The 57,671-nt window shown below is 49.0% G+C and carries 49 protein-coding genes (2 of these 49 only partly in view); 41 read left to right on the top strand and 8 right to left on the bottom strand.

What is annotated here, in order from left to right; translation table 11 throughout:
- Positions 1-623 carry the 3' portion of a DUF2161 domain-containing phosphodiesterase gene (locus tag E8L90_RS00330; RefSeq protein WP_137027500.1) on the top strand. The gene continues 205 nt to the left of window position 1, outside the view, so the window shows 623 of its 828 coding nt (coding positions 206-828); its start codon lies off the left edge, out of view; its stop codon occupies positions 621-623.
- A gap of 30 nt (positions 624-653) precedes the next feature.
- On the opposite strand, the gene E8L90_RS00335 is transcribed toward E8L90_RS00330, so the two are convergent.
- From E8L90_RS00335 to E8L90_RS00345, 3 genes are read right to left on the bottom strand one after another with little or no spacing between them, the layout of a single operon-like run.
- Positions 654-1,859, bottom strand: a complete 1,206-nt coding sequence (locus E8L90_RS00335; protein WP_137027501.1) for an NAD(P)/FAD-dependent oxidoreductase — start codon at positions 1,857-1,859, stop codon at positions 654-656.
- Positions 1,856-2,191, bottom strand: a complete 336-nt coding sequence (locus tag E8L90_RS00340; RefSeq protein WP_137027502.1) for a (2Fe-2S)-binding protein — start codon at positions 2,189-2,191, stop codon at positions 1,856-1,858. Before E8L90_RS00340 ends, E8L90_RS00335 begins: the two co-directional genes overlap by 4 nt.
- Entirely contained in the window at positions 2,188-2,460 is a 273-nt protein-coding gene (locus tag E8L90_RS00345) for a (2Fe-2S)-binding protein (RefSeq protein WP_137027503.1), read from the bottom strand. Before E8L90_RS00345 ends, E8L90_RS00340 begins: the two co-directional genes overlap by 4 nt.
- A 148-nt stretch (positions 2,461-2,608) precedes the next feature.
- Here E8L90_RS00345 and E8L90_RS00350 point away from each other — a divergent pair, with 148 nt between their 5' ends.
- From E8L90_RS00350 to E8L90_RS00360, 3 genes are all read left to right on the top strand, one after another.
- Positions 2,609-3,676: a M24 family metallopeptidase gene (locus E8L90_RS00350; RefSeq protein WP_137033200.1), complete on the top strand. Its 1,068-nt coding sequence runs from the start codon at positions 2,609-2,611 to the stop codon at positions 3,674-3,676.
- Positions 3,677-3,899: 223 nt separating this feature from the next.
- Positions 3,900-5,555 carry a peptide ABC transporter substrate-binding protein gene (locus E8L90_RS00355; RefSeq protein ID WP_137027504.1) on the top strand — a complete coding sequence of 552 codons (1,656 nt, stop codon included), beginning with the start codon at positions 3,900-3,902 and terminating at the stop codon, positions 5,553-5,555.
- Between the two features lie 21 nt (positions 5,556-5,576).
- Positions 5,577-6,026 (top strand): ABC transporter substrate-binding protein, encoded by a 450-nt coding sequence (locus tag E8L90_RS00360; RefSeq protein WP_137027505.1) that lies wholly within the window; start codon positions 5,577-5,579, stop codon positions 6,024-6,026.
- A 599-nt stretch (positions 6,027-6,625) separates the two neighbouring features.
- On the opposite strand, the gene E8L90_RS00370 is transcribed toward E8L90_RS00360, so the two are convergent.
- Positions 6,626-8,314: a sigma-54 interaction domain-containing protein gene (locus tag E8L90_RS00370; protein WP_137027506.1), complete on the bottom strand. Its 1,689-nt coding sequence runs from the start codon at positions 8,312-8,314 to the stop codon at positions 6,626-6,628.
- Between the two features lie 194 nt (positions 8,315-8,508).
- Between E8L90_RS00370 and E8L90_RS00375 the strand changes: the two genes are divergently transcribed.
- The 17 genes from E8L90_RS00375 to E8L90_RS00455 all read left to right on the top strand — a co-directional run bounded on the left by E8L90_RS00375 (position 8,509) and on the right by E8L90_RS00455 (position 32,404).
- On the top strand, positions 8,509-9,702 hold the full coding sequence (locus tag E8L90_RS00375) for an NAD(P)/FAD-dependent oxidoreductase (RefSeq protein WP_137027507.1): 1,194 nt from the start codon (positions 8,509-8,511) through the stop codon (positions 9,700-9,702).
- Positions 9,699-10,724 (top strand): 4-hydroxyproline epimerase, encoded by a 1,026-nt coding sequence (locus E8L90_RS00380; RefSeq protein ID WP_137027508.1) that lies wholly within the window; start codon positions 9,699-9,701, stop codon positions 10,722-10,724. The genes E8L90_RS00375 and E8L90_RS00380 overlap by 4 nt, the downstream gene beginning before the upstream one ends.
- A gap of 32 nt (positions 10,725-10,756) precedes the next feature.
- On the top strand, positions 10,757-11,641 hold the full coding sequence (locus tag E8L90_RS00385) for a dihydrodipicolinate synthase family protein (RefSeq protein WP_137027509.1): 885 nt from the start codon (positions 10,757-10,759) through the stop codon (positions 11,639-11,641).
- A gap of 13 nt (positions 11,642-11,654) precedes the next feature.
- Positions 11,655-13,094, top strand: a complete 1,440-nt coding sequence (locus E8L90_RS00390; RefSeq protein WP_137027510.1) for an aldehyde dehydrogenase family protein — start codon at positions 11,655-11,657, stop codon at positions 13,092-13,094.
- 42 nt (positions 13,095-13,136) lie between these two features.
- Positions 13,137-14,141: a proline racemase family protein gene (locus tag E8L90_RS00395; protein ID WP_137027511.1), complete on the top strand. Its 1,005-nt coding sequence runs from the start codon at positions 13,137-13,139 to the stop codon at positions 14,139-14,141.
- A 153-nt stretch (positions 14,142-14,294) separates the two neighbouring features.
- On the top strand, positions 14,295-14,663 hold the full coding sequence (locus E8L90_RS00400; RefSeq protein WP_137027512.1) for a YisL family protein: 369 nt from the start codon (positions 14,295-14,297) through the stop codon (positions 14,661-14,663).
- Between the two features lie 143 nt (positions 14,664-14,806).
- Positions 14,807-21,376: a carboxypeptidase regulatory-like domain-containing protein gene (locus tag E8L90_RS00405; protein WP_244297112.1), complete on the top strand. Its 6,570-nt coding sequence runs from the start codon at positions 14,807-14,809 to the stop codon at positions 21,374-21,376.
- A gap of 118 nt (positions 21,377-21,494) precedes the next feature.
- On the top strand, positions 21,495-22,388 hold the full coding sequence (locus E8L90_RS00410) for a MurR/RpiR family transcriptional regulator (protein WP_137027513.1): 894 nt from the start codon (positions 21,495-21,497) through the stop codon (positions 22,386-22,388).
- 203 nt (positions 22,389-22,591) lie between these two features.
- On the top strand, positions 22,592-23,356 hold the full coding sequence (gene nagB, locus E8L90_RS00415) for a glucosamine-6-phosphate deaminase (RefSeq protein WP_137027514.1): 765 nt from the start codon (positions 22,592-22,594) through the stop codon (positions 23,354-23,356).
- A gap of 120 nt (positions 23,357-23,476) precedes the next feature.
- Positions 23,477-24,229, top strand: coding sequence for a hydrogen peroxide-dependent heme synthase (hemQ, locus tag E8L90_RS00420; protein ID WP_137027515.1), 753 nt, complete (start codon positions 23,477-23,479; stop codon positions 24,227-24,229).
- A 121-nt stretch (positions 24,230-24,350) separates the two neighbouring features.
- Entirely contained in the window at positions 24,351-26,018 is a 1,668-nt protein-coding gene (locus E8L90_RS00425; RefSeq protein ID WP_244297113.1) for a YcdB/YcdC domain-containing protein, read from the top strand.
- 162 nt (positions 26,019-26,180) lie between these two features.
- Positions 26,181-27,149 (top strand): aromatic acid exporter family protein, encoded by a 969-nt coding sequence (locus E8L90_RS00430; protein ID WP_341870823.1) that lies wholly within the window; start codon positions 26,181-26,183, stop codon positions 27,147-27,149.
- Between the two features lie 225 nt (positions 27,150-27,374).
- The gene (locus E8L90_RS00435; RefSeq protein WP_137027517.1) at positions 27,375-27,749 is read left to right on the top strand and encodes a DUF2642 domain-containing protein; all 375 of its coding nucleotides are present in this window, start codon (positions 27,375-27,377) and stop codon (positions 27,747-27,749) included.
- A 14-nt stretch (positions 27,750-27,763) separates the two neighbouring features.
- Positions 27,764-27,976, top strand: coding sequence for a hypothetical protein (locus E8L90_RS00440; protein WP_137027518.1), 213 nt, complete (start codon positions 27,764-27,766; stop codon positions 27,974-27,976).
- Between the two features lie 7 nt (positions 27,977-27,983).
- Positions 27,984-29,462, top strand: coding sequence for a glycosyltransferase (locus E8L90_RS00445; RefSeq protein WP_244297114.1), 1,479 nt, complete (start codon positions 27,984-27,986; stop codon positions 29,460-29,462).
- Between the two features lie 46 nt (positions 29,463-29,508).
- Complete coding sequence (locus E8L90_RS00450) at positions 29,509-30,216, top strand: glycosyltransferase family 2 protein (protein ID WP_137027519.1); 708 nt, start codon at positions 29,509-29,511, stop codon at positions 30,214-30,216.
- A gap of 4 nt (positions 30,217-30,220) precedes the next feature.
- Positions 30,221-32,404, top strand: a complete 2,184-nt coding sequence (locus E8L90_RS00455) for a polysaccharide pyruvyl transferase family protein (RefSeq protein WP_137027520.1) — start codon at positions 30,221-30,223, stop codon at positions 32,402-32,404.
- 74 nt (positions 32,405-32,478) lie between these two features.
- Here the strand turns inward: E8L90_RS00455 and E8L90_RS00460 are convergent, their stop codons facing one another.
- Positions 32,479-32,667, bottom strand: coding sequence for an H-type small acid-soluble spore protein (locus E8L90_RS00460; RefSeq protein ID WP_137027521.1), 189 nt, complete (start codon positions 32,665-32,667; stop codon positions 32,479-32,481).
- A 145-nt stretch (positions 32,668-32,812) separates the two neighbouring features.
- Between E8L90_RS00460 and E8L90_RS00465 the strand changes: the two genes are divergently transcribed.
- The 5 genes from E8L90_RS00465 to E8L90_RS00485 all read left to right on the top strand — a co-directional run bounded on the left by E8L90_RS00465 (position 32,813) and on the right by E8L90_RS00485 (position 36,378).
- Entirely contained in the window at positions 32,813-33,289 is a 477-nt protein-coding gene (locus E8L90_RS00465) for a MarR family winged helix-turn-helix transcriptional regulator (RefSeq protein WP_137027522.1), read from the top strand.
- A 76-nt stretch (positions 33,290-33,365) separates the two neighbouring features.
- The gene (locus tag E8L90_RS00470; RefSeq protein ID WP_137027523.1) at positions 33,366-34,550 is read left to right on the top strand and encodes an ArsA family ATPase; all 1,185 of its coding nucleotides are present in this window, start codon (positions 33,366-33,368) and stop codon (positions 34,548-34,550) included.
- 74 nt (positions 34,551-34,624) lie between these two features.
- Positions 34,625-34,975, top strand: a complete 351-nt coding sequence (locus tag E8L90_RS00475) for a DUF6463 family protein (RefSeq protein WP_137027524.1) — start codon at positions 34,625-34,627, stop codon at positions 34,973-34,975.
- An 86-nt stretch (positions 34,976-35,061) separates the two neighbouring features.
- Positions 35,062-35,805 carry a YwqG family protein gene (locus E8L90_RS00480; RefSeq protein WP_137027525.1) on the top strand — a complete coding sequence of 248 codons (744 nt, stop codon included), beginning with the start codon at positions 35,062-35,064 and terminating at the stop codon, positions 35,803-35,805.
- A 21-nt stretch (positions 35,806-35,826) separates the two neighbouring features.
- Positions 35,827-36,378: an NADAR family protein gene (locus E8L90_RS00485; protein WP_137027526.1), complete on the top strand. Its 552-nt coding sequence runs from the start codon at positions 35,827-35,829 to the stop codon at positions 36,376-36,378.
- Between the two features lie 96 nt (positions 36,379-36,474).
- On the opposite strand, the gene E8L90_RS00490 is transcribed toward E8L90_RS00485, so the two are convergent.
- On the bottom strand, positions 36,475-37,629 hold the full coding sequence (locus E8L90_RS00490) for a serine hydrolase domain-containing protein (protein WP_137027527.1): 1,155 nt from the start codon (positions 37,627-37,629) through the stop codon (positions 36,475-36,477).
- A gap of 420 nt (positions 37,630-38,049) precedes the next feature.
- On the opposite strand from E8L90_RS00490, the gene E8L90_RS00495 reads away from it, so the two are divergent.
- From E8L90_RS00495 to E8L90_RS00515, 5 genes are all read left to right on the top strand, one after another.
- Entirely contained in the window at positions 38,050-38,772 is a 723-nt protein-coding gene (locus E8L90_RS00495; protein WP_137033207.1) for an amino acid ABC transporter ATP-binding protein, read from the top strand.
- A 40-nt stretch (positions 38,773-38,812) separates the two neighbouring features.
- Positions 38,813-39,625, top strand: coding sequence for an ABC transporter substrate-binding protein (locus tag E8L90_RS00500; protein ID WP_137027528.1), 813 nt, complete (start codon positions 38,813-38,815; stop codon positions 39,623-39,625).
- 65 nt (positions 39,626-39,690) lie between these two features.
- Complete coding sequence (locus tag E8L90_RS00505; protein WP_137027529.1) at positions 39,691-40,380, top strand: amino acid ABC transporter permease; 690 nt, start codon at positions 39,691-39,693, stop codon at positions 40,378-40,380.
- 26 nt (positions 40,381-40,406) lie between these two features.
- Positions 40,407-41,138 carry an IclR family transcriptional regulator gene (locus tag E8L90_RS00510; RefSeq protein ID WP_137027530.1) on the top strand — a complete coding sequence of 244 codons (732 nt, stop codon included), beginning with the start codon at positions 40,407-40,409 and terminating at the stop codon, positions 41,136-41,138.
- A gap of 328 nt (positions 41,139-41,466) precedes the next feature.
- Positions 41,467-41,631, top strand: coding sequence for a hypothetical protein (locus E8L90_RS00515; RefSeq protein ID WP_162309023.1), 165 nt, complete (start codon positions 41,467-41,469; stop codon positions 41,629-41,631).
- 192 nt (positions 41,632-41,823) lie between these two features.
- On the opposite strand, the gene E8L90_RS00520 is transcribed toward E8L90_RS00515, so the two are convergent.
- Both E8L90_RS00520 and E8L90_RS00525 read right to left on the bottom strand, forming a co-directional pair.
- Positions 41,824-42,186, bottom strand: a complete 363-nt coding sequence (locus E8L90_RS00520) for a hypothetical protein (RefSeq protein ID WP_137027532.1) — start codon at positions 42,184-42,186, stop codon at positions 41,824-41,826.
- Between the two features lie 129 nt (positions 42,187-42,315).
- The gene (locus tag E8L90_RS00525; protein ID WP_137027533.1) at positions 42,316-43,023 is read right to left on the bottom strand and encodes a hypothetical protein; all 708 of its coding nucleotides are present in this window, start codon (positions 43,021-43,023) and stop codon (positions 42,316-42,318) included.
- Positions 43,024-43,404: 381 nt separating this feature from the next.
- Between E8L90_RS00525 and E8L90_RS30515 the strand changes: the two genes are divergently transcribed.
- The 10 genes from E8L90_RS30515 to argH all read left to right on the top strand — a co-directional run.
- On the top strand, positions 43,405-43,515 hold the full coding sequence (locus tag E8L90_RS30515) for a LysR family transcriptional regulator (RefSeq protein WP_244297115.1): 111 nt from the start codon (positions 43,405-43,407) through the stop codon (positions 43,513-43,515).
- Positions 43,516-43,542: 27 nt separating this feature from the next.
- Positions 43,543-44,217, top strand: a complete 675-nt coding sequence (locus E8L90_RS00530) for a substrate-binding domain-containing protein (RefSeq protein ID WP_244297116.1) — start codon at positions 43,543-43,545, stop codon at positions 44,215-44,217.
- A gap of 292 nt (positions 44,218-44,509) precedes the next feature.
- Complete coding sequence (locus E8L90_RS00535; protein WP_137027534.1) at positions 44,510-44,788, top strand: hypothetical protein; 279 nt, start codon at positions 44,510-44,512, stop codon at positions 44,786-44,788.
- Between the two features lie 1,823 nt (positions 44,789-46,611).
- Positions 46,612-47,790, top strand: coding sequence for an ROK family protein (locus tag E8L90_RS00540; RefSeq protein WP_137027535.1), 1,179 nt, complete (start codon positions 46,612-46,614; stop codon positions 47,788-47,790).
- 24 nt (positions 47,791-47,814) lie between these two features.
- Positions 47,815-48,939, top strand: a complete 1,125-nt coding sequence (locus E8L90_RS00545) for an extracellular solute-binding protein (protein ID WP_137027536.1) — start codon at positions 47,815-47,817, stop codon at positions 48,937-48,939.
- Between the two features lie 124 nt (positions 48,940-49,063).
- Entirely contained in the window at positions 49,064-50,140 is a 1,077-nt protein-coding gene (locus E8L90_RS00550; protein ID WP_137027537.1) for an ABC transporter ATP-binding protein, read from the top strand.
- 14 nt (positions 50,141-50,154) lie between these two features.
- Positions 50,155-51,882, top strand: a complete 1,728-nt coding sequence (locus tag E8L90_RS00555; protein ID WP_137027538.1) for an ABC transporter permease — start codon at positions 50,155-50,157, stop codon at positions 51,880-51,882.
- 53 nt (positions 51,883-51,935) lie between these two features.
- Complete coding sequence (locus tag E8L90_RS00560) at positions 51,936-54,455, top strand: PIG-L family deacetylase (protein WP_425267124.1); 2,520 nt, start codon at positions 51,936-51,938, stop codon at positions 54,453-54,455.
- Positions 54,456-54,575: 120 nt separating this feature from the next.
- Entirely contained in the window at positions 54,576-57,107 is a 2,532-nt protein-coding gene (locus tag E8L90_RS00565) for an NEW3 domain-containing protein (RefSeq protein ID WP_137027540.1), read from the top strand.
- Between the two features lie 110 nt (positions 57,108-57,217).
- Positions 57,218-57,671, top strand: the 5' end (the start) of a protein-coding gene (gene argH / locus E8L90_RS00570) for an argininosuccinate lyase (RefSeq protein ID WP_137027541.1). Its footprint extends 1,055 nt past the window's final position; the window shows 454 of its 1,509 coding nt (coding positions 1-454); the start codon lies at positions 57,218-57,220; the stop codon falls past the right edge of the window.

Here is a 57,671-nt window from a genome sequence, read left to right on the forward strand (position 1 = left end):
CCGATTTTGTTTATATGGCAATCCCGAAGCCCAAATACAAATTGTTTTCGAAAAAATGGCAAGATATAAGTTACTTGGTTAGGCGTCTCGAGCTTGGTCTCATTCTCGTGTCCTTTCCAAAAAGAGGGCCCGCAGTCATGGAAGTGAATATTTCACCAGGACCGTTTGATCGGGTAAAAAGCAAGCAATTCAATCAAAAAAAGCGAAACCGCATCATTGAAGAGATGCGGGGAAGATACGGCGATTACAATGTTGGCGGCAGTTATCAAACCAAGCTCATGACGGCCTACAAGCAGAGCTGCATTCAAATTGCGACGTTGCTTCAGCAGGATGGGCCGTTATCGCCTAAATTACTCAAGAGTAAAGGGGCAGGAGAGAAAACCTCGTCGATTCTTATCCAAAATCATTATGGGTGGTTTACCCGTGTGCAACGAGGGCTGTATGCGATCACGCCGACAGGGGAGAGAGAAATCGCGGAATATCCTGAGCTCATTGCTTACTATCGAGAACAGGCAGAGGAAATACACAATACGCTTACTCTAGAATTCGAGGTGTCATCCTCATCAACAACCAAAGCACAGTCCAGAAAGAAAAAACAAAGGCAGCCTGCCGTGAAGGAATGACAGGCTGCCTTTTCCTATTGAAGGAATGAATTAGTGCGCGATCCATTCTGCTGTCATTTGCCCCACCAGTGCGCGCCCAGCCACAATGTCTGGATCGAACTGAATCGTTGCGTTTTGGCGGACGATTTTCACCTGTTGAATGGCATCCGATAATGGCTGTTCATTCGTCAGCTTTCCCCGAGCTTTTGCGATAGAAAGTCCCGCGACTGTGCCTTGAGCCATTGCTACTTTGGCACTTTCAATTCCCGTGATATTGCCAGCAACATAGAGTCCAGGGACTGGCGTTCGCATGCTTTCATTGTGTAAGGGGACATGCCCACCTAAGGAGGGAACATAGGCAAAGGGGCACCCAGCAATCGCTGCCAATTCGGCGAGTGGACTTAATCCGCCTGCGATACAGACAAAATCAGCTGGAATGACTTGTTCGGTTCCAGCTATGGGTGAACCATCGGCTGCAACCTGGGCGATACGGACACCCTCGACCTGAAAGGTTCCGACGATTTCCAGTGCTGCTGTTCGCAGTTGAATCGGGATGTCCCACATAGAAAACCCGCTGGAGGGATAGAGGGACACTGCCAGTTTTTGCATCCAAGAGCTTCCCATCAGTTTGCTCCCCAGACGAATCATCAGAGAAGGGGCCAGATGGGCGACGCGCAATAAGGATTGCATCACGGCTTTTGGTTGCCCAGCAGTGCCACTCACAGTCGTACTAGGTGGGAGAATCATTCGATCCAAGGTAACTCCAGCCAGCTGCAATTCCCGGGATATCGCCACCGATAAGATATTAATTCCTACGACGACTCCGCGTTGTCCTACTCGGACGCGCTGCACATTCGTCATGACTTGAGCAGCTCCGATGGACATTACACCAGGTAACGTCCAGCCTGGCACGGGTACAGCTGCTTCAGAAGCCCCTGTTGCGATCAGGAGCAATGGGACTGTCATTTCCCCCTGCGTTGTAGAGACGACCCAGCCATTCCGGGATTGCGTCAAATGGAAAACGGAGACGCCGCAGATGATCTCTACACCGAGATGTCTCGCTTCCTCCGTGAGTCGGGCTGCCTCATCTAGTCCATTCCACCACACACCGTCCGGTTCTTGGTGAAGCTGTCCAAGCAAACGGCCCCCAGGGCGATAAAACTCATCAACTACACGAACAGCCAATCCCTGCCTAGCACTTGCAATTGCTGCAGATAAGCCCGCAGGTCCAGCCCCGATGATGAGAAGGTCGATCATGCCCCATGCCCTCCTTTTTTCAAGGGAGTAGGAAGGAGAGAGCCAGCGTTCACTTGCATGCCTTCCTGCACAAGTGTCATACAAGCACGCACGGTAGGGACACCATCAACATGGACGCGACATTCATAGCAGTGACCGATATTGCAATAAATTCCTCGCGGTGTTCCTTTTTCCTCATGCACCCGAAGCGTACGAACCCCTGCGGCCAATAGGGCTCCCGCAATCGTCTCGCCTTCGTAAGCCGTATAGACAGTGCCGTTATAATAAAAAGAAAGTTGCTTTCTGTCCCCGAGTGAACCGAGGACCGGATGGTGATCAATTCGTTGACTCATGCCCGTTGCCCCCCAAGCGTTTGAAATGAGACAGGACGAATAGGCGGTTGGTATCCAAGAGGTACAGTATGAGAAGGCGCTTGGCCAGTTACTTGCTGAATGACCTGATCGATCAATGTACGGCAGGTTCTCCCACCACAGCAGCCCATTCCGGCTCTGGTCCGTAGCTTCAGCTCGCGTGCGGTACATGGATAGGCTTGGGCGGTCTCTACCAATTCGGCGAGAGTTACTTCTTCACAACGGCAGATAATCAATGGATGCGATTCCATGATGAAGCCTCCTTTCATTCTTGCTTGATGAAAAAATGCAAGTGTCGTGCCATGGAAAGCAAGTGAGATCGTCCTGGCTGGCACAATACTTGCTGAATATTCTCAAAGAAATAGCCCAATCACGACAAACAAAAGAGGGATGACAGAGATGGAAAAAGTAACAAGACTGCGTGAGCAATTCGATTCAATTGGGATTGACGGGATGTTGATCACGAATGGACAAAACCGCCGATACCTCACAAACTTTACAGGTACATACGGAGTTGTCCTCATTTCAAGAGACCAGGCCAAGCTCTTCACAGATTTCCGTTACACAGACCAAGCGAAAGCACAAGCAACAGGGTTTGAAATCGTTTATTTGCCGACAAAAGAATCCGTTTACAGCGAAGTAGCACGCCAGGCGGAAGCGATGGGGATCAATCATCTCGGCTTTGAGGAGGAGAATGTCTCGTTTGCTTTGCAGCGCAAATACAGCGAGGCCGTCCAAACAGCATTTATTCCGACATCAGGTGTTATTGAGGGGTTGCGTATGATTAAGACAACGGAAGAACTGGCGATCATCCGAACGGCTGCCCAAATCGCTGATGCGGCATTCTCCCATATTACTTCCTTCCTGCGTCCTGGAATCACAGAGCTTGCGGTGTCTAACGAATTGGAAATGTTCATGCGAAAAGAAGGAGCGTCGGGTTCTGCTTTTGACATCATTGTTGCTTCTGGCTATCGTTCCGCACTTCCTCATGGCGTAGCGAGTGAAAAAATGATTGAAGCCGGAGACATGGTCACGTTGGACTTTGGTGCATTGTACCAAGGGTATCGCTCTGATATTACTCGAACAGTTGCTGTTGGCACCCCTGATGAACAGCTCAAAGCCATCTACGAGATCGTTTTGGAAGCACGCAATCGGACTGTTGCAGGCATTCGTCCTGGTATTACCGGAAAAGAGGCAGACGCCTTCGCACGGGACTACATCACAGAGCATGGTTATGGTGAGCGATTTGGACATGGAATGGGGCATGGAGTGGGCCTCGATATTCATGAGGAGCCATTTATGTCCACTCGTTGCACCGCTGTTCTCCAAGAAGGCATGATTTTGACTGTGGAGCCGGGGATTTATATCCCAGAGCTTGGTGGGGTCCGTATCGAAGACGATCTGGTTGTCACACAGAGTGGCAATGAGGTGCTTACACACTCACCACGCGAATTGATCATTTTGTAAATGGAGAGACAAAAGCCTTGGCCGAGCAAGTGGGCCGAGGCTTTTTTGGTTAACAGTGGTGTGTCTAAGTTTTGAAACACCACAAGGTATACAGTGTACAAAAACATTTACAACAACTAAAGCTAGAACGAAGCCACTGCCGCCATCAATTTTGGCACATCTCTTGCATTCTGATAATTCAGAAAACAAACGCATGACGACTGAACAATGGGGGGTTGATTAAATGAAAAAAAGTATGTTCGCAGTAATGAGTAGCCTAACAGTCATGGGATTAGCGTTAGCAGGATGTGGAGGAGGGCAGCCAGCCGAGCAAGCGTCGCAGAGTGGACAGTCGAACACACAGCCAGCACCTGCCAACACGGCTAATGAACCAGCAAAAGCACAAGTCCTTCGCTGGAATCTTCACTCCGAACCACCTACAGGTGATCCTGGACTTGCGGAAGACACGACTTCTGCTGCCATCGTTAAAGCAGTTTTTGATGGGCTGACACGTATCGGGTCTTCGGGCAAGCCAGAGGAAGCAGTAGCCGAGAAGATCGAAGTATCGAGTGATATGAAAACATACACCTTCAAGCTGAGAGACTCCAAGTGGAGCAACGGAGAACTGGTAACAGCCCACGATTTCGAATACGCGTGGAAGCGAGCTCTCGATCCGAAGACAGCGTCCAATTACGCCTACCAGCTCTATTACATCAAGAATGCGGAGAAGGCCAACAAAGGGACTGGCAGCTTGGATGATGTCGGCGTAAAAGCATTGGATGACAAGACCCTCCAAGTAGAGTTGACGAATCCAACTCCGTTTTTTCTGGAGCTAACCGCGTTCCAAACTTATTTCCCGGTAAATAAAAAGGTAGTCGAGGCAGATGGAAAATGGTCTGGAGAAGCCAAAACATACGTAGGAAATGGTCCATTCAAAATGGAGTCTTGGGAACACAAAAGCAGAATGGTACTCGTGAAAAACGACAACTACTGGGACAAAGATAGTGTCAAGCTGGACAAGATTGAGTTCTCGATGGTGGAGGATGAAAACACAGAGCTGTCCATGTTCGAAAATGGCGAAATTGACTGGGCAGGCAGTCCGTTAAGCTCGCTGCCAACAGATGCGATGCCAGCGCTTAAAGACAGTGGAAAACTGCAAGTGAAGCCTGTCGGTGCTACCTACTGGTACAAGTTCAACACAGAGAAACCTCCGTTCAATAACGTAAAGATTCGTAAAGCTTTTGCCTACGCCATTAACCGTCAAACCTTGATCGACAATGTACTCCAAGCGAATCAGCAACCAGCGATGGCAGCAGTTCCTCCGACAATGGGACTCAATGCAGGCGGTTATTTCAAAGACAATGATCAAGAAACGGCCAAAAAGCTGTTAGAAGAAGGACTAAAAGAGCTGGGCCTCTCTAAACTGCCACCGATCAAACTTAGCTACAACACGTCCGAAGGGCATAAAAAGATCGCAGAAGCGATTCAGGACCAATGGCGCCAAAACCTTGGAGCCGAAGTGAAGCTGGAAAATCAAGAATGGAAGGTGTATCTCGAGACCATGCACGAGGGCAACTACCAGGTCGGGCGTCTTGGCTGGTCGGGTGATTTCAACGATCCGATCAACTTCCTGGAGCTATTCAAGGAAAAGGAAGGAGGAAACAATGATACGCGCTGGGAGAATCCGAAATTCAAAGAGCTATTGAATCAGTCCTCTACTGAGAGTGATCCGGAAAAGCGCAAGGCGATTCTGCGCGAAGCCGAGCAAATCATGATGAATGAAATACCGATTATGCCGATCTATTTCTATACGCATACATGGGTGAAGAATGACAAGGTAAAAGGAATCTTCCAAGATGGTCTAGGCGCAATCGACTGGAAATGGGCATCAATCGAATAATATTCGAATGGGGGATGGGCTATGAAAAAATGGGGAAGTGTGATAGTCGTTGGTGCGAATTTACCAGTTATTGGTAACGATGCAACGGATGGAAGAGACATGCAAAACGCCATTGAAATGGGTGTCAAAAAAATAAATGACAGCGATGGAGTGATTGGAAAAAAATTGAGGATCGAAGTAGCTGATGATGGCTACGATCCAAAAATAGCGACGACAGCAGCCAACTCAGACAGATTACCAGCTCAAGGCTATGACACCCTCTTTTTGATCAATAGCCTAACCCCAGATCAAGCACAAACCGCAGCAGATTATATGGCAGCGAACCAAGCGGAAAAAGTCGTGCTCATCCATGACGATTCTACCTACGCCAAATGCTTGGATGATTTTGCCAAAACGTCCGTTGAAAAATCCGGCGGTGCCGTCATTGCGTATGAGGCAATCAACCATGGAATTGATCCGTATTTTGTCTGAGTTGTTACCGCCGAAAGAGGGGCGAAGGTTTCCTGATTTTTGTTTGCGTTGGCGTGCGTTATTTGGGTGTAAAAAGCGGCTGTAGTGGAGGGAAGAAGCGGATTTCCAGTCTACGCTTCGGCCTACGCCCCGCAAGGAGGGATTGACTGCCCGCTCCGGAATGAATGGCGGGAGCGCTTCAAACGTAGAAGTTTCGAAGAAGTATTCCATAAGTGAAGCTTAAATTCCCCGCCATTCATTCCTACGCTGGGATGGGCTCCAGAGGCGCTTGGACTGGAAATCCGCTTCTTCTTACGTAGCTTTTGTAAAACATTATTAAAGTCACTTCAAGAAGGAAAACCGCCTGTTCGCGATCATTTAGTCTTCAAAACGAACTAAGAATGCTTCACAATCATGATTCAATAACTCAAATGATCAGCAAGCACAAGAAATCTACCATGACCAACCCCAAAAACGATTTGAAAAGCTCGATGAACGTTAACAGCTCGAAAGCCCTGTTACATGTTTGGAAGGAGACCGCCCGAACGAAGAGAGGATACAGGCGACTGGAAAACATGTGGCAGGGCTTCCCCAACACAACCGTTTTGAGACAACATTTTTTACTTCCCCAATTTGTTATACAGTGTGGCCCGCGATATGCCAAGTCTTTTCGCAGCAGCCTGCTTGTTGCCGTTTTCCAGCTCGATGGCTCGCAATATGACACGGCGCTCATGCGCTTCGATTTCTTCTTGCAGCGAAAACAGATCGGGAGGGAGCTCAATCGGTACCTGTTTCGTCTGACCTTGCAGGGGATACGGTAAGTCCTCTTCTTTGATAATACCGTCTGTCGCAAATACCACCAATCGCTCAATCGCATTTCGCAGCTCGCGAATGTTGCCTGGCCAGTCGTATTGGAGCAGGTTTTGCATCACATTTTGCGAGATGGCATGAATGGGACGGTTATAACGTAAAGAGAATTCATAGAGAAAGAAGTGGGCGAGTTCAATCGTATCTTCAATGCGTTCTCGAAGCGGAGGAATTTTCAGCGTCACTACATTGAGCCGATAGAACAGGTCTTGGCGAAACTTTCCTTCCTTCACTACCTCCTCCAAATTTTTATTCGTGGCGGCAACCACGCGGAAGTCCGCCTCGATCTGCTTGGTCCCTCCGACCGAATAATACTTTTTCTCTTGAAGCACGCGAAGCAGCTTCACTTGCATATCGAGTGGCATTTCTCCTACCTCGTCGAGAAACAGCGTTCCTCCACGTGCCAGCTCAATCATTCCTTTTTTCCCTTTTTGATCCGCACCAGAAAAGGCACCTTTCTCGTACCCGAACAGCTCGCTTTCAAACAAAGTAGGCGAAATCGCACCGCAGTTGATGGCGATAAAGGGCGCATTGGAGCCTTCCCGCACATCATGCACCGCTTTGGCGAAAAGCTCCTTACCGACGCCGCTTTCCCCTGTGATCAAGACGGTTGCTTGCGTAGCGCTGAGCTTTTGGATCATGGACTTGATATGACGAATGGGGAGACTCGTTCCCTTGATCTGTGCAAATGGATCGGGCGTCGGACTGAGCTTCGCCATTTCCTGCTGCAAGTGATTTACTTTTTTATTGGCGTTCAACAGCTCCTGGTTCAGTCTCAACTGGCTCGTGATATCGGTTTCCGCTGCAACAGCACCAATGATTTTGTCATGCAAATAGATCGGATTGGTATTGATGAGCACGACGAGATCCTCCCGTGGCTGATGCTGATGACGGTAGAGAGACTGTCCACTTTGCAGAGATTTGAGTGTTTCAAGCATTTCGAGCGGGAAAAATTCGGTGATCGGGCGGCCAATCGTTTCTTTTGCTTTCAAGGAAAAGATTCGTTCAGCACCTTCTGTCCAAACCATCACACGCGCTTTTTCATCGATGACGGATATGGATGCATCCATGGTTTTGATCATCGTCTCGAAATACGCTTCCAAAATCTCATACGAGGAAAAAATGGCTTGTATGATTACACCTCGATGAAGATAGCCGACTGGGACACCAGGCTGTTTTTCGATTAGGAGATAGTTGTGAGTAGCTAGCAGGCGGATGGCGTCGGCAAAAGTTGAATCTAGTGTCGTCACAGCGGCTGGTTCCCAAGGGGCTTGTGTGCAATCGGTCGTCAAATGGGCGGAATCGGCGACATACCAGCTGGTTTGACGCTGGGCAAATACAGGAACGGTTTCGTCCCATTGAGGAGGGAAAAGCTCTTGATCGTTGAAAATCCGCATGTTTGTCTGTATCAACTCGGTTAAGGCAGGAAGTTTGTGATTCAACTCGATCATCCCTTTTAAAAGAGGTCGTTAAAGTGTATAAAATTCCGAACATTTTCTCATTTATTATACATTCGCTCTTTTCGTTGTCAAAGAATTTAGACGGGATATTTTGAGAATCTCGCTTGGGACGATTGGCATGGCTTTTGCAAAAAAGAGTAAGAGAGTAGCAGAATACGCATTTGAGGAGAATCAGCATGACAGTACAAACCCATGCGCAGATTGCAGTAATTGGCGGTGGCATCATCGGCGCGGCGATTGCGTATTACGCTGCGAAGGCTGGATTGGATGTCGTTGTCCTGGAAAAAGGCGAGTTGGCATCCGGGACGTCCTCGCGCTGTGACGGGAATATTTTGGCGATCGACAAGGACCCAGGCTTTGACAGTCAGATGTCCCTGAAAAGCCAGATGCTCGTTGACCAGCTGAGCCGAGAGCTGGACCATACGTTTGAATATCGGGCACCGGGGAGCATTCTCGTCTGCGAATCAGAGGCGGAGATGGAAGCCGCTCATGAATGGGTGCGACGGCAAAAAGAAGCCGGACTGCCGTTTCGGATGCTGGACCGAGCGGATATTCGGCAGGAGTCGCCTTACTTTGCCGACGACTTGCTGGGAGGCTTGGAGTGCGCCACCGATTCTACTGTCAATCCGTACATGCTGACCTTTGCCCTGTTTGAAGGAGCGAAAAAGCATGGAGCGAGGATCATGCGCCGTACAGAGGTCAAGTCGCTCAGACGTGATCAGGCGACGGGAACGTTTCACATCGAGCTTGGTACAGGAAGCATGACAGCCAAGCAGGTCGTCAACGCCGCAGGGGTGTGGGCGCCAGTCATTGGCAAAATGGTCGGGGTGGATATTCCGATCGTTCCGCGCAAAGGGCATTTGATCGTCGCCTCGAGACAGATGCCTGTCGGCGTGCGAAAGGTGATGGAATTCGGCTACCTCATCTCGAAGTTTGGCGGCGTGCGACAAGTAGACGAGGAGACAGAGAAGTATGGAGTCGCGCTCGTATTTGAACCGACAGAAAGCCAGAATTTCTTGATTGGCTCCAGTCGTCAGTTTGTCGGCTTCGACACGCGGATTGATCTGAATGTCGTCAGGTGCATGGCGAGTAGAGCACTGCGTTTTTATCCAAAGATCGCCGACTTCGCCATCATCCGCACCTATTGCGGTTTGCGCCCGTGGACTGAGGATCACTTGCCGATTATTTCTCGTGTAGAGGAAGTACCCGGTTACTTTATCGCGGCTGGTCATGAAGGAGATGGAATCAGTCTGGCAGCCGTCACAGGCAAGCTGGTGTCCGAGATGCTAGTCGATCAGACAGACACCATCATTCCAACAGAGCCGCTATGCTTGGACCGGTTTACGAAAAAAGGAGTGTTGCATCCATGAAAGCAACGAGGGTGTTTACCACCATTGACACGCATACCGGGGGAAACCCTACCCGCACGGTAATCAGTGGTCTGCCAAAGCTTACCGGAGCCACGATGGGAGAAAAAATGCTCGAGATGAAGGCCGAGTACGACTGGATTCGCACGTTTTTGATGTATGAGCCGCGTGGGCATGATGTGATGTCCGGCGCCTTGATCGTTGATCCATGTCACCCGGATGCAGATGTAGGAGTGATCTATATCGAGACAGGCGGATACTTGCCGATGTGCGGTCACGATACGATCGGTCTATGTACCGCGCTGGTGGAGACAGGCATGATACCTGTGACTGAGCCTGTGACAAATCTTACGCTCGATACGCCAGCAGGATTGGTCGAGGTAGATATACAGGTAGAGGGAGGGAAAGCCAAGGAAGTATCGTTTGTGAACATTCCAGCCTTCCTCTACCAAAAAGATGTGACGGTAGAAGTAGAAGGGATTGGGGAGGTGACCTGCGATATTGCGTACGGTGGAAACTTTTATGCCATCACAGATGCACGCAAGCTCCATCTCGAACTGACGCCAGCTCATGCATCCACCATTGTCGATACGGCCGTCGCGATTCGAAAAGCGATGAATCAGGCGATGGAGATCGTTCATCCAGAGAAGCCGTTTATTCGCGGACTGACCCATGTGGAGTTCTATACAGCCCCCGACATTCCAGGAGCCGATGTGAAAAATACCGTCGTCGTACCACCTGGCGGAATAGACCGATCGCCATGTGGTACGGGCACTTCCGCCAAGCTGGCGACCTTGTTTGCCAAGGGGGAGATCGGGATAGACGAACCGTTTGTACATGAGAGCATCGTCGGTTCTCTGTTTACAGGAAGAGTACTGCAGGTGACGGAGGAAGGCGGGCTGCCTGCTGTCATCACCCGAATTGCAGGCTCGGCCTGGCTGATGGGCAAGCATACGATTTTTTACAATCCGGAAGACGAGCTGGCGAATGGCTTTTTGCTTATCCCAGCCGCAACTGATCACTAAAACAAAGCCCAAATGGGAGAGGAGAATGAAAAATGGCAAGCTTTGAAGGAGTGTACGTGGCGATTGTCACGCCGTTTACAAACGATTATGAGGTGGATTACAAACGTTTGACGGAATTGTGTGACTGGCTGATTCAGGAGGGTGTAGACGGTCTGGTTCCATCCGGTTCGCTGGGTGAATACGCGACAATGACAGGAGAAGAGCGGGCAAAAGTCATTCATACCGTGATCGCAGCCGCAAAAGGTCGAGTTCCGGTGGTCGTAGGCTCTGCAGCTCCGTCTACCCGTCAAGCAGTGGAATGGGTGCAATTCTCCAAGGATGCGGGAGCAGCAGGTGTGATGGCATTGCCTCCGATTAACTACAAGCCATTGGAAAATGAAGTGTTTGCCCACTACGAGGCACTGAACACTGTCGGGCTACCGATCATTGCCTATAACAATCCGCACGACTACAAAATCGACCTGACACCGGACATTTTGGGAAGACTGGCGAAGTTTGAAAATATCGTCGCCGTGAAAGAATTCTCGGGTGATGTACGCCGCATGCAGGACATTCTCGCACAGACGGACTTGGAAGTCATGGTCGGTGTAGACGATCTCGTCATGGAGGGCGGCTTGATCGGGGCGACAGGCTGGATTTCGGGTGTACCAAATGCGCTGCCAAAAGAAGGAGTGGAGCTATTCCGTCTGGCACGGGCGGGTAAGCTCAGTGAAGCACAAGCGCTTTATCGTCGTTTGTTGCCACTGTTCCACTATGATGCAAGCCCACAGTTGGTACAGTCGATCAAATACATGATGGAGCTGGCGAATTTCCCAGTAGGACCGACTCGTCCGCCGCGTTTACCGCTATCTGAAGAATACTACGCGGGCATTAAAAAGGCGTTTGACTACGCAGTCGGCGCTGCGAGTGGACGATAGGGGGACGGGCAGCATGCACAGCAAAAACTGGATTGGCGGCGAATGGATGACGCCGTCAGGGAAGGAACTAACGGTCAAAAACCCTTCGCTTACTACAGAAGAAGTCGGCGTTCTGCATTTGTCTGAGCGATCACATGTTTTTGCCGCTGAACAGGCAGCTCGTGCGGCACAGATCGGCTGGGCAAAACAAACGGGTGCGGCTCGTGGCGAAATCCTTTTTCAAATGGCTGCCGCACTGGAGGCAAATGCAGACAGCTTGGCACAGCTGGCAAGTCGGGAAATGGGCAAGCAGCTTGGTGAGATGCGCGGAGAAGTGGCGCGTGGGGTCAGTCTGTTGCGCTATTATGCCGGAGAAGGGATGCGTTCCAACGGCAACCTAATTCCTTCTTCAGATACGAACGTGCTGCAATACAGCCGTCGTGTCCCGCTCGGAGTTGTGGCGGTCATCACACCATGGAACTTCCCCGTTGCGATCCCCATCTGGAAGATTGCCCCTGCACTCATTTGCGGGAACACGGTTATCTGGAAGCCAGCGGAAAATGGTTCGCTCACAGCGACACGACTAGCTGAAATATTTGCGGAAACAAAGCTGCCAGCAGGTGTGCTGAATCTGGTGATTGGCAAGGGCCGAGAGATCGGCAACACACTCACGAATGAAGCCGAAGTCGATGCAGTCAGCTTTACGGGTTCATCAGAAACAGGCAGACAGATTGCCATCGCGTGCGCGGGTCGGAACATCAAATATCAAACTGAAATGGGCGGAAAAAATGCGGCTGTCGTTTTGGCTGATGCTGATTTGGACAAAACCGTTCCGATTTTGCTCAGCGGCGCGTTTCGATCGGCTGGTCAAAAATGTACGGCTACCAGCAGGATCATTGTCGAAAAAGCGATCTACCAGCCACTTGTTGAGCGATTGCAAACGGCTATGGAGACATGCCGGGTAGGAGATGCCAGCGATCTGGAAGCGTATTTGGGGCCAGTTGCCTCGGCTGCACAGTATGAGACGGTTGGGCAATACATCGCCTTGGCTAATGATGAAGCAACAGTCATTGCCCAAAGCCCCTCCTATGCAAAAGAGGAGCAAGGCTATTACATCCGTCCCCAAATTGTTGAGGGTGTCGCTGCCTGTCATCGCCTCGTTCAGGAGGAAGTGTTCGGACCATTGGCTGTGCTTTTGACAGCAGACGGTTTTGAAGAGGCGGTGGAGCTGTGCAACCAGTCTATATACGGACTGAGTGCTTCGCTGTTCACCCGAGATTTGGCGAGTGCCCATCGCTTCTTAGATGTGGCGCAGGCAGGGATGGTTCGGGTCAATCAGGAGACGGCAGGTGTGGAATACCAGGCTCCATTTGGCGGGATGAAGCTGTCCAGCTCGCATACACGGGAGCAGGGTCAGGCGGCACTTGATTTCTACAGTACGACGAAAACATGCGCGATCAAATATGCTTGGTGATCATTGAGCTTTTCGCCAATCGCATAAAAAGGTGAGGATGTCATGCACATCAATCAGTTGTATACGACAATCGAGGCCCATACCGGAGGGGAGCCGCTGCGCATCATAACAGGCGGCATCCCACCGCTCGCAGGCAAGACGATTCTGGAGAAGCGACGATACTTTCGGGAGGAGCTGGACCATATCCGGCGAGTACTCATGTATGAACCGCGCGGGCATCATGGTATGTACGGTTGTGTCATGACAGAGCCCGTCAGCCCAGATGCGGCATTTGGAGTGCTGTTCATGCATAACGAGGGCTACAGTACCATGTGCGGGCATGGAATCATTGCGGTAGTGACAGCTGCCATTGAGACTGGAATACTTCGGCTGGAAGCTCCAACAGAGCGTATTGTGATAGATAGTCCGGCTGGAAGAATCATTGCACACGCCAACGTGGAAGAATCGATAGTCCATTCCGTCTCGTTTGAAAATGTTCCCTCCTTTGTTTTGGCACAAGACGTTCCCATTGAGTGGGGAGGACGTACTTTTTCCGTGGACATTTCTTTTGGCGGAGCATTCTATGCAGTTGTACAGGCAGAAGATATCGGGGTTCAGGTAGAAATGGAGCAATTGGCTGAGCTGCAAGAGTGGGGCAAGCGAATCAAGGAACAAATCGAGGCGAAAATGGAGGTTGTTCATCCATTGGAGCCTGAGCTTAAAGGAATTTATGGGGTGATTATCTCGGATAAGCCGAGAGTGGAAGGATCAGACCTGCGCAACGTAACGATTTTTGCCGACAAGCAGATCGATCGCTCACCATGCGGTACAGGGACTGCGGCTCGTGTAGCTACCTTGCATGCGCGAGGTAAGCTTTCTGCTGGAGAATCGTTTGTCCATGAAGGAATTGTCGGGAGCCAGTTTATCGGCAAGGTGGAAGCAACCACGCAGGTGGGCAGTTATCCGGCGGTCATTCCGAGCATAGAAGGCAAGGCGTTCATCACAGGTCTGCATCAATTTGTCGTGGACCCTACAGACCCGCTGAAAGACGGATTTTTACTGCGATAGGATCGTTTGTTAGAAAAAAAGAGGTTGCCGATCACAGGCAGCCTTTTTTTATTCCCAAAAAAGCCTAGTCACAATACTGCCACGCATTGGGACATCAGCATTTTTCCCCTTCTTCTGGTATAATGGACAAGATTGAATTTAGGAGTAAAGGGGTTGAACTTTTTGCCGTACAAAGCGTTAATTGAAGCGCATGTGGGTAGCTGGGAAGTCGCATTCGTGCTCTTGATCGTTGCCTACATCCTGTATTGCGTGGGCAAAGCAAAAGCAGGAAAGATCGTACATATGCTGCTCAGACTCATGATGGTCATCATTCTTGTATCGGGAGTTTGGATGCTTTTCGTGGGTCACGCAACAGATTTCTATTACTACGTGAAGGGCATCATCGCGGTTATCGCCTTTGGTTTGATGGAAATGTCCTTGGGCAAAGCAAAGCGACAAGAAGGCAGCATCGGCTTCTTCATCGGCTGTATTGTCGTATTGGTGCTGGTTATTCTGCTTGGCTATCGCGTATTTGTAAGATAGGCAATATAGGAAGGAAAAGGGTTTCCTCGCAAGAAATATTTGCGGGCGATGGCCCTTTTTTTGTTGGGACGGGCACGGATAAGCCAATTAGCAAAGAGAGTGTGGGGCCATATCACTCTATGTACATATGTTAGAGGGGAGAGGTGAGGAAAGAAAAAATGGCCTATCCGTCTGACAGTCAATTCATCCCGTTTATGCTCGGGGGAAGTCCATTCGGAGACGTCCCAAACGATGAAAGTCCCGGCTCTGCCGACTTGGTAGGAAACGCTACGTTTCCCGTTGCCTTTTTGGCGTATGATGGAACGTATCTCTACTTTCGGATGAGAGTCAATGAAGATCCAAGAAATTCGCAAAAAACAGGGTTTCAAAACTTTGCTTGGGGATATTTGATCAATACAACAGGAGTGGCTGGCACATACCAATGGATGTTGGGCGTGCAAGGCTTGCGCAACCGAGTTGCTTTGATTCAAAACACCATTGTTGAATTTAACTCCTGGAACGATCCGGCAGAGGGCACAAACGGCAGTGGAGCACCCAACTGGCAAGCGCCGATTATCAATTTTGACACGGCTCGTGTGCGGCTGACGAATGACGGCTCTAATTTTAGTGGCACTCCTGATTACTTCATCGATCTCGTCATGCCGGCTGCTACTTTTTTTTCAACGATCGGTGTTACCTCCCTTACTTCTATTCGCTTCCTCCCTTTTACCTCTGCAAATGACAATAATTACAACAAAGACTCTCTGCGAACAAGTGAAGGCTTTAGCTTTGAAAATTCCTTGAGCAATACGACTTCGGTGGCGACAGGAGACGTTCGGGCTAGCCTTGCCATCGATAAGCAAGTAACAGCAGGACCAACCGTTGTTACTACAGGACAACTATCGCAATGGACGGGATCGATCACTGTCACTAATACCGGAAAGAGCCAGGCAACGACAGTCGTTGTCAATGATTTGATCGAGTTGGATCAGGTAACGGCTTTTACGGTAAGCGCAACAAGTATCGGCTCTGTCATCTATAATCCCCTCACGAAGGTGCTCAGCTGGACAATCGGCAGTTTGGCCGCTGGTTCTACTGCCAGCTTGTCATTTACGGTCAGTGGGGTTTTCACGGTCTCTTCTGGCGGAACGCGGCGGTTAAACACAGCGACAGTCACTGGCGTAGACAGCTTTTCTGGCGGGACGCTTTCTCCTGTTTCGGATAATATTGTCATCACGGTTAACTTGGCTGGTAGTGTGGCTGGCGTGGTGCTTGACCAGTCCACGAACTTGCCTGTAGCAGGTGCGCAGGTCGCGCTGTATGATTCGATTCCCGTATTAATCGGAACGACGACGACAGACACAGATGGTGCCTATTCGTTTACTGGATTGGCTCCTGGTCTGTATTCTGTGTCGGTGACCGCGCCGACTTATAACTCCAAAATCCAATTCGTGAGCGTTTTGGCAGGGCAGACCACAAGAGCAGACATTTTGCTTCCTCAGAGTCCGGGTCAGGTGAACGGGGCGATAACAGATACCGGATTGGCTCCCATCTCTGGGGCGGTGGTAAAGCTCATTAATACGACAGGCGTGACTGTAAGTCAGGCAGTGACTAGTGGCGGGGGGACTTACCAGTTTACCAATGTCGTGCCGGGTGCCTACACCCTTGCAGTCAGTGCGGATACATTCCAGCCAGCAACAGTTGCAATCAATGTCATTCGAGCCCAGACGACTACACAAAATGTAGTGCTCCAAACATCCGTTGCCCAGCTCTCCGGACTGGTAACAGGTCCGGGCGGCATACCAATTGCCGGGGCATTGGTGGAAGTGCTGAGTCAGACAGGTATTACGTTAACGGTAACAACAACAGATGGAGCTGGTACGTATCTGCTGACCAAGCTAGCAGGAGGTATTTATCAAATCCGCGTCAGTGCCGCGGGCTTTTCCACACAATTAGCTGGAATCAGTCTGCAAGCGGGCGATGCCAAGGTACTTCATTTTTCTTTGGCGACTGCATTTGGAACGGTAAGTGGAACCATTTCCGATGCGCAAACGGGTGAAGGAATCCCAAATGCGAGCATCAAGGTGGTATCTCGCTCAGGGATTGCTGTAGGAGAGACAGTAACCGACGCGAATGGAGACTACGCTTTATCCTTACTTGGTCCGGAAAACTATGTTCTTACGGCTGCTGCAGAGGGGTATGCGGGCAAAACAGTTGGGATAGGGATCAATGCTGGAGCGACTACAGCGGTTGACCTCCAATTGGAAAAGCTGGCAGGGGTATTGAATGGGACTGTCTCGGATTCAGGGAGCAATCCGCTTGGTAATGCCACTGTCATTGTTATGAAGGGAATTGTTCCTGTGGCGCAGGCCATTACCGACAACGCTGGCACCTTTTCCTTTCCGCATTTGGCCCCAGGCACGTATACCGTGACAGCTTCGGCTTCTGGTTACTCCACTATTGTGTTGGGGGCAACTGTGCAGCCTCAGGAAATATCGTCCCTTGCTTTTGTCCTACAAGCATCTCCGGGATCAATCGCAGGACAGGTGGTCGACAGCGGCAATCAGCCGATTCAGGGTGCCGCTGTGATCGTAAGGGATAATACGGCAGCGGGCGCTGTCGTGGCTACTGTATTGACTGATGGGAACGGACAGTATGTGGTACCTAATTTGCTACCGCAGGCGTACGTTGTCATCGTATCTGCTCCAAATAAAACGACAGTAATCACAGGGGCAATCGTCACCACATTAACGACAACAATGGTGAATGTGCAGCTGGCAGACTTGCCGGGAAGCATTTCAGGTTCGGTTTTTGATGCTACCTCTGGTCTGCCGATCACTGGTGCTTCGATAGCGGTTAGCGTGTTGAACCAAGCAGGGGCAATCGTCGCCCATGCAAATAGCGATCTGTCGGGCAATTACCAGATCACAGGGCTTGCACCCGGAGTTTATACCATTACGGCTCGTGCAACCAATTATGAAACAAACAGTGCTTCCGCTACTGTGCTTGCCAACACAAATACGCCTGTCAGCTTGGCGTTGTTTGCGAGTCCGGGTGAGATCCAAGGGCAGGTGCTTGCTGCAGGGACACTACAGCCGATTGCCGGTGCACAAGTAAATGCACTCGATTTCAATGGCTCCGTCGTGCATTCGGTATACAGCGATAGTCAAGGAAGCTTTGCGATCACGGGCTTGGCGCAAGGTCAATACGTCATCAGTGCTTCGGCGGATGGTTTTCAGTCCAATCATGTCGGAGCCATTGTATTCGCGAATACAACTACTCCTGTCCAGGTTCAGCTCAATCAGGATTTCGGCACTATTAACGGTACAGTAGCTCCAGTCGTACCGGGAACGACCATTCAATTGTTTGATAACAATAACCTGTTGAAAGATACATTCGTTGCAGATGGAAATGGGGCATTTTCATTTTCAGGGGTCGCACCAGGCTCTTATATCCTTATCGCTACCGCTCCAAGCTACGCTGTTCAATCTGTTGGGGCGATCGTACAGCCAGGGCAGACGGCCACCGTTTCCTTTACGCTTATCCCGAATCCGGGCAGTATTTCCGGAACGGTGGAAGACACGGGTATGCAGCCGATTGTCAATGCCGTTGTCCGTGTTCTGGATTTGAATGAGACGACAATAGGGTTTGGCTATACGGATTCAAACGGGGCCTATACAATTGGTAACCTGCCTGCCGGATCATTTGTCGTGGTAGCAAGTGCCCCTGAATATGTTACAGGCTCGGTTGGTGTTGCACTTGGACCCGGTGAAAATAAGACTGGAGTAGACTTTGTTCTTGAGGCGAATGCAGGCGGGATTAGTGGACAGGTGACGGACGCAACGAATCCTGCGGTATTCATTGCAGGCGCCGTTGTACTGATTCGTTCCATAAGTAACGGAAGTGTAGTGGCTACAGCAAGCACCGACCAGACTGGCAGCTATTTGATTCAACATTTGTTGCCGGGTGCCTATACCGTCACGGTCAGTGCGCCTAGCTATGCAGATCAATCAGTAGGGGCCAATGTAGTCAGTGGAGAAACGACGGGGGCAAGTGTGGCGCTCTTGCCTTTGCCTGGGTCCATCGTGGGCAGTGTCATAAATAGCGTGGGTGTACCAATTACGGGAAGCGAGATCAGCGTCAAGCTGTTGGATAGCAATCAAGCCGTCAAACAGAGCTTGCTCGCGAATGAATCGGGTGTATTTTTCATTGGGAGTGTCTCTCCTGGCGTTTACACCGTGATCGCATCAGCGTCTGGATATGCCGTAGGAACTATTGGCGTGATCGTTGCAGCCAATACCGCAACTCCGACAACTGTCACGTTACCTGACTTGCCAGCGGCTATTTCGGGTGTAGTGACCAATCAGATGACGGGATTCGGGATTCCGGGAAGCACCGTGCTCATTACGGATGGCCATGGCGTTGTGTTTGCTCAATTATTGACAGATAATCAAGGCAATTTTTTGGCAGAGAAGCTTCCGCCGGGTGTCGTAAATGTAACGGTTTCTGCGCTGAATTTTGTATCCGTCTCGCAGGCGGTTATTTTGCAAGGGGGTATTACCACCAACCTTCAGCAGGCATTAGTTCCCAATCCCGGCAGTCTATCCGGCGTTGTGACTGACCTGGAGACGGGCCTGCCGATCATTGGCGCAACGGTAATCGTCTTTGATAGCACGCGTGCCGCCGTGGGCTCCGTACTGACAGATGCAACTGGTAACTTTTCGCTTGATCGGCTGGCTCCTGGAGGGTACACCGTCAATGTCAATGCAACTGGATATGCAAGCGATGTCGCTGGTGCACTGATACAAGCAGGGGCGGCGTCCGTATTAAGCTTTACGTTAAACGAGTTGCCCGGTGGGATAGCTGGTACTGTGCGAGAGGAAGATACGGCCTCACCGATTGCCGGTGCGGTCATTACCGTTCGACAAGGAAGTCCGTCTGGAACGATACTGGCTATTGTCCTGACGAATGCGCAGGGTCAGTATATGGTGAGTGGACTTTCCCCTGGGAGCTATACATTGATCGCAAGTGCTAAGGGATTCGCTGCTGAGGCTTCAACGGCTATGGTCGGATTGGGAGCGACTACCGGTCTTGATTTTTCTTTACAGAACCTGCCTGCAAATGTCACAGGCGAAATTAGTGACGCCCTTCTCAGCACACCTTTGCCGAATACGCTCGTTCGCTTGCTGGGCAACAATAACACGATTCTCTATTCTACCCAGACAGACGCTCAGGGAATATACTTCATTGATGGATTTGTGGCTGGCAATTACACGATTTTGGCAAGGAACGAAAGCTATCAGAGGGAGAGTGTCTCCTTTGATGTAGCTCCTGGGGGAACAGCTACAGTCAATATCCCACTGGACCCGAATCCTGGTGTTTTGCAGGGTACCGTCAGAGATGCGCTTGATGGCACGCCACTGGTAGGGGCAGAAGTATTGATCTATTTTCCTGGCACAAACAACTTGTTGTCTCGGACGATTACGGACGGTCTCGGTCAGTTTAAAATCGACGGTCTGGCGCCTTTAACCTATACACTTGCGATAAGCGCTCAACACTACACCACCCAGCCTGTTGGTGCGACGATCTTTTCCGGACAGACGACTACAATTGATGTGGGGCTTCCTCCCTTTCCTGCTGCTGTAACAGGTCAGATACAGGCTACTGGCGGAGGCGTTGTTTCCAATGCATTGGTACAGGTGAAGGATTCACATGGAACATTGTTCGGCAGTGCAATCACGGATGATTTGGGCAATTTCTCTGTTGGTAACCTTCCGCCTGGGACGTATTTGATTAGCGCAAGTGAAGATAGCTACGCAACAGCAACACAACGTATTACAGTAACGGCTGGACAGACAATAAGCGGGGTCATCCTCACGATGTCTGCTCTGCCAGGCAGCATCTTTGGTCAGGTGACCAATCAGTTGACGGGACTTCCGATCACGGGTGCGGCTGTTAACGTGCAACTGTTTGCCAATGGCCAATTTATCGCCAGCACCGTAACAAATCAGAGCGGGCAATTCCAGGCAAATGGCTTGACGGCGGGAGTTTACAATGTCATAGCAAGTGCAGATGGCTTTGGCACGCATTACAGCACTGTTACGGTCCTAAATGGGCAGACGACGGTAACAACGGTAGAGCTGCTGCCAATCGTGGGAACCATATCGGGGATCGTCCTCTTGCCAGATGGCACGCAAGCGAGCGGAAACAATATTCAATTATCGTTATTCCACTCAGACCAGACTCGCTTGCAAAATATTTTGGCTGAGCCAGACGGAACGTTCCATTTTGTCAATGTGGCTCCAGGTACGTATACCGTTGTAGGAACCATCCCGGGTATCGGTACTGGTCAAGCAGAAGCAGTCGTTTTGCCGAATCAAACAACCTTTATCATCATCCGCCTTTCTCAAACGGGTACGATACGAGGAACGGTTCGATCCGGTTTCACAGGCTTGCCAGTTGCTGGAGCGACCGTAATTGTGCAAATGCTGAATCAACCAAACAGAACGACCGTGGTCGTCCAAACGGACAGCATCGGCAGGTACAAGGTGACTGGTCTTGCTCCTGGCACCTACTTGGTTGTTGCCAATGCGATGGGGAGTGGAGAAGCGAGAGGGACAGTAACGCTAGGCGCAGGGGAAATCGTGACGCTCGATTTAGTTCTAGTTCCAGCAGCCATGAGCGGATCTTTTCGAGTCGCAACATGTCCGACCATTTTGTTTACCCCATTTTGATGGTTTGGAGAATTGCTCCACTTAAAAATATAAATATGGCGGATAACTCCTTTTTTGGTATAATAGCTGTAGAAATACGGCTATTTTGTTTTGGGTAAAAACAAGAGGAGCGAGCCATATGACGAAACAGCAAGAGGAGCAGTCCCATCCATTGACAGCTACCATCACGAAGACTAATACGCTTTTGCATATTCAGAGTCTCCTTCCCTCCTTTACGAAATCGGAGCAAAAGGTTGCCCATATCGTCTTACAGCAGACAGACAGCGTGATTTATTCATCGGTAATTGACCTTGCCGAAAAGGCGGGGGTGGGTGAGACCACCGTTTTGCGATTTTGCAGGAAAATAGGCTTCTATGGCTATCAGGAATTCAAGCTGGCGTTGGCGCAGGAATTGGTCAATCCAGTCAAAAATTTGCATGGCGAAGTAGGAGAAGACGATTCGCTGGACATCATTACGCACAAAGTAACCGCAACCAATCAACAGGCGATTGGGGATACCTCGGCCCTGTTCCAGATCGAACAGCTGGAGCGTTGTGTAGATCTTTTGCAAAAGGCAAACACGATCCATTTTTACGGGGTAGGTACGTCAGCGGTAACAGCTCAGGATGCCAAGTACACGTTTTTGCGGATCGGGCTTCGCGTGGACGCTTTTAATGAATCGCATCTGCAAGCGATGGCTGCAGCGACTCTGGGACCGGGGGATGTCGCGATCGGTTTGTCTGTATCTGGCAGTACGAAAGACACGATCGATTCATTGAAGGTCGCCAAACAGGCAGGCGCAACTTGCATTTGCCTGACGCACTATCGACGCTCGCCGATTACGAATGTAGCGGACATTACGCTTTTGACCGCAGCGCAAGAAGGTCCGTTGCAGGGAGGCTCTCTCGCAGCCAAAATTGCACAGCTGCATGTACTGGATGTGATCAGTACGACAATCACGATGCGCAACAAGGAAAAGGCCCTTTTCTATAAAGAGAGAACAGCGAAGGCTGTCCTAGAGAGAAAATACTAAGTGGTAGTTCAAAAAGTCGTCTTTTGATCATGGTGTAGTACAGGGAGCGAATTCGACTTCGAAATTGGCGTTCACCTTCGAAGTCCGGTGCTCATGTAGTTTACCTACACTCGGCTCCTCCTTCTTCAGGTTCTCGCCACTTTCTCGATGCTGAAAAGACGACTTTTTGAACTTATTTTTATATGGAATAGGAGTGGTTGGAAATGAAGCTCGTGATCGTGAAAGATTACGCGGAGCTCAGCAGAAAAGCTGCTGAATTACTCGTAAGCGAAGTAAAAGCAAATCCGAAGACCGTCTTTGGCCTTGCAACTGGAGGCACGCCGGTAGGGATGTACCGTGAGCTGATCAAGCTGTCGCAAGCGGCAAGCATCGATTTTTCGCAAGCGAGTAGCTTTAATCTGGATGAATACGTCGGACTTTCCTCGACCCATCCGCAAAGCTATCGCTCGTATATGCAAGAAAACTTGTTCAATCACATCAACATTCCTACGGAGAAAACACATGTGCCAGTTGGGAATACGACAGACCATTTGGCAGAGTGTGCACGCTATGAGGAAGCGATCCGATTGGCAGGTGGGATCGACATCCAGGTGCTGGGGATCGGCAATAACGGCCATATTGGCTTCAACGAGCCAGGATCTCCTGCCGACTCAGTGACACGCGTGGTCAAGCTCACTGATAGTACGATTGAAGCAAACGCCCGCTATTTTGATAGTGTGGATCATGTGCCGACTCAGGCAGTATCCATGGGGATCAACACGATTCTTGGCGCTAAAAAAGTCGTACTTCTCGCAAGTGGAGAGGCAAAGGCAGAAGCCGTGCGATTGATGCTAGAGGAAGAGCCTACGGCAGATGTCCCAGCCTCCTTATTGCAATTGCATAGAGATGTAACCGTCATTGTAGATCAGGAAGCAGCGAGCAAGCTGAACACCTCCGTACTGGCAGGAACCAAACCAAGCGGCAGCTAATGCACCGCTTGGTTTTTCTTTTGCTTGTTCACCAATCTGTTCCGAATACGCACTTGTTCCTTATGCTATACTGGGAATGTTGCAAGAAGGTCACCAGATTTTTCTAAGGAGCTGATTTTAATGAGCGCAAACGAAGCGTTGCTTACATTAGAAGGTTGGTATACGTATCATAATTTCCGCACCATCAATTGGGAAAAGTGGAAAGCAGCGTCTGCAGCAGAACGCAAAGAAGCGTTGGGCGAGCTGAATGCTTTGATCCGCACATGGGAAGCGAATGAGGGTGAGAACCAAGGAAGCACGGCTGTGTACTCCATTCTCGGACACAAAGCAGACCTCGTGTTCATGTTCCTGCGTCCAACTATGCAAGAACTCGATGAGATCAAAACAGCGTTCAATAAAACGCGCTTTGCTGCTTTTACAGAAGCTCCTTATTCGTATGTATCCGTAGTAGAGCTGAGCAACTATGTAAATAGCCCAGGTGAAGATCCAAAAGCGAATCCGCATGTGCGCGATCGTCTCTATCCAATCCTGCCAAAATGGGAGCACATTTGCTTCTATCCAATGAACAAAAAGCGCGATCTGCAAGACAACTGGTACATGCTCTCCATGCAGGAGCGCCAAGAAATGATGCGCTCCCACGGCTTGATCGGTCGCTCTTACGCTGGCCGCGTGAAGCAAATCATCGGTGGCTCCGTTGGTTTCGACGATTGGGAGTGGGGTGTTACCCTCTTTGCCAACGATCCGCTGGAATTCAAGCATATCGTCTACGAAATGCGCTTTGACGAAGTGAGTGCCCGCTTCGGTGAATTCGGCAACTTCCTAGTAGGAAACGTATTGAATGAAGAAACACTGGTGAAAAAGCTGGAAGTATAATCACCATCCCCAAAAATCCGCTGTGCGAGATCGTCGCATTGGCGGATTTTTTAATTTGAGCCTTTGTTATTCATAAATGGTAAAATAAGGTTGTTTGAAAATGGAGAGGAGAGGTTGATTTGTGTTAAAACGTACTAAATCGTATGGACTTTCACTAGGAGTGTCATCTACCCTTTTGATGACAACTGTATTTGCTCCAGTAGGGGGTGAAATTCTGACGCCAGCCGTACATGCTGCCGAGAAGACGCTTTCGGAGAAAGAGGCAATCGTACTTGCCCAGAAGCAGTTGACGATGCTGAGCGAGTATAAGTTTAGAGATGCCCAATTCGTAGACGGCATTGAAATGTTATGGGGAAAATCCATATGGTATACCAGGTGGGATAAAGAAAATGGTGGAAGTTTAGGTGTGCAACAGGATGCAACGTCAGGAAAAATATGGAAATACGAGCGTCTTGGGGAAGAACAGGACTTGGATGCAAATCAAAAGAAACTAACGGAAGATCAGGCGTTTCAAGTGGCGACTCAATTTGTTAAGCAAGTAGCGACAGAAGAAGAACAGAGCCGTTTATCCAAGCCTAATGAATATCCTGATTCTGACATTTTCTATACGCGCGATAGACAGGGAATAAATGTTAATTTTACTCGTATCGAAAACGGGGTTCCTTTTCTGGAGAATGGGTTTCGACTGATAGTGGGTAATGATGGAGAAGTGATCTATTTTGAGCGGCGCTGGTCTGAGGGGAAACTTCCAGATGCTTCGAAAGTCATCAAGATAGCGGAAGCTGAGAAGAAATGGGATGAAGGGGCGTTTCCAACATTTTTGTACAAGGAAATGGCGTCCGTCTCTCGTAAGGAATCTGAACCATACCAGCTCGTGTATGAATTCCAGAGAATTGACCCGCAGTATGTCGATGCCATCACAGGAAAAATGCTTGATACGTACGGACAGGTTGCCAAAGAAAGGAAGATACAACCGTTAGGGAAAACCGTTCCTCCATCCACCGCAGAAAGAAAGCTCATTACGAAAGACGAGGCGCAAAAAATAGCAGAGCAACAACTCAAAAAGCTCCCCGGTACATATCGTTCGAATGGCAAAAGCTCTGAATCAAGCGAAGGATATGATGAGAACGAAATAAAGAGCTGGTATTTTGAATTTGTTTCGCAACCAGAGGAGGGCGGAAAGTCAGATACTGTAAAAATAGGGATTAACGACCGTGGTCATTTAGTCCATTACAGTGTGAATGCAAAAATCAGGTTCAACGAAGAGAGCAAGAAAATAGAAAAGGGTATTACCTGGGAACAAGCACAAGAGAGTGCACGAAAGCTCGTACAAACATTCTATTCCGATCAGTTAGGAATAATATATGCGGTCGATTACGCTCCAAGTGAGGAAAGGATCAAAGAAATCTGGGAAAATGATGAACCGTATGAGATCGAATATGGCTATCTGATAAACGGCGTACCGGTAGTTGATACCATCTTTCAAGTCAATGTCGACGCTGAGACAGGGGAAGTAGTGGATCTGTATAACCATCTGTATAACCTTGGACCTTCGGGTGATTCATCTCTTCCCAAAAATGAAGCTGGTATCGATCTGAATACAGCGAAAAAAGTCGTGAAAGAGAACAAGAAGCTCATGCTCACCTACTTTCATCCAAAAGTAAATGGGAGCTTTGGAAGAGATAAAATGCTCGAACAACCACTCCTCGTCTATCGTTATGTGGGAGAGAAAGGGATCGTCACAGCAGATGGCAAGTGGCACAGTTCTACCAAGGAACGAAAGCAGTAGCCGAGTGAGTGGCTCAAGCCAGACCGCATGAATACCCTTGCCGACATTCCTGCGAAAATTTATGAAACCTTGTCTTTGGTTCCCGGACACTTTTTGTTAAAGTAAACAGGAAAGCATTTTTGACAGCGGAGGGGAACAAGACTGGGCTTTCTCAAGTTTAAAATTGGTTATCGTACGTTAAAAACTGCCATTGGAACGGCTATCTCGATTCTGATCGCCCAGCAGCTAGGCTTGATGTTTGCTTCTTCTGCGGGGATCATTACGATCTTGTGTATTCAAGTAACAGTGAAGCAATCGTTTCAGACAGCGTGGAATCGGATTCTGGCCAGTTTATTGGGTCTGGGAATCGGTGTTTGTCTTTTTTCCTTTATGGGTTATACGCCGGTTGCCATTCTCCTTTTCATTTTGCTTTTCTTGCCGCTCGCGGTGCGTTTTGGCATTCAGGAAGGCTTTGTCAACAGCATGGTTGTGCTCTTGCATCTGTATTCTTCCAAGAGAATCGACGGGATGCTATTGCTGAATGAGGTCGCATTGCTCGTTATCGGTGTGGGCGTAGCCCTATTGGTCAATCTGTACATGCCGAGTCTCGATAAAGAGCTAAAAGGGATGCAAGTGAAGGTGGAAAAGCTGTTCAGCAAAATCTTGCGGGAGTTCTGCTACTACTTGCGTCATGGAGAAAGTGATTGGGACGGGAGGGAATTGATTGAAACAACAGGGGTACTAGAAACGGCGACTCGCTTAGCCTCGCGAGATGTTGGCAATCGATTAGGCCGCCGCAACGATTCGTACTACGAGTATTTTGTGATGCGACAAAAGCAGTTCGAGCTATTGGAACGCATGATGCCGATCGTCTCTTCCTTGGATCATCAGGTAACAGAGAGCCTTCGGATCGCAGATTTTCTCGAGCGAATCAGCGACTCGGTGCACCCGGGCAATACCGCCTACCGCTTTATCGACCAACTGCGCGTGATGCAAGAGGAGATCAAGGCAGCAGATTTACCGCGAACACGAGAGGAATTTGAGACGCGTGCCTCGCTGTTTTACCTTCTTCGAGAGATTGAGAGCTATTTGTTCATCAAGCATGAGCTAGGAAAGAACAGGGACGAAAAGGCTCAAGCGGCAAAGAGTTAGAGAAGCAACAGTACGTAACAATGAAAGAGTTGCAGAATATCAAAGGAAGGGCTGCGAATACTTTTCGCAGTCTTTTTTGATTTTCGGTAAAAACTCCGTGAACTTTTCATTAAAATCAAAAAAATGCATCGTTGTCCTAGTACGTTTCTGAGCTTACTTGTATACCGTGTACAAGCGGCGAAAAATAAATCAAAAGAGTAGGATCAAGGAGATGAGAGTGACCAGATGAAATTAATTGTGAATGAAAAAGAGTTGAAAGAGTATTTTCAAGGGCTCCGGCGTCTTGTTTGGGGAAAAGACCAAAGAGACGAAAAAGTCGAAAATGACAAGGAAGAAGCTATTCGCTGTTCGCTTCGCAAAGAGCTGTACGCAGAAGAGTTCGCCGCCTTTCTGCATGAAAACCACAGTGATTTGCGACAAGATTCTTTTCGAAAAGTGCTGCTGCGCTATTTGTATAAAACCGTAGAACTGGGAACAGATGCCGGAAGTGTCACAGGAATCCTGATTGAGGTTGGCCAGGACTATGCTGAAATCTTAGAGCCAAGCAGTTCACGTGTGCTGATTAGTTTCAAGCAAATTAACTATATTCATGAGGTGTAGGGAGGAGAAGACAAATGAACTTTGTACAGAAATTGAGATTGTCTATAGGAGATAATGTTCAAGTCGTAACCGGATTCGACGTGACTACCGGTGAGTTGGTCGATGTGACCAATTCGACATTAACCGTGCTTACACCAGGTGAGCCAGGCTATGGCGATAAACAAGTAGTCTTTCAAATCAATCGCATCACGTATGCGCGCTTTTATGGCAGACCGGCAAGGGAGTAGGGGCCACGTGCCCCTATCCATTCTAATTCCTGCCATGTTTGGGACAGCCCATCTGCCAAAGCTGATCGCCGCATGTAAACAGCTTGCACCTCTGGAGATCATCGTGATTTCGAAAAGGGCCCTGGAGCTTGGCTCCGGTGTTCGGATCGTTCTTACAGAGGCAGTTGAGAATCTTTTCTCATGGCGGAGAGAGGCTGCCAAGCATGCAAGAGGGAATGTCCTGCTTTTTCTCGGCGAAGAACAAATCGATTCGCTGTCTGGATTGCAGCGCTTTTTATTCCCGATTATCTATGGAAATGCCCAGGTCGTTTTGCCACAGCAGGATTTTCGAAACAGAAGGCTGACAAAACCGAGACCTATCCACAGTTTTTCCCTGCTGATAAATAACCTCTTCGGTCGCTCTGATCTACGTGAAGCTTCCTTGCTGGACACACCTCACGCGATGACCAGAGAGGCACTTTCCAAAATCGGAGTGGAACAGTTGGCACAGCCTACCCAAGCGCACAAGCGGGCGGTTATGAGCGGGCTGTCCATTTCCGCGCAAGCCTTTGGAACGGGGACGGAAGAGCGGATGTTTTTGCCACAGCTTCACGGTTCGTTGCTCAAAGAGCTCTCCTTGTACGAAAAGCTGGTGATTGCCGAACACCTTGATCTCGTCTCGTGTCTTCCATTTCGCGGCGGACTGTCCGATGGAGGCCGGCGAAGAGATATAGCAGAGAATGTGAGCGGCAAAAACAGTAGTATGACTGTTACGCAGATAGGGAAATGGCCCTTGCGACGAACAACTCTTTACGGTGCGAAAACGGTATCCGCGATCATTCCAGCCCGTAACGAGGCAGCGACGATCCAGCAAGTGATCCGGGAAGTTCTTCGACTGGACCCTGCTGAAATTATCGTGGTTGTCAATGGCTCGGTTGATCAAACAGCACAGCTTGCCCGTGAATGCGGCGTGACGACCGTAGAGTTCCCACATGCATTGGGCGTAGATACAGGACGGGCGATTGGTGCAAGTCTGTCGAAAGGCGACATCCTGTTGTTTGTCGATGCGGATATGATTATGCCCGTCCATGATCTGTACCCATTTGTTCTCGCTTGCGAGGGCGGCGTGGATGTAGCCCTGAATGATGTTTCTGTATTTTTGAATCAGCCTTATGCAGACAATGTCTTTGTGGCTTGCCGCCAAGCGCTCAACTTGGCTTTGAATCGTAAGGATTTGGGGATCGGGTCTATGGTGACCGTCCCCTTTGCCTTACGCAGGGAAGCGGTTGCTCCGCTCGGGTGGCCCATACTGCTTTGCCCGCCAAAAGCACAAGCAGCATACGCCCAGGCAGGTGTAAAGATGGAGTTGGTTCATCAGGTGAACAGCTTCACCTTCAACCGAATCCGGCCAGAAAAACACTTCGCCAGCGCTGGAATGCCCCCTGCCGTCGAACAGATTGCGGGTGACCACGTGGAAGCCTTGCAGTTTCTGGCCAAAGGACGGTAACGAGGATGAGATGTGAAAACAAGAAGACTGGAAGGAGGAAAAGAATTTGGCAAAAGAGAGAATAGAAGGTCTGGTAAGTGTCGTCATTACCAATTTCAACAGGGCTGCTTATATACGTGAATGCTTGGATAGCATCCTCCAGCAAACCTATGAGAATTGGGAGATTGTCCTGATCGATGATGCATCGACAGATCATTCCGTTGAAGTGGCCAGAGAATGGCTGGAAGAGAGTAAAAGGTTTTTTCCAAGAGAGAATCAGGTGCTGATTCATGAGCTCCCTCGTAATATTGGTTTTTCGGGTGCGATCAATGTCGGGCATTACCTGAGCAGAGGCGAGTTCATCGCGATTCAGGACTCGGATGATTTCTCCCATATCCTGCGTCTTTCGCGGCAGGTTGAATATTTGAAAAACCATCCTCAGATCGATTTGGTTGGTACGAACTACTATGCGTTTTCGGCCGATCATCCGGAAAAAAAGCAGCTCGCTGGATGGATCAAGTACGGTGATGACATTCGCAAAGTATACGGAAACGGGGGACACTGCGTCTGTCACGGAACCTGCATGTTTCGAGGGCGATTGTTTGACCAGATTGGTGGCCCGACACGCCGGATTGAGGGTGCAGAAGACTACGAATTTATCGCTAAAGCTTTGAATGCGAGAGCAGGCGTGAACAATATAGCAGAAGCATTGTATTATTACCGGACCCACGCTGAGCAGCGTTCGGCCCACTATTATCGGAAGAAGGGAGGGTAAAAAGTTGACTAGCAGTAATGATCGGATATTGATGGTACTGGACAGTTTGAGGACAGGCGGAACGGAGACACATGTTCTTAGCATGGGGAAAGCATTGAGGAAAAAAGGCGCCCAACTGTTTTATGCAGGTGGTAATGGCCCCTTCTACCAAGAATTTGTTGATGCAGGCTTTTTGGTTGAACCGATAGAATCCGCTCGTGAGCCGCTTTCGGCACGCAGACAGCATCTGATCGAATGTTACCGTGCGTGTATGAAGAAGCATCGTATTACCATCGTCCATGTGCATCAAACGCCATCAGGCTTTCTTGCCGCTACGGCAGCCAATGAGCTCGGCATTCCTGTCGTGTTCACCTTGCATGGAACGTACTACCCAAAGGATGAGGCGATAAAAGTAGCCCAGCGCAGCTCCGCTGTTATCAGTGTGAGTAAACCTGTCCAACTATTCTGGCAAAAGCGTGGGGTAAAGACCACACTCATTTCCAATGGGATTGATATGGAAGAGTTTCAGTCAGGCTCAACAAGTAGGGCTGATGTGCCGTCTTTGCCGCCTGATGCCACAGTGGTTACGTACGTGAGCCGGTTGGCTTGGCAAAAAGCGACGGTGTGCAACATGGTATTGCGGGCAACAAAAACACTCCGGGGTGAAATCCCCAACCTGCATATCGTGGTGGTGGGTTCGGGTGCGCAAGCCATTCATGTTCATGAGCTGGCAAAAGTGCTGAATAAAGCCGCAGGGCAGCCCTATATTCACATTGTGGGGGAGCAAACCGATGTCCGGCCGTTTTACGCAATCAGTGATTTGGTGATTGGGACTGGGAGGGTCGCACTCGAAGCGATGGCGTGCGGAAAGCCCGTGCTTGCGATTGGGAATCACGGCTACGTCGGTTTGGTGGAACCTTCGTCTTACGAGTTGGCTTGGGACTGTTACTTCGGTGACCACTCCTCTGTGCAGAAGCCGTCTCCTCCGTTGATCGACAGTGCTCTGCGCCAAGCATGTAGCGACCGGAGTCAATTGAAGGAAATAGGAGGTCAAGGAAGGGCGTGGGTTCAAAATCAGTTTCCTATCACGCAAAAATGTGACTCCTTGCTTACTATTTATGCGCAAATAAAGAATGGAGGGGGGGCGACAAGCATGAAAAAAATATTGTACGTCGGTTGGTTAGGATTCAACAATTTGGGCGACGAGCTGATGTGGCATGCCTTTTACGATTTGTCTTGCAAATACCTCGACCCTACACAATACAAGGTAATACCTTCCTTGCCCGGGGTTGATCTGAAGGATTTAAGCGAGTATGACACCGTCGTTTTGGGGGGAGGATCGCTTCTCATCCCTGGATATGTGGATGTAGCTTATCGTGCTGTTGAACAGAAAAAAAATCTTTGGGTCTGGGGAAGCGGATTCGACTCACAAGATCGAGTCGAGCTGGATTCTTCCGGCAGAATGACGAGCAAGCTGATAAATGGCCAAGATAAAATGAGCCACATGCTGCAAAAAATCACCGAGCACGCGACGTTTTTTGGTGTACGCGGACCACTTACACGCCAATACCTCCAGCAAGCGGGAGTAGGAGATAAGGCAGCGATTAGCGGAGACCCGGGGATGCTGCTTCTCCCTGCATCATTGCCAATAGTTGTAGATAAAAACAAGCGACCGACGATTGGCATCAACTGGGGCACTTCCTATAACCGGATTTATGGGAAAAACGAGACCGCAGTAGAGGATGCGCTGGCGCATGCAGCCAAGAAGCTAATCCAGGCAGGCTACGATATCCACTTGCTCACCATGTGGGGACCGGATCGGGAAGCCATTAAAAGACTGTACAACAAAATCAACGATCCAGCGCATACGATTCTCGACCTTGAGCTGCACGATCATACGCAAATGCTGCAGCTGATGAAGGGCTTTCAAGCGACGATCAACTTTAAGTTGCATGCCAATGTGCTGAGTGCCGCTGCGGGTGTTCCGTTCGTTTGTTTGGCGTATCGCATCAAGGGCATTGACTTCGCTTATTCACTGGATCTCCCGGAGCTCATCGTGCCAACAGACGAGCCGCGATTAGGTGAACGAATTCTTTCCTGCACCTGGGAGGCCATCGCACGCAAGGAGCAGATCACAGCAAAATTGGCTGCGAGTCAGAAAAAAATGATCGAGAATTTGGAGCTGCCGTTCATTCAGGGCTTGTTGTAAGGCCATTTGTACAAAAAGATGAGGGGACCTGTGGATTCGCTACAGGTCCCCTCCATCGTTGATCGTGACAAAAATCAGTACTCACCGTGCTCCCGCAAGCTGGCTACAGGAACGCTCATCTCCTGATCCGGCTGGCTGAGCGGGTAAATTCTCGCCATGTCGTTGTCATCATCGATGTGCTGGATGTATACGGGCATTCCATCGCAGGTCACATTCGCCATGACGGGCGAAGCGGCGATTTCTTTCGCGCGCTGTTTATTCATTTTTATTCCTCCTGTCAGTTGTAATAGCTTTAATATGTACGTCAGCCGAACGCAGTATACTTTTTACCGCTGTTGACATTCCCTAAAATATGTAATAAATTGAAGGGGAAATTACTACGAAATCGTACTAAAAGGAGTCACCGGTATGCAGCAACTATATGACCTCTTTCTGAAAACCGGTTTGCGTCCGTTCGCCTTTATGTCCGATACGATGCAGCTTGAAGAAAAACTGACTCGCTCTGATTTGACGACCCTCCTCCTATTGCTGTTCCGCGGAGATTTGACTATGTCAGAGCTGGCGCAAGAGATGGGGGCGCCGCTTAGTTCGATGACCAGCATCGCGAAACGGCTTGAACGCAAAGGATACATCGCGAGGGCGACCTCTGTAGAGGATCAACGGGTGAAGCTCGTCACACTGACACAACCAGGCAAACAGCTTGCAAAAGAATCAGAGCAGATGATGCTGACGATGCTGGGGAGGCTTCAGGAGGCATTTACGCCGGAAGAAATGGAGCAATTCACTACCCTTCTACTCAAAGCCGCCAAACTATTTCAGGACGGAGGACCTGTCAAGCCTCGTGAAACAAAGGCTCGTTCCATCAAGATCAACATTGAGGAATAGTCTGATCGAGCCTGCTTCTTTTTTTGTCTAATTACTACGAAATCGTATTAAATGGATCGTGAAGGAGAGAATTGAGATGAGAATCGTCATTTACACTGGCAAAGGTGGGGTTGGGAAGACGAGTGTGGCAGCAGCAACGGCTGTTAAGCTGGCAAAACAGGGAAAGAGGACGCTTGTACTCAGTACGGATGCCGCACACAGTTTGGCAGATTCATTGGGGACTGTGATCGGACCAGACCCCGTACTCATCAGCGAAAATTTATGGGGCCAGGAAGTAAACAGCTTGCGGGAAACCGAGCGCAATTGGGGAGCCGTTCAGGGCTGGCTGACAACACTGCTCGACAAAGCACAGCTGACTGATATTACAACAGACGAGATGCTCGTTTTTCCTGGCATGGAGGAAATGTTCAGTTTGCTACAGATCAAGGAACACGCCGTAAGTGGGCAGTTCGACGTCATGGTAGTAGATTGTGCCCCAACCGGAGAAACCCTGCGTCTGCTCAGTTATCCGAACGTATTGAATTGGTGGTTGGAAAAAATTTTTCCGACGGAACGCAAGCTGATCAAACTGGTTCGCCCAGTGGCCAAGATCGTCAACAAAGTAGAGCTTCCCTCTGATGATGTGCTAAACAGCGTCGAGCAGCTCGCTCGGGGGCTGGAGGAAATGCAACGCATTGTTTTGGACCCGGAGATTACATCAGTGAGAATCGTAGTAAATCCAGAAAAAATGGTACTTGCGGAAGCAAAGCGATCGTTTACGTACTTGAATCTGTTCGGGTTCAATACAGATGCCATCATCGTGAATCGGGTGCTTCCGGATGAAGCGGGAGAAGGATTTTTTGCCCACTGGCGAGAGCTGCAACGCAAGTATGAGAACGAAATCGTGGAAAACTTTCAGCCGCTGCCGATTTTGAAAGCACCGATGATGCCAAAAGAAGTGATTGGGTTTCCTGTTTTAGAAGAATTGGCAGATATCGTTTTTGGAACAGAAGACCCTTCCGCCAAGCTTTATCAGGGGAGAACGGAACTGATTCGAGAAGTGGACGGCGAGTTGCATTTGGAGCTGATGATTCCTTTTGTAGATAAAGCAGCGTTGGATTTAACGCAAACAGGGGATGAATTGACCGTAAATGCGGGTGCCTACAAGCGAAAAGTCATCTTGCCACGAGTGTTAATGGGACGACAGGTGACGGGAGCGAAATATGCGGAAGATCGGCTGATCATTCGTTTTAGCGCAAGGGAAGGGGCTGCCCAGCCTTGAGACGTACTGGATTGAATCTTGTATCGTGTGCTGACGATTCTCGGAATAGGCCAATTTGAGAGGAGAGAATTGACATGGTAAGTGGGATCAAGCGTCAAATGGGTTTCACTCTCATCCTGACAGGACTGCTGCATACGGTTGTCGGTCTGTTTTTATACGCGGAGCCGCTTCAGCAGATTGTTGCTAATGGCTTTTGGAATGCGGTAGGGAAAGAAGAAGTTGCTGCTTTCTGGTTTCTGATGTTTGGCTTTTTGCTGATGTTGCTCGGATATATGGCGGATTGGCTGATGAAAAAGAAGGGAATGGAGACGCCGGCTGCCTTTGGTTGGACGATACTCGGGATTTGCGTGGTCGGGGTGATTGCCATGCCTACCTCTGGCTTCTGGCTTGGTATACCACAGGCTGGCATCCTGCTGCGCAAGTGATGTAAGAAATTTGCGGATAGGTAGATGGTTCAGATAAAATGAATGTAACCATTTTCCATATGGTTCAATATCCGAGGTGATCTTACTTGAACTTCTTAGATGCAAATAACCAATGGACCCCAGAGTTTTTGGAACACATCCAAAAATCCGCGAAGTCATCCATCAAGCTCACGCTGACGAAAGAACCGGCTACTTTAACAGATAGCAAGGTGGGCGGAAAGCCTTGGCTGCCGCCACAAATGCCATACCCACAGGATGAAGATGGAAACGACTACTTGTTTCTCGCACAAATCAACTGGGCGCAAATGCCGCAGCTCGATGGCTACCCCGCTAGTGGATTGACCAGTTTTTTTGTCAAGGAGGATGATACCTTCGGACTGATGGACCAATCCTTTCACGTGCTTCATTTTGAAGAGGTCATGGACACACAGGAAATGGACCCCTTTCAACCAGAGGACCCTGACGTGTACAGTCCGGTACTGGGTGGGCCATACAAAGTGACAGGAAAACTAGAGTCGCAGTACGTCCCTCATCGAGATCCACAGGCAGTGAATTATCAGCTACCTACCGACGAGGATGAGGTGGCCTACTCCAAATACTGGGACCTCGCCGATGCTAGCGGGTCACGGATCGGAGGATATCCCTACTTTACCCAGAAGTATGTGAACCGGGATGGATGGGAGATGCTCCTTCAACTGGATATGGAGGGCGACAACTACGATTACTATGTCTCGTGGGGAGATAGCGGAGTGGGTAACTTCTTCATTCGCAGGGAGGACCTGCTTCGTCTGGATTTTTCAAAGGTTTCGTATACATGGGATTGTCTATAAAAGAAAGATGGGGATACAACGATGGCGCACATACATGACATCCAAAGCTTACTCAAAGAATCGCAGAAGACCAGAGTGAAATACTTGTTCTTTTGGGGGCATACAAAGAAGGATTCAGACACAATCGACAAATCATGCTTTAGCCAATGGTATCCGGCCGCTTTTGTAGAGGACGGTATCACGTACCCAACCGCTGAGCATTACATGATGGCGAAAAAGGCTGAGCTGTTCGGCGATCTTGCCATCCGTGATGAAATACTCAGGAAAAGTCATCCGAAACAAGCGAAGGATTTGGGACGAAAGGTACATTCCTTTGACGAGGCTGTGTGGAATGCGAACAAGACGGCGATTGTTCGCCAAGCAAACCTATTAAAATTCAGCCAGCATGCCGAGTTGAAAGCATATCTCTTGGAGACAGGTGACCGCATTATTGTCGAAGCGAGTCCTTATGATCGGATATGGGGAATCGGGATGGCCCAAGATCATCCGCATGCGGAACAGCCCGAGAAGTGGCGGGGAGAAAATTTGCTCGGTTTTGCATTGATGGCAGTCAGGGAGCAGCTGCGTTCGTGATCCAGATTACAAAATCGGAGAAGGACCCGAGACGTACAAATACGCCATTCTTTCTTATGATTCTTCAGAAAGAATGGCGTATTTTTTCCTGTTTGCCTACTTACTAAATTCTGCAAGTAAAATATTTTTAAAGTTAGCTTTCCCCAAACTGTTCAAATTGATGGTCAACATATGCTTGCCTCCAAGTGTACCCCCAACAAGAGTAATAAACCCTGGAATGCTACCTGTATGTCCCCATATCGAAACACCGTTTGGAAGCTTAGTTTCATAGATTCCAAGACCATATCCGCTGATTTCAGAACTTCCTGTAGGAACTGTAGTAAGCATTTCTTTTAATTGCTGTTCCTTTAGTAATTTGCCACTGAGTAAGTAAGAGAAGAATTTATTTAAGTCGTCAGCAGTAGAAATCATATCTCCTGCCGAGCTAGCTATACTTGGATTATAATAAGTAATGTCTTTTAGCTCACTTGCTCCGTCTGGTTGGAAATAGCCACGGGCATGGTTGGTGCCAGGAATAACGCTCGAATTGCCAGGTAGGAATGTATTCGATAATTCAAGTGGTTCAATAATCCGATTTTCAATCTCTTCCGCATAGCTGTTTCCGGTTATTTTTTCAATAAGGATACCCAGTAATACGTATCCTGTGTCTGAATAAGACCAGCCCTTTCCTGGGGCAAAGTCTGGAGGTAGGGAAAGCCCAATCTTTACCAATTCTTCAGCGGTATATGATTTTTTTGCATTCATCAAATCAACGTTTTTTGACCGTAAGTATTCAGCAATACCACTTGTATGGTTCAATATTTGCCGGATAGTAATCTGGTTACCATCATATCCGTTTCCTTGAATGACACCAGGCAACCATTTTTCGATGGGGTCGTCTAGATTCAGCCGGTTCTCTCCAGCTAACTGAAGGACAACTGTTGCGATGAACGTCTTCGTCACGCTGCCAATGCGAAAGCGCAAATCTGTTTCCATTGGTTTCTTCGTGCTCAGATTCGATACCCCAGCGGCATAACCCCATGTTTTCCCATCCTCATAAGTTTTAGCGAGTATCCCCGGGATTCCAAGTTGCAATGTATCCCTCATGGCTTGCTTGACGGAATTACGATCTCGTTGAGTGCTTTGTAACGAACTAGATACATTTTGGGTGGGCTCTGCTTTTACAATTGAGATTGGCGTTATGTATAACAGGGAACTTCCAGCTATTAAAAGGGCCAGACTTGCAAATGTAATTTGACTACGTCTTTTCATAAGGCATTTCTCTCCTCTATTCATATTGTATAGGTGGTTGCTTGCTGTTTCCTACTAACCACACAGCTATCATCTCCACCAATGACTCGTTATTTTTTTATCATATACAATAAAAATCTCTTTTTTTCTTTCGCATTCCTTACGAATTACTTACGTTTAAAGTAGCTTCTATAATAGGGCGTTAGGAGGATATTTTGTTGCTCCATCAAGGGAGGAAGGATGTAATTTCCTGTCCATGAGGGATTCCACGCAAGGTGGGAGGAAAACTATCCCATATTCCGATCGTGAATATTCATTCGATAAAACATATTTTTCTTGAATATCAGAAAATATATAATTATAATTTAAATCAGAAAACATTTCCGATATTCGGAAAAATTGATACGCAATTCATCCGGGACATAAATGGGGGATAGCAGGATGATTGAGGTTAAGCAGCTTGTCAAATCTTTTGGCCCGTTAACCGTGTTGAAGGGCGTTACGCTCACGGTGGAAGAAAAGGAAGTTGTCGTCTTGCTTGGAGCCAGTGGTTCAGGCAAAAGTACTTTACTCAGATGTTTGAATTTTCTGGAATTTTATGACGGCGGAGAGATTCGAATCGGTGGTCAGCAGATTGATCCACACAAGACGAATCTGAATCAGTTCCGCGCCGAGGTCGGCATGGTTTTTCAGCACTTCAATCTATTTCCGCACAAGACCGTTTTGGAAAACTTGATGGAGGCGCCTGTTCACGTCAAAGGAATGAATGCAGCAGAAGCCAAGCAATTAGCGTACGAGCTCCTGAAAAAAGTGAATATGCAGGATAAGGCCGATGTCTACCCGGACATGCTCTCCGGTGGACAAAAGCAGCGGGTTGCCATCGCCCGGGCGCTTGCGATGAAGCCGAAGATCATGCTGTTTGATGAGCCAACCTCTGCACTCGATCCCGAGCTCGTCGGTGAAGTGCTACAGGTCATGAAGCAGCTCGCCAAAGAAGGAATGACGATGATCGTCGTGACACATGAAATGGGGTTCGCTCGTGAAGTAGCAGATCGGGCGGTGTTCATGCACGATGGACAAATTCTGGAGCAAGGACCACCGAGAGAATTCTTTGAAAACCCACAGCATGATCGTACCAAGCAGTTTTTAGGCAGCATCCGTTAACATCCAGTGAATATAGAGATGAATACAGGGGGAATCACCAATGAAAAAGCGTGCAAAATGGTCCGGAATCTTGTTGTCCACTGTCCTAGTAGGCTCGTTGCTGCTCTCTGCTTGTGGTTCACAGGGAAATGCACCGGCAGCAGGTGGACAAGCTGGTGGAGACGGTGGAAAGAAGGATTTTACGTACGCCATGAGTGGCGTGTACAAACCGTTTAGCTTCAAGGAAAATGGGCAACTGACTGGCTTTGATGTAGAGATCGGACAAGCGCTGGCAGAAAAAATGGGCATGAACGCAGTGCCGATCACCAATCCATTCGAAACGATTATCCCCGGTCTGGACGCGAAAAAATATGACGCTGTCATTGGGAGCTTGACCGTCACACCTGAACGCCAAAAAGCGGTTTTGTTCACCAATCCATACTACCGTTCCGGTTCGCAGATTTTCGTACAAGAGGGCAATACCACGATCAAGAGCAAAGAAGATCTGAAGGGGAAAAAGATCGGCGTAGTAAAAGCATCCAACTACTTGGATTGGGCGAAAAAGCTGACGGATGAAGACAAAATCACTCAGTACGATAGTGATATCACTGCTTTGCTGGACTTGCCGACAGGACGTCTTGATGCAGTGATTACCGACCAGGTAGTTGGTTTGCGATTCATTAAAGAAGGCGGCGGAAAAGTGATAGACGTAGGCGAACCGCTCAGCTTTGACGAGCAAGCAATCGCTGTGCGCTTGGGTGATTCGGAGGCAGTGGAGCGGATCAACAAGGCGCTGGACGAGGTCGTCAAAGACGGCACCTATGAGAAGATCAGCCAAAAATGGTTTGGCCGCAACATCCTGCAAAAACAGTAAGTGGGCATCGGGGTGTCCGTGATGGACGCCCCCCTTTTTAACGCTTCATGTGAGGAGGATTGAACGTGATTATTGATATTTTTCTATCCAGTTATCCCCTTTTTCTAAAAGCGACATGGCTCACGGTACAGTTGACGGCAGTTGCGCTGATGCTCGGTTGTGTGGTAGGTCTTGTCATTGCCTTTTTCCGAATATCTGATAACAAAGTATTGAATTACATCGCACACGTCTACATTACAGTTATTCGCGGGACGCCTTTGATCGTGCAAATTTGTATTCTGTACTTCGGCTTGGCAAATTTGGTGACGCTGTCTCAGTTTTGGGCAGGGGCCATCGCGTTGGCAGTTCATAACGGCGCGTATATTGCAGAAATTTTCCGAGGGGCCATCCAGTCCATTGACCGTGGACAGATGGAGGCTTCCCGATCACTCGGCATGTCGTATCCGTTGGCGATGCGCAGAATTATTTTGCCGCAGGCGTTTCGTCGGGCGATCCCATCGCTTGGCAATCAGTTTATTATCGGGTTGAAGGATTCGTCGTTGGTCGCATACGTAGGGATGCAGGATTTATGGGGAACTGGTCTCGGTGAAGCGGCTTCCAACTACAAGCAGCTAGAGACGTATATGGTCGTCGGATTGTACTATCTCGTACTGATCATGATCTTCTCGTATTTCGTAAACAAGCTGGAAGCAAGGCTTGCCAAAGGAAAAGCCCCCAATAAACAAACGAAAGATAACACGAGTGTGGCAGCGTAACTTTTTGTCATGGAGGATAAAGAAGGATGGTTCAATCAGTCGAACGGGCGATGAAAATTATTCGGGTACTGATTTCAGACGAAAAACATGCTTGGCCGATTTCGGAGCTGGCGAGCGCAACGGGTCTACCAATCAGTACGCTCCACCGTTTTCTCGAATCCATGATCCAGTTCGGATTGGTTGAGCAGGACCCAGTCACCAAGCATTACAAGCCGGGCTATACATGGATGGAAATCGGTTTTATCCTGCATGAAAAGCTGAACCTGCGGGCTGTGGCGAGACCTTTCATGGAGGAGCTGGCGAATGAAGTCGAGGAGAGTATCTTCCTCAACGTATTGGCGGGGACGGATTCGATGCCGATCGAAAAAGTAGAAAGTCCACTGAAAATACGCATAGACGAGAATTTGGGGGAGCGGATACCTCTCACAATCGGCGCCCCCAGTAAAATCATTCTCGCGTATTTGAAGCAGGATGCGATCACGAAAGTCGTTTCAGCCCAGCTTGCACGAGACAAGCAGCCGTCATTTTTGGAGCAGCTGAGTGAAGCGAAGAAAAGTGGCTATGCAATCAGCTACGAGGAGAAGACGGAAGGCACCATGGCAGTTGCCGCTCCGATCATCGGCTACGGAAATCAACTTGTCGGAGCGCTCTCGATCAATGCCCCGTGCTTTCGGGTGACAGAAGATCGATTGCCCCTACTCATCGAACAAGTAAAGCGTCAGGCTGCGACGATTTCGGCAAGAATCGGTGGCGCATAAGTTAACCCTCCATTCCAGCATCTGTGGATGGAGGCTTTGCTTTTTCTTATAGTAACCATTGGAGCTTTCAATTTCTTCGCCTCGAAAAACTGTGTTAGTGTGAAAGAAACAGTGGGGAAGGGAGATAGACATGTTCCCATTTCGCGTCATTAATCAGGAAACAACGGAAGATGTGCTGGATATGACCAGTGTCATCGAAGTGGTAGAGCAAGCCAAGGGTTGGTTTCGCGCCAGGTGAGTTTGAGGAATCGATTTAGGACGAAGTCCTAGACTCTTTGAACGAAGTCAGCTATTGAACACCGTCAGCGCTCTCGAAAAGGTACAGAAGTTGCAACGACAGCTTATCGGTATCCTAGACGAAAAAGACAGACGGAAACTCGAAATGGATCAGCGTCGCTTGTTTGGTGAGAGCGAAGACGAACAGGAAGAAGACGACGGCTTCATGGAGGCGCTGGATGGAAAAGTGCAGGAAATTTGGGGCGATTTTACGTAACAGAAAACGGGATGTGGCTAACTTGAGGGAGAAGGGTTTATGACCTCTTTTAGATATGAGGATACCCCCCTGTTAAGAAACAATACCAATGTAGCTGTCAGGTCAATAGTATTGCGGCCTCAAAGGGGCTTAGTCCGAATGAACTTTCCAGTATAGTAAGAGGAGGTAAACATCTCTTGCGAGATTGACTTACTATTTGGGCCAAATAAGAAGTTTATTTGCGGTCGTGTCCCCTTGCAAGTAAACTTCTTTTATTTTTCCATAGTTATTATCTAATGATATATCAATTTTACTACTTCGTTTTTGGAATGATACTAAGCTACTTTTAATTTTTATATAGAGTGTTTCATTTTGATAAACAACCTCATGACCATTAACTTGATCACCACTACTTGCCAAATTTCCTTTAAAAGTGATTAAATCATTCGTTACATTAACGTCATCAACCAATATGTTTTGAGGATTTACTGTATTACTTAGGATCTTATTACTCAACACCACACAAAACACCACTAATATTAGTATTGCTGATACCCAAATTAATTTCTTTTTCAAATTAACTCCACCTCGCTTTTAAGTGTGATTGGAAAAACGAAGGTTATAAAAGAATACTTTCTTAAATACAATCTTCGTTTTCGCATTTATTTCCCTCTTTAGTTAAGTGTAAGAGTATAGTGTTTGGTTTTAAAACTCTGTGCTTCTTTGAGGACCTTTTTTAGGATGCTCATAATATACCTTATAGTCATATGGAACTGGCTTACCTTCTTGATATCCTTTCTTTGAAGCAATCGATTCGCCTAATGACGCTGGGTTATCAGGAGAGCCATCGGATACTTTTTTTGATTTTGGGGCAACTTTATTCCAAATGCGACTTGAGAAACTTGCGCAATTATTTGTAAGACCCCATTCATTATTTTTTAATATTACCTCGTTAATAGTATTAAGCTCGGACTTAGTGATTTCCATGCTCAAAGACACCCTTGGCTTGTAAGCATCATACTTGTAAATATAATATGATTCTAAGTTGTACCATACACCCTCATGTTCATCTTTATTTCCCCAAGTTCCGATGGAGACGGTTCTTCCTGGAGCGATGTTTGTAAGATTACCAACTGTAATGTCTTTTGTACCAGTATTTTCAATCGTTAAAAATGAATGAACACCTGTAGAACCAGAACTTCCTGTACCATCATCAGATGGATCTGAATAAATTGTTAAAACTGCGTAGGAGTCTGGGCCAGTGCCAAGCGGTTCAATAGAAGATGCTAATTCAGTTAATTCTGCTTCCGTGGTAGTAGATTTTGTAAATGCCGACAAAGGAGTTATTACCCCGAAAACGGTGAGTGCTACTAATAAAAATAGCATGCTAATCCTATTTGTTAGAAGCTTCATTTTAGTCCTCCCTAAACGATTTATGTTAAAATTTGTAAATTAATTATGATTATAGAATATATTATATTTTTACAAAATACTATCATTTTTACAAAAGTAAGGAGGTGAGCTTTGAAATAGATGATCAAAATTAAGCCCGCTTTAATCAAGTATAGTCCTTTATCAAATAAACAACTAAAGGTGCTGACGATCGTGAGCGGCAGTAATGTAGATGCTCACAAGCTGACAGAAGTTATAGGGAAGCACGTATAGGGTATCGGTTGAACATAGAGCCACTCTCGGCTACACTTTTTCTAACAGAGGTTGTTCAAAAAGCGACTTTTTGAACACGCACTTACACGAAGAATGGGTGTCGTTCGGTGAGGGAGTGGATAATCAATCATGGAGTTACGCAATCTGAAGACATTTCAGGTCGTTGCCGAGCATTTGAATTTGACGAAGGCTGCAGAGCAACTCGGATACAGCCAGCCTACAATTACACTCCAGATTTAAGCATTGGAGCGGGAGCTGGGACATCCTTTGCTCAATCGGGTAGGCAAGCGCACGTTTTTGACACCGGCCGGAAAAATAGTGAAACAACATACGGATCAGCTTTTCTACGTTCTCCAGCACATGGTGGAGGGACTTAATCACTTAGACATGCCTGTAGGACCGCTGGTTGTGGCGGCCCCGGAGTTTTATTGCATCCAATACATGCCCCAAATTCTGAAAGCATATGTAGGGACACATCCACAGGTCAATCTGCAGGTGATTTCATGCACCAGTCAGGAGACTTTGAAAAAAATCCAAGCCCACGAGGCGGATATCGGGATCATTGCGGGCACCACCTCGCAACCAGGTATTCATTCCAGTATCGTGGACTTAGAACAATTCACCTTGATTGCTTCTCCTGATTTGATGCAGGACAAAACACTGGCAGACGCACTCGTGACCTTTCCTTTTTTGTCTTATCAGGAGGGGTGCAATCTTGATGAATTTATTACCCAATGCCTGTTGGAGTTAAACTATATCCCACCCTCTGTCATTAAATGTAGCAGCGAAGAAACGATCAAACGGTCAGTCCTGAATCAAGCAGGCATAGCCCTGCTCAGTAAGGTTCTCGTGGAAAAAGAGCTTCGAACAGGAGAACTAATGGAACTGTACCGCTTTCCAAGAAAGCAGAAACATCGCTGGTCTGTCTGGGGCGCCGAATAGAAGAACCTGCAATCCAGACCTTCATGGAACTGGTCAAAGACATCTGGTTATCCGTAAGAGAAGAGTAGTCATGACAAGGGGCTGAGTCTGACGTTTATACGTTTGAATATAGGGGCAAATTGTCTCTTGGAAACAATATTTTCTTCTTGCTCCTCTAGAGTGAGGGTTGTTTGCGTGATATAATTTTGATTTCTTTCATTTTGGACAGCCCCCTTTCCCATTTCGTTTCTGTATGGAACGGCAATGATAGTGTAAAATGACAGAAGGTAAGAGAAATAGGAGATGACAACAAATGAGTAAGCAAGTAAACGAAACCGAACTCGTTTCGCATGTAGCTACGAAAACAAAAGTAGACCCGGAAAAAATCAGGATCGTACTCAAGCATGAGCAAGCGTACATGAACAGTGCGAAGACAGATGCAAAAGGTGATGTCGACGTTGATTTTGATGATCTCGTAGATTACGTCATGGGTAAGTCAGATGTGAAGCTGGATGAGATCACCGTCGAGAAGATCCTGGATGTAGAGATGGAATACTTGATTAAAAAAGGAGTCGCTGGATACATAGACTAATAAAGGACGTCTGGTTATCAGGAAAAGAAGAGTAGTATTCCAAGCACATTTCCCTTGTCGAGGGTGATGTGCTTTTTTATTTTCACAACGCAAAAGGGTAATCATGGTAAATCTGAAAGACAGTGGCTGCGGTGGGGAGAAGAATATTTCCAGTCTAGGCTCAGTGCTCCGTCCCTCAGGGAAGTATGGACTGCCCGCTCCGAAGGGATTCGCGGGGAAACGCAAAAGTGGTAGCCGCTACGTCGCATAGGCACGGTTGCGTTTCTTTTGCCCGCGAATCCCTTCTCCGCTCGGTAGGACTCCACAAGTCGCTACGTCTGGAAATATTCTTCTCTGGCGTAACTTCTCGCATTCTTCAATCTTTTACGTCGTGAAAAGATCGGTAAACACGAAATGTTCGTAGAGGAAACAGGAGAAATAAGCGAAGATCTTTGGTACACCGACCGAGACTCCATGCAAAAAGCGAAACAAGCTCTTAAGCGTCCACCTCTGAAACACATCCTGAATGGACCACTTTGGACGCGGTTTCGCTTTTTGCATGGAGTCGGGCAGTGAATCCCTCAGCGGGTGGGACAAGAATCTGAGCGTTTTCTCCTGTTTCCTCGCCAACACTACAGCAACAACTCAAGGTCTCTAAATATGCAGCTACGGTGGGGAGAAGAATATTTCCAGTCTAGGCTCCAGGCTCCGTCCTGCTGGGGGCTGAGTCTGCCCGCTCCGAAGGGATTCGCGGGGAAACGCAAAAGTGGTAGCCGCTACGTCGCATGGGCACGGTTGCGTCTCTTTTGCCCGCGAATCCCTTCTCCGCTCGGTAGGACTCCACAAGTCGCTACGTCTGGAAATATTCTTCTCTGGCGTAACTTCTCGCATTCTTCAATCTTTTACGTCGTTAAAAGATCGGTAAACACGAAATGCTCGTAGAGGAAACAGGAGAAAATAGCGAAGATCTTTGGTACACCGACCGAGACTCCATGCAAAAAGCGAAACACGCTCTTAAGCGTCCACCTCTGAAACACATCCTGAATGGACCACTTTGGACGCGGTTTCGCTTTTTGCATGGAGTCGGGCAGTGAATCCCTCAGCGGGTGGGACAAGAATCTGAGTGTTTTCTCCTGTTTCCTCCCCAGCACTACAGAAACAACTCAAGGTCTCTAAATGTGCAGCTACGGTGGGGAGAAGAATATTTCCAGTCTAGGCTCCAGGCTCCGTCCCGCTGAGGGTTGAGACTGTCCGCTCCGAAGGGATTCGCGGGGAAACGCAAAAGTGGTAGCCGCTACGTCGCATGGGCACGGTTGCGTTTCTTTTGCCCGCGAATCCCTTCTCCGCTCGGTAGGACTCCACAAGTCGCTACGTCTGGAAATATTCTTCTCTGTCGTAACTGAACACGTTCTTCGTTCTTTTAAGGCTTTTAAAACCCGAGTAACACGAAAAGCTCGTAGAGGAAACAGGAGAAAACAGCGAAGATCTTTGGTACACCGACCGAGACGGAATGCAAAAAGCGAAACACGATTCTTAAGCGTCCACCTCTGAAACACATCTTGAAAGGACCACTTTGGACGCGGTTTCGCTTTTTGCATGGAGGCGGGCAGTGAATCCCTCAGCGGGTGGGACAAGAATCTGAGCGTTTTCTCCTGTTTCCTCCCCACCACAACAGCGTGAAGATCATTTTTAGTAATATTTAACAAGGAATACGCATACTAAAAAACCCAAAAAATATCTGAAAGACAAATGTAAATTGTTTGACTATTGGTAGTCGCCATGTCTATAATTTGGTTATCTTTGTTAGTAATGTTAACTAACTGTGTGGCGGTGATCGACTAAGCGTGCAAGCTCCTAAAAAAACAGGTAACAGCAAACTCGTGAAAAAACTGAATAAAGAAGAAGTATTGCAGCAGGTCGTCTTGCACGGGCAGATTTCCCGCGCGGATATTTCCAAACAGACACAGCTCAGCCGTCCATGTGTTTCCGCCCTCGTAGATGAAATGATCCAGGAAGGACTCCTGCAAGAAGTAGGAATGGGTGATTCCAAAGGAGGCCGCAAGCCGATTTTGTTGGAGTACAACTACCAGGCGTACGCCATAGCCGGTGCGATTTTTGAAGGCTCTACCTTGGATATGGCCATTGCAGATATGAAAGGTGAGTTCTTGGCTCGCTATCGCAAACGGCTGGCACAACCAGCAAATGGCGAAACCGTCATCGAAGATTTGGCGGCTGGACTGGATCGCTTGTTGCGTGAAAGCGGCATCCCGCGAGAGCGCCTGCTCGGAATGGGCGTCGGCTTGCAAGGGGTCACACAGCGTGGCAGTGGAACCGTCAGCTTTTCACCCAGCACGGGGTGGATGGGTTCACCGATTCAGCAGACCATCGAAGCGCGACTCGGACTGCCCGTCATTATCGACAATGACGTGAATATGATGACACTGGGCGAGTACGTCCGTGGAGCAGGGGTCGGCCATACCAACGTTGTCTACATGTACGTAGGGACGGGGATTGGGGCCGGGATCATTTTGGATGGACAGTTTTATCGGGGGAGTCGTGAGGCAGCAGGAGAAATCGGCTTCATGATGATCGGCCCGGTACATAATCGCTCGAATGGCGCGTCAGGTGTGTTTGAGACGCATTATTCGATCCCAGGCATCCAAGAGCAGGCTAAGGGATTTCTCTCTGACCTTCAGGAAGGGTCGAGTGTCATAGAAGAGCTGATCCGGCACGCCAAACATAATGCAGAAGCAAAGGAGCTTCTTGCGGATGTGTATCGACATTGGGCGTACGGTATGGCGAACATCATCAGTATTTTGAACCCGGAAATATTGATCCTGAGCGGGGAGATGGTCCACGTCGATGGTGAAGGGGTGAAGCAAATTCACGAATGGCTGAGAGAATGGGTGCCCGAGGTGCCTAGTCTCGAAAAAGCGAGTCTGGGGGAGCGAGCTGGTTTAATTGGTGCTGTCCACAGTGTTTTGGAAGCGTTTCCTTTTACACGACTGCTTGAGAAAGAGTGAGAAGAACAAGAGGGGGAGTTCGTTTTGAAGAAGACAACTAGCAAGCTGAAAACATGGATGAAGGGTGTATTTGTCAGCTCCTTGGCCCTGACTGTGGCTGCGTGCGGCAGTGGAGGACAGGAAGCAAAGCCTGCCGACAACAGCGCTGGCGGCCAATCTGGCGCGGCTGCTCAACCTGCTGATTCATCGGGTGACCCACAAAAACTGGTGATTTACACCGGACGAGACAAAAATATTTTTGAAATCGTGTTGCCAAAATTTAAAGAAAAGTACCCGAACATTGAAGTGGATACACTCGAAATGGGTGCGCAACAAATTTTGGAGCGCGTTCGTGCAGAGAAGGCGAACCCGCAGGCTGACTTCTGGTGGGGTGGTACCCAATCCGCTCTAGCAACAGCGGCTAATGAAGATCTGCTTGAGCCTTACAAGCCGACTTTTGCAGACAAGGTTCCAGATTTGTACAAAGATTCGCAAGATCGCTGGTACGGCGAAATGCTTTTGCCAGAGGTCATCATGTACAACTCGCAGGTGATGAAGCCAGAAGAAGCGCCGCAAGATTGGGACGAATTGATCGATCCGAAATTCAAAGACAAGATCGTGATCCGAAACGTACTGCAGTCCGGCACAATGCGTACCATTTATTCTGCAATGATCTTCCGTCAAGGGGCGGATACTCCTGAAAAAGGTTATGAATGGCTGACTAAGCTCGATGCCAATACAAAAGAGTACACGCAAGACCCGACAAATCTGTATCTGAAGCTGGATCGCCAAGAGGGCGTCATCTCCTTGTGGAACCTCCAGGACGTTCTGATCCAAAGCAAAAAGAACAACCATCCGTATGACTTCATTTATCCGAAGAGCGGGGCACCGATTCTCGTAGACGGCGTGGCTCTGGTAAAAGGCGCGAAAAACCTGGATGGTGCGAAAAAGTTCATGGAATTCCTGATGAGTCCTGAAATAGCTGCCCAATTGGCGAAGGAACGCTTCCAGTTCCCATCTCGTACAGACATCAGCAAGGACCAGTTGCCAGACTTCATGAAAAATCTCGAGCTGAAGCCAATGGAACTCGATTGGGCTGTCATGGCTGCAAAGGAAAAAGACTGGATGCAGCATTGGGATGAAAACATCAAGGGCAAAGGCAAGAAGTAAGGGAGATTTGTTCCAAGCAGCTAGGCGGGAAGGCGTTGTCCTTTCCGTCTAGTCACTTATAGAAGTTGTTTGAAAATGGCCGTCAGCTTGAAATGACTTGCGATGAAGGAGGAAACACAACCCGATGAGCAGCGTAACACTTGATCACGTTTACAAAAGGTTTGGCCAAGCAAAAGGGGTCGAAGATGTTCACATTCATATCGAATCAGGAGAGTTTTTTACTTTTCTCGGTCCGAGTGGCTGCGGCAAAACGACTACCCTGCGCATGATTGCCGGCTTTTATTATCCAACGGAAGGCCATATCCGCTTTGGATCACAGGAGGTTACATCTCTTCCTCCCCATAAGCGCAATACCGGGATGGTATTCCAAAACTACGCGTTGTTCCCACACATGACTGTTTTTGAAAATATCGCGTTTGGCTTGCAGGTTCGGAAAGTGAACAAAACCGATGCAAAAGAGCGCGTAGAACGGATCATGAAGCTGGTTCGCTTGGAAGGCTATGGCGGACGCCGCATTGATCAGCTTTCCGGGGGACAACAGCAACGGGTAGCACTGGCACGGGCGCTGGTCATCGAGCCGCAGATTCTGCTGTTGGATGAGCCGCTGTCCAATCTGGATGCGAAGCTTCGCGAAGAGACGCGTTTTGAGATCAAGAGACTCCAGCTGGAGCTGGGGATTACGACGATTTACGTCACGCACGACCAGGCGGAAGCGATGTCGATGTCAGACCGGATTATGGTCATGCAGAGCGGAGAAGTGCAGCAGATCGGAACACCGCATGAGATTTACCATCGTCCTGTAAACCGTTTTGTCGCTTCTTTTATCGGCGAGACGAATCTGTGGGAAGGGACAGTTACCGGGTTTGACGGCGATGAAGTGCTGGTTCGCACGGCGTCTGGACAAATGCTCAGCGGATTGAAGGAGAATGCTTCTCCACGTGCTCAGCTGTCAGTTGGGGAGAAAGTGACGTTGTCCATTCGTCCTGAATCGGTTCTGGAGAGTACAGGCAACGAGGGACAAAATGTAGTGACAGGCTCTGTTGTCATGTCTGAATTTACAGGGGCGTGTGTCAATTACGTCACGGAAGTAGGAACGGAGAGCCTGCGCAGCATGTCGATCAACCTGGGACGACCGATTAAACAGCGCGGCGATGCCATCGGCCTACATATACCGAAAGAGAGCATTTATTTTGCCGGATAAGGGGGAAGAAGCTTTTGAGAGCAGAGTTGCAGCAAGCGCCGACAGCAGCCAGACGAAAGTCCATCACCGCTTCACCCGCCTTCGTCTATGTGCTGATTTCGCCACTCTTTTTAATATTGTTGGCTTATGTCGTTTATCCATTGTTCGAAACGTTCGTTGCGAGTATCAAAATCGATGAAGAAATTACGTGGAAAAACTACATTCGCTTCTTCAGCCTGGAGCATACCGCCAACCTGGAAGCGTTGTGGAACAGTATCTACATATCGGTTCTGAGTGTCATTACGTGCGGAATTGTCGGCGTCACGATGGCGTTTTTATTAGAGCGCTATGAGTTTCCCGGACGAAAAATTCTTTCAGTGCTGGCTTTGGTTCCGATGGCGTTGCCTCCACTCATTGGTGTTCTCTCGTTTACCTTTTTGTACGGAGAGAGCGGAATCGTCCCACGGGCGATCAAAGAGCTGTTCGGGCTTGCCCAGGTTCCTTTCTCATTAAAAGGAATGTGGGGTGTGGTCGTCGTTCATACATTTACGATGTACACTTATTTCTTCATGACGGCTACAGCAGCAATCAAGGGACTCGATCCGTCCTTGGAAGAGGCGGCAGCCAGTCTTGGAGCGAATCGCTTTACCGTTTGGCGGCGCATTATATTGCCGATGCTTACGCCAGCCATGGTCGCGTCTTCTTTGTTGGTTTTCATGATTTCGATGGCTTCTTATACGGCACCGCTCATTTTCGGAATTGACCGGACGATGACGATGCAAATCTATCTGTCTCGCACCAATGGAGATTTGGACATGGCTGCGACACAGTCTACGATTCTTTCGATTGTTTCCGTGGCTTTTCTTTTGATCATGCGTTGGTACCAAGGCGCGCGTAACTACCAGAACTTGAGCAAAGGGGTCAGTGTGCACCGTACTGAGATCAAGAGCAAAGCGGGACGCTACACAACGATTGTGCTGTCTTTTATCGGTACAATCATTCTGATGCTGCCAATTCTCGTATTGGTACTCATCTCCTTCTCGGTGGATGGTACCTGGACGGTGCAAATATTACCGCCGGAATATACCTTGTCGCATTACATGGATTTGTTCACGGATAGCAAGACATGGCGTCCGATTCTCAACAGCTTGCAGTTGTCTGCTATCGCGGTAATCGGGATCGTCATTTTCGGTGTAGCTGCGGCTTATGCCATGGTTCGCCTCAAGTTTCGCGGGAAAACGCTTCTTGATGTGCTGATCATGCTGCCATGGGCATTGCCAGGGACAGTTGTGGCGATCAACCTGATTGCAGCGTTCAGTGAGCCGAATGCATTCAGCTTTGGTCAGGTTTTGATCGGATCATTCTGGATTATCCCGTTGGCGTATTTTGTCCGACATCTACCACTTGTGTTTCGCTCTACTAATGCGACCTTGATGCAGATGGACCCATCCGTCGAGGAAGCTGCGCGAAATCTCGGTGCTTCTTGGTGGTACAGCTTTAGACGTGTCGTGTTCCCGATGGCGTGGGGTGGAATTCTCGCGGGTACGCTGTTAGCATTCGTTCAGTGTATCGGGGAGTTCGTAGCTTCGATTCTGATCTTCACACCGAAGACAACGCCATTGTCTGTCGCGGTATTCCAACGCATGTACAGTAATGAATTCGGCACCGCTTGCGCCTATGGTGTCTTGCAAATCGTGGTCATCATCATCGTGTTGTTCATCTCCAGAAAACTGACCGGAGATAAAGCGGGAACTGCCGTGTAAAGCTGGATGCCTTCGTCAAAAAGGGGGAGCTTCACGTGGATGTCAGTGAATCGATGGACAAGAAATCACCGATCGTACAGCCGACCAAACTGCCCTGCCCACCTATTCCCGCATCTGTTCGCACCATGCAGGGGGAACACGGACTGCTCGATCTATGGAAAGTGATTAAGCCGCTCGCTACCATTGCTAGTGCTATGAATACAGGTGCCCATCCAGACGATGAGCACAGTGCCATGCTTGCTTATTTGGCGCTGGGGAGAGGCGTTTATACCACGAGTGTGATCGCGACGAGAGGGGAAGGCGGCCAAAACGAAATCGGCTGCGAGCAAGGTACCGCGCTGGGGATTATCCGGACGCGCGAGCTGGAAGAAGCCTCATCTCTCAGCAATGTGACGCTTGGCATCCTGAGTGAAGAGCTGGATGATCCTATCCATGATTTCGGGTTCTCCAAATGTGCCGAAGAAACCTTCCGCAAATGGGGCGAAGAGGTCGTGTATGAGCGATTGATTCGGAAAATCAGGGAGCTACGCCCCGATGTCGTTATCGCTTGCTTTGAAAATGAACCGACGACACACGGACATCACCGGGCGATTACGTTACTGACACAGCGAGCTTTCCACGAAGCAGCCGATCCACAGATCTTTCCTGCGCATAGGCAGGCTGGACTTTTGCCGTGGCAAATGAAAAAGCTGTATTTGCCTATCATGGACAACGATGATTATCACGTCGCTGTACCCGTGGGGGAATACGACCAAATCTACGGCTCATCCTATGTGCAGCTTGGTGAGCGATCGAGGTTTATGCATAAGACACAGGGCATGGGTGTTCATTACGACGAAGGCCCGACCTACAATTATTACCGCTTGGATGCCTCTGTTTTTCCGGCACCGGAAAAAGAGCGCGACTTTTTTTCCGGACTGCCCGTCAGTTTTGCTGATCTGGCGCAGAGCATCGCTGCAAAAGGCGGGCAAGAGCTTGCGGAAGTATTTCATCGTATGCACGATGCGGCTACAGATGTATTGAATGCCTACCCGCGTTTTGCTGAGGTGGCACAAAGGGTTCACTGCATGAAGGCTTTGCTGGCGTCTGCACAACAAGAAGTACCCAAGGCTCCACTCGATGAAGAAACAAAGATTGATTTGATGTATCGGCTAGGACTCAAGGAAGCGCAGCTAAACCGTGCCAGTGCGGAGGCTCTGTCTTTGGTCGTGAAAATCAAGCCGGAGACGGGCGAGTGGGTGGCAGGTCAGACGACAACCGTTACCGTAACGGCTTACAACGGCGGCTCGCTGGAGGTAGAGCATGTGAAGCTGCGTATGCGTGTACCCGCTGGATGGACGGCGAAACCGCTCACGCCAACTGCTTTTCCTCGACTTGCTTACAATCAGACGGTGTGCACCGTATTTGAGGTATCGATTCCTGCACAGACGGAGCTGTTCCATCCATACAAGCCGCCCGTGCTCGATGTCGAGGTGCTCTATTTCGCCTTCGAGACAGCCAGTACGATTCGTGTGGAGCCGGAAAGCCGTGTTGCTGTGCTTCCGCCGTATGCCGTGACGCTGACCCCGTCAGATGTGGTGAGAAACACGCTGCATACGGATGAGACGATCCCGGTTAAGGTAACACTGAAACAGTACCGTCCGGGAAGCTCTACAGCCAAGGTCGCTCTCGTTGTCCCGGCAGGCTGGGCAGCGGAGCCAGCCTTTGTGGATGTTCCATTTTCTTTCCGCAGCGAGACGAAAACGATCGCTTTTACTGTTCATACCACACCGCAGGTGACGAATGGCAAATATCAGATCAGCGCCACGGTAGCGGGGACAGACGGTGTGACTGAGATCGCGCAGGATGTGCAGGTCATTGAATATCCGCATGTCGGCCGCACGTATTTCATCCGGCCCGCTACGTTGACTGTTCAAGCCTTTGACCTGGCCATTCCGAAAAATCAACGGATCGGTTACGTATCCAGCGGCTTTGACAATATGGATAAATACTTGCGTGCAGTCGGGGTGAATTGCCTCAATCTCGACGCAAACGAAATACAATCGGGCGATTTGTCCCGCTACGACACGATTGTTCTCGGTATCCGCGCATACGGATTCCGCCGCGAATTAATCGAGAGCAACCAGCGTCTTTTGCACTATGTAGAAAACGGCGGAAATCTCGTCGTTCAATATCATAAGCCGGAGGACAAATGGAAGCCGCACTTGGCACCTTACCCTATTTTTATCGGCGAATCGCTGATCGATTGGCGGGTGACCAATGAGCAATCAGACGTCCGTATGCTGGCCCCTGACCATCCGATATTCCAGGAGCCAAACGTGATTACCCAAGCAGACTGGGATGGATGGGTGCAGGAGCGCTCCATCTACAATCCTTCTCGCTGGGGGAGCGAGTATACCGAGCTGATTGCGACAAGTGATCCGGGAGAACCGGAGTTCCGTGGTATTTTCCTCACGGCGCACTATGGAAAAGGGACGTATACGTACAGCTCGCTTGCCTGGTTTCGCGAGATTCCACAGCTAGTCCCTGGCGCTTTTCGTTTGTTCGTCAACATGATCAGTCAGAAGCAGTAATGTCCCATCCACTCCGGGCCAACCGTGGGTCGATCCATGGCTACATCAATGAACTGCAAACGTATAGACCGCCATGATTGATATAGACATCAATCTGAAAATGGAATGGAGGAACGTTCATTGAGTAAGGGGAAACTTGCCAAGCTGTACACGATTACGACTTCAGCGGTGCTGGCCACGAGTCTGATTATGCCGGTAGCACCCGAGACCGCCCATGCAGACCGCGGGGGTGTCGACCTGTGGAAAGCCATCAAGCCGCTCACCACGATTGCCAGTGCGATGAACACCGGAGCACATCCGGACGATGAGCACAGTTCGATGCTCGCGTATTTGTCGCTTGGCAAAGGGGTGGACACATCGAGTGTCATTGCGAACCGTGGCGAGGGAGGACAGAACGAGATAGGCAGCGAGCTAGGTAATGCGCTGGGGATCATTCGTACCCGCGAATTGCAGGAAGCTTCCAAAATCACGAACATCCATCTGGAGAACCTCAGTGAAAAAATCGATGACCCTATTTTTGACTTCGGCTTTTCCAAAAGCCCGGATGAAACGCTGCAAAAATGGGGCGAGGATGTCGCATACGAAAAGCTCATCCGCCGTATCCGAACACTGAGACCCGATATCGTGATTCCCGCATTTTTGAACGAACCTTCGACTCACGGTCATCATCGCGCGATTAATGTCATTACGGTACGGGCATTCAAGGATGCCGCAGATCCAAACGTTTTTCCGCAGCATGCAAAGGAAGGCTTGGCTCCTTGGCAGGTGAAGAAGCTGTACCTGCCTGCAAAGGAACAAGATTACTCGGTCAAGGTGCCAGTTGGCGACTATGACGAAATTTATGGTGCCTCTTACGTCCAACTCGGCGAAGAATCCCGTTTTATGCACAAGAGCCAGGGCATGGGACGTCACTATGACGAAGGGCCAAGCTTTAATTATTACAAGCTCGATCAAGCCATCGTAGAGACAAAAGACAAAGAAGCAGACTTTTTTGCGGGAATTGCCTATTCATTTGACGATTTAGCCAAGGAAGTTGCCAGCCAGTCTGGTGGGGAAAAAGTGGCGGGTGAACTAAAAAAGTTGCAAAAGGATGCCGAAGAGGTCATTACTGCGTACCCAAGCTTTGCCTCAGTAGCCAAGGAAGCGCATGAGATGCTGGCGGATGTGGAAAAAGCGACGGCAGTAGTCGAAGCGTCCTTGCTGCCAACTGACACGAAAACAGACTTGCGCCATCGTTTGACCGTGAAAAAATCCCAGCTAAACAAAGCTAGTGCCGAAGCGCTCTCGCTCGTGACCAAGGTAAAGCCTGAGACAATGGAGCTAGTAGCAGGCCAAACGACAAAAGTAACGGTCACGGCTTACAACGGCGGCCAAGCAAAAGTCGGGAAGATCAATCTCGCACTGAATGTACCAAAAGGCTGGCAAGCCAAGCCGCAATCGACCACCAGCTTCTCATCGCTCGGCTACAATCAGACGGTAAAAACGACATTTGATGTCACGGTTCCGTCAAATGCTGCGCTATTCCAACCGTACGCCGTGCCAGCCATTACGGCAGATGTCAGCTACAGCTTTGCAGGCTCGACGGCGAATAGCCATGTGACACCAGCAGATGCCATTGCAGTTCTTCCATCTTTTTCTATGGTGCTGAGTCCAAATGCGACGGTTTTGAATACGCAGAAGCCAGAGGAGCCAATCCCGGTCAAGGTTACGGTGAAAAATTACAATCCAGGTGCAGCGAAAACAACCATCTCTCTACATGTGCCAAAAGGCTGGAGCGTGGAGCCACAAGCAGCACCGCTCGCCTTTGAGGCCAAGGGAGAAACGAAGTCCGTTGCCTTTACGGTCAAAGCAGACGCTTCGGTCCAACCGGATAAGTATACGGTGACAGCAGTAGCGTCTGGCAGTGGTACAGAGAGTCGACACGGAGCCCAAGTCATCCGTTACCCGCATATCGGCACGACTTATTTCGTCCAACCAGCGACTCTTGCCATCCAGGCATTTGACCTGAAGGTGCCGGAAGGCTTGAAGGTCGGTTACGTATCCAGTGGCTTTGACAATATCGATCAGTATTTGTCCCAATTGGGAGTCGATGTGACCAATCTGTCGGCAAAGGACATCGAGACTGGCGATCTGAATCAATACGATACGATCGTGCTGGGTATTCGCGCTTATGGTTTCCGACCGGAGTTGATTCCTTCGAATGCCCGCTTGCTCAAATACGTGGAAAACGGTGGGAATCTGGTCGTGCAATACCACAAGCCAGAGGATAAATGGAAGCCAGAGCTCGCTCCTTATCCGATCAAAATCGGAGCTCCGCTGATTCAATGGCGTGTCACAGATGAGAACTCCAAAGTGACAGTATTGGAGCCTGATCATGCTTTGTTCCATTCGCCAAATAAAATCACGGAAAAAGATTGGGACAACTGGATTCAGGATCGTTCCGCTTACAATCCATCCGAGTGGGGCAAGGAATACACAGAGCTCATCTCTAATGGAGACGAAGGCGAGAAGGAATTTACGGGTACGTACCTCACTGCCAAGTATGGAAAAGGAACGTATACCTATAGCTCGCTCGTGTGGTATCGCGAAATTCCGTCACTCGTACCGGGGGCGATCCGATTGTTTGTCAACATGATCAGCCCACAGCAGTAATCATAGTAGAAGGGAAGGCGATCGTTCGGCGGTCGCCTCCCTCCTAAAATAAGATCAGACGCAAAAATAGAAGCAGCTTACGAATGGATAGGGAAGGAGATGCAAGTAAGATGAATTATAGAGAGCGAATTTTTCAACAGGAGGGAGCCAGTTTCCCTGGCAAGACATACGTGGAGGCTGTTTTGGAGCCTGCGTTCAATGAAGCGAAGCACCATCTTCTGCATCCGATGATGGCGATCAACAAGGCGCATTTGATCATGCTTCGTGAACAGGAATTGCTCACAGACGATGAGGCCAAAAGAATTGCTGGTGCACTGTGTGGGATCGAAATGGAAGAGCTGCGCCAATCGCATTACACCGGGCAGTTTGAAGATTTGTTCTTTCAGGTAGAGAGCCGTTTGCTGGAACTGGCTCCTGATGTGGCAGGAAATCTGCATCTGGCTCGCAGTCGCAACGACATGGGGATTACCATTTACCGCATGGTGCTGCGTGAAAAATTGTTAGTGACCTTGGCTTCCGCCCTCTATCTGAAAGAGCATTTGCTCCTCTTTGCAAATGAGCATG

The organism is Brevibacillus antibioticus, from assembly GCF_005217615.1.
Classification (GTDB): Bacteria; Bacillota; Bacilli; order Brevibacillales; family Brevibacillaceae; genus Brevibacillus; species Brevibacillus antibioticus.

Coding starts and splice junctions, on each gene's coding strand:
- E8L90_RS00335 (WP_137027501.1), bottom strand. CDS start 1,859: ATGATCGACCTTCTCATCATCGGGGCTGGACCTGCGGGCTTATCTGCA.
- E8L90_RS00340 (WP_137027502.1), bottom strand. CDS start 2,191: ATGAGTCAACGAATTGATCACCATCCGGTCCTCGGTTCACTCGGGGAC.
- E8L90_RS00345 (WP_137027503.1), bottom strand. CDS start 2,460: ATGGAATCGCATCCATTGATTATCTGCCGTTGTGAAGAAGTAACTCTC.
- E8L90_RS00350 (WP_137033200.1), top strand. CDS start 2,609: ATGGAAAAAGTAACAAGACTGCGTGAGCAATTCGATTCAATTGGGATT.
- E8L90_RS00355 (WP_137027504.1), top strand. CDS start 3,900: ATGAAAAAAAGTATGTTCGCAGTAATGAGTAGCCTAACAGTCATGGGA.
- E8L90_RS00360 (WP_137027505.1), top strand. CDS start 5,577: ATGAAAAAATGGGGAAGTGTGATAGTCGTTGGTGCGAATTTACCAGTT.
- E8L90_RS00375 (WP_137027507.1), top strand. CDS start 8,509: ATGACAGTACAAACCCATGCGCAGATTGCAGTAATTGGCGGTGGCATC.
- E8L90_RS00380 (WP_137027508.1), top strand. CDS start 9,699: ATGAAAGCAACGAGGGTGTTTACCACCATTGACACGCATACCGGGGGA.
- E8L90_RS00385 (WP_137027509.1), top strand. CDS start 10,757: ATGGCAAGCTTTGAAGGAGTGTACGTGGCGATTGTCACGCCGTTTACA.
- E8L90_RS00390 (WP_137027510.1), top strand. CDS start 11,655: ATGCACAGCAAAAACTGGATTGGCGGCGAATGGATGACGCCGTCAGGG.
- E8L90_RS00395 (WP_137027511.1), top strand. CDS start 13,137: ATGCACATCAATCAGTTGTATACGACAATCGAGGCCCATACCGGAGGG.
- E8L90_RS00410 (WP_137027513.1), top strand. CDS start 21,495: ATGACGAAACAGCAAGAGGAGCAGTCCCATCCATTGACAGCTACCATC.
- nagB (WP_137027514.1), top strand. CDS start 22,592: ATGAAGCTCGTGATCGTGAAAGATTACGCGGAGCTCAGCAGAAAAGCT.
- hemQ (WP_137027515.1), top strand. CDS start 23,477: ATGAGCGCAAACGAAGCGTTGCTTACATTAGAAGGTTGGTATACGTAT.
- E8L90_RS00435 (WP_137027517.1), top strand. CDS start 27,375: ATGAAATTAATTGTGAATGAAAAAGAGTTGAAAGAGTATTTTCAAGGG.
- E8L90_RS00440 (WP_137027518.1), top strand. CDS start 27,764: ATGAACTTTGTACAGAAATTGAGATTGTCTATAGGAGATAATGTTCAA.
- E8L90_RS00460 (WP_137027521.1), bottom strand. CDS start 32,667: ATGAATAAACAGCGCGCGAAAGAAATCGCCGCTTCGCCCGTCATGGCG.
- E8L90_RS00465 (WP_137027522.1), top strand. CDS start 32,813: ATGCAGCAACTATATGACCTCTTTCTGAAAACCGGTTTGCGTCCGTTC.
- E8L90_RS00470 (WP_137027523.1), top strand. CDS start 33,366: ATGAGAATCGTCATTTACACTGGCAAAGGTGGGGTTGGGAAGACGAGT.
- E8L90_RS00475 (WP_137027524.1), top strand. CDS start 34,625: ATGGTAAGTGGGATCAAGCGTCAAATGGGTTTCACTCTCATCCTGACA.
- E8L90_RS00485 (WP_137027526.1), top strand. CDS start 35,827: ATGGCGCACATACATGACATCCAAAGCTTACTCAAAGAATCGCAGAAG.
- E8L90_RS00490 (WP_137027527.1), bottom strand. CDS start 37,629: ATGAAAAGACGTAGTCAAATTACATTTGCAAGTCTGGCCCTTTTAATA.
- E8L90_RS00495 (WP_137033207.1), top strand. CDS start 38,050: ATGATTGAGGTTAAGCAGCTTGTCAAATCTTTTGGCCCGTTAACCGTG.
- E8L90_RS00500 (WP_137027528.1), top strand. CDS start 38,813: ATGAAAAAGCGTGCAAAATGGTCCGGAATCTTGTTGTCCACTGTCCTA.
- E8L90_RS00510 (WP_137027530.1), top strand. CDS start 40,407: ATGGTTCAATCAGTCGAACGGGCGATGAAAATTATTCGGGTACTGATT.
- E8L90_RS00525 (WP_137027533.1), bottom strand. CDS start 43,023: ATGAAGCTTCTAACAAATAGGATTAGCATGCTATTTTTATTAGTAGCA.
- E8L90_RS30515 (WP_244297115.1), top strand. CDS start 43,405: ATGGAGTTACGCAATCTGAAGACATTTCAGGTCGTTGCCGAGCATTTG.
- E8L90_RS00535 (WP_137027534.1), top strand. CDS start 44,510: ATGAGTAAGCAAGTAAACGAAACCGAACTCGTTTCGCATGTAGCTACG.
- E8L90_RS00550 (WP_137027537.1), top strand. CDS start 49,064: ATGAGCAGCGTAACACTTGATCACGTTTACAAAAGGTTTGGCCAAGCA.
- E8L90_RS00560 (WP_425267124.1), top strand. CDS start 51,936: ATGGACAAGAAATCACCGATCGTACAGCCGACCAAACTGCCCTGCCCA.